We start from the raw sequence: 55,402 nt of genomic DNA, 5'->3' as shown, positions 1-55,402 counted from the left end.
GGAAAATGGGTTGTCGCGCCCGAAGCCTGGCCGTTCGCGCATGAAGGCGGCGATGTGTTTCGCCACGAGATCGAGGCCGTCGTCGCTGCCGGTGGCGGCATTGACGAGGCGCGTCGCTTGCGGTGTCGACCAATGGATAGCGCCATCGCCTTTGACCGCCAAGAGGTGCCGGCCGGCGGCGTCGAGCGCCACCCTGGCGCTCTGGGCAGAGCGGGCATTGCGCAGATGGACGCGGATGCGGGCGCGCAGTTCGTCGACGTTGATCGGCTTGGTGAGGTAGTCGACGCCGCCGGATTCCAGCGCATGCACCACATGCTCGGTTTCGGTCAGTCCGGTCATGAAGACCACGGGCACCTGCGCGACGCCGGCATTGGCCTTGAGCCGCCGGCAGGTCTCGAAACCGTCCATGGACGGCATCACGGCATCGAGCAGGATCAGGTCCGGCGTGATGCGATCGACGATGTTCAGCGCTGCCTGCCCCGATGTCGCGATCAGCACGGAGAAGCCCGATTGCTCCAGGGCGTCGGTCAGGAATCCGAGCGCCTCCGGCGAGTCGTCCACGAGCAAGACTATGTCGCGGGGAAGGGCGGTCTCAGCCAATCGGTTCTACCTTTTCATTGTCGAATCTGCGCAGGAAATCCAGGAAACCGGCGAGATCGAAGGCTTGGACATAGGTGCGCAGAGCGTCGGTGAAGGGTTGGTTTTCGTCCAGCTTGGCAAGGTCCGCGAGCTTCGCTTCGATGCCTCTGACGTAGCCGATCTCGCCAAGCCGCATCAACTCGCGCACATGCTCTATCCCCGGGCTTTTCATCTGTAGGGCGGGTTTCGGCAGGACGGGGACGGAGCCGTCGGCATAGACCCATTTCAGGCCGAGATGCAGCGCGAGCTTGTCGCGAAGCTGGCGGATATCGATCGGCTTGGCGATGGCGTCATTATGGCTGTGGTCACTGTCCTTGGCGGCGGCACCGTCGCCGATATTGGCCGACAGCATCAGGATCGGCGCCATCTGGCCGCTCTCCCTGAGGCGCGAGACCAGTTGCCAGCCGTTCATGCCCGGCATGGAGATGTCGACCAGGAAAAGATCCGGTTTGATGCCTTCGATCAGCGTCAGGCAGTCCGGTCCGCCATTGGCCGTCAGCACGATGAAATCGAGCGGCGACAACACTTCGCGCATCAGTTCGCGATGATCCTCATTGTCATCGACGACGACGATGGTGCGGCGCGGGCCTTCATAGCTGACGATGCGCTGTTCCTGCGCCGGTGGCTTCATCGGCCGGATCACCGCCGACAGCATCAGCCGCACCTTGAAGGTCGAGCCCCTGTCCTTTTCGCTGACGACGGAGACTTCGCCGCCGAGCGTATTGGTGAGCAATCGGGTGATGGTCAGCCCCAGGCCAAGGCCCGGCATCGGGCGGACGCTGTCGGCCTCGCCACGTTGGAAGGGCTCGTAGATGCGGGTGAGGTCCTTTTCGGCGATGCCGCGGCCGGTGTCGGCGATGGTGAAGCTAGCGACCTGGCTGCGATAGCCGACCTCGAAGCGCACGCTGCCCGTATCCGTGAACTTGATGGCGTTGGAGAGCAGATTGACGAGGATCTGTCGCAGCCGTTTTTCGTCGGTGCGGACATAATCGGGCAGGGCAGCGGATCGCTCATGGACGAAAGCGAGACCCTTGGCCTGTGCCTGCGGGTGGAACATGTCGACGATCTGGTCGAGAAAATCCTGAATGTTGATCTCGTTGGAATAGACCTGCAGCCGGCCGGCCTCGATCTTGGAAATATCCAGCAGCCCGTCGATCAGACCGGAAAGATGTTCGGCGCTGCGGCGGATGACCTTCAGCGAGGATTGCCGCGGCGCCGGGATAGTCTCGTCGCGCTCGAGGATCTGGGCATAGCCGAGCACGGCATTGAGTGGCGTGCGCAATTCGTGGCTCAAGCCGACGACGTAGCGGCTCTTGGCGCGGTTGGCGGCTTCTGCGGCCTCCTTGGCACTCTGCAAAGCCGCGTCCGTCTTCTTATGTGCGGCAATTTCCTTGAGCAGCAGCGTGTTCTGGCGCGAGGATTCTTCCTCGGCGACGACCCGGCTGTCATGGGCGAGCACATAGAACCAGCAGACGACACCGGCAATGACGGCGAAGACGAAGAAGACGATCAGGATGGTGCGGTCGACCACCGCTGCGGTTTCCGGCGAAGCGGAGCCGACCTGATGCGCGATCATCGCCAGGATGGCGCCCACGGCCGTCAACGCCACCACAACAGCAATGCCATAACGGCCGAGACGGGTAGCAAGCTTGGCGACGACGGTCTCCGGCAGCAGGGTCTTGGCGACGGTGCCGACCTGCGTGTTGAGCCGCGCCTTCGGCTTGCACATGTCGTGGCAACGGCTGTCGAGCGAACAGCAGAGCGAGCAGATCGGCGCGGCATAGGCCGGGCACCAGGCCATATCCTCTGGCTCGAAAGGATGTTCGCAGACGGAGCAGGTGATGGTGGTCAGGCGCTTCCAGCTTTGGCGCGGCTTGCGAGCGAGGTAGAATTTGCCCTTGGTTGCCCAGGCGAGCGTGGGCGAGGCGATGAAGGCAATGACTAAGGTGATATAGGGAGCGAGCGAGGCGGCAACCGCACCGAGGACACCGAAATGGGCGATGAGGGCAATCGTCGCCGAGAGCGCCATGGCGCCTAAGCCAACTGGATTGATGTCGTAGAGATGGGCGCGCTTGAACTCGATGCCGGGAGGGGCAAGGCCGAGCGGTTTGTTGATGAAGAGATCGGCGGAAATCGTGCAGAGCCAGGCCATGGCGATGATCGAAAAGATGCCGAGGGTTTCCTCCAGCAGCTTATAGATGCCGAGTTCCATCAAGAGCAGGGCGATGGCGACGTTGAAGACCAGCCAGATGACGCGGCCGGGATGGCTGTGGGTCAGCCGAGAAAAGAAATTCGACCAGGCCAGCGAGCCGGCATAGGCGTTCATCACATTGATCTTAAGCTGTGAGACCACGACGAAAGCGGCCATCAACAGCAGCGCGGCGTTGTGCCAGGGGATCATATAGCCGAAGGCGGTCAGATACATCTGCGCCGGGTCGGCGGCGCGATCGGCGGGGACACCGGAACTCAACGTCAGCACGACGAGGAAGGAGCCGGCCAGTAGCTTCAGTGCACCGATGATCACCCAGCCGGGACCGGCAAGAAAGATCACCAGGTGATGCCGCCATTTACGACGGCCTTCCGGCGGCAGGAAACGCAGAAAATCGGCCTGCTCCCCGATCTGCGACATCAGCGCCAGGATCACGGCGGAAGCGGCACCGAATTCCACGAGATCGAAGGGAGCGGCGGTTCCGGACGCACCTGATGCATGATGTATGCCCGCAAAGGCACGCCAGAGATCGAATTTTCCCCAATCTGAAAAGGCGATGAAGACGAAGGGCAGGATATTGAGGACGATCCAGAACGGCTGCGTCAACAACTGAAACCGGCTGATCAGACGGACGCCATGGGTCACCAACGGAATAACCATGACGGCGCTGACGATATAGCCGATCCACAGGGGTATCCCGAGCGTCAGCTCCAGCGCTCCCGACATGATGGACGCCTCGATGGCAAACAGCATGAAGGTGAAGCTGGCATAGATCAGCGAGGTGATGGTCGAGCCGATATAGCCGAAGCTCGCGCCGCGCGTCAGCAGGTCGATATCGACCCCATGGCGGATGGCGTAGCGGCTGATCGGCAGGCCGATCGCGAGCATGGCGATGCTGGCAACGATGATGGCATAGAAGGCGTTGGTCGTACCGTAAGAGAGCGTAATGGCGCCGCCGATCGCCTCCAGCGCCAGAAAAGAGATGGCGCCGATCGCCGTCTGCGAGATGCGCTGTGACGAAAATTGCCGGGCGCTTTTGGCGGTGAAGCGCAGCGCATAGTCTTCCAGCGTCTGGTTCGCGACCCAGCGGTTATATTCGCGTCTCACCGGAATGATGCGTTGCCGCGCCGCCATGCCCATCCTTCAGCAGTCTTTCCAAGTCTAGCCGATGTCGTAACACGGAATGCAGCAGCCCTTAAGTGCATGGGCCGCTAATATGCTGCACATTTCGCCCCGTTTCCTACGTCATATTACGTATGTGGAATCCCCCGGTGCTGCCGGATAGTCGCGGCAGGCAACGGTTAATCTTTGTTTACGGGCCGTTGCAGCAGACAAAAAGAGGGGAACTACACATGAAACTGAAGACTCTTGTCTCCGGCGCGCTTCTGGGCGCCATCATGTCGACGACTGCATTTCATGGAGCTTTTGCGGCCGACGACACCATCAAGGTTGGCGTTCTCCATTCGCTTTCCGGCACCATGGCGATTTCGGAAACGACGCTGAAGGACGCCATGCTGATGCTCATCGATGAGCAGAACAAGAAGGGCGGCGTTCTCGGTAAGAAGCTGGAGCCCGTCGTCGTTGACCCGGCCTCCGACTGGCCACTGTTTGCCGAAAAGGCCCGCGAGCTGATCCAGAAGGACAAGGTTTCCGCCGTGTTCGGTTGCTGGACCTCGGTGTCGCGCAAGTCGGTCCTGCCGGTGTTCAAGGAGCTGGACTCGATCCTGTTCTACCCCGTGCAGTTCGAGGGCGAAGAATCCGAGCGCAACGTGTTCTACACCGGCGCTGCCCCGAACCAGCAGGCGATCCCTGCCGTCGATTACCTGATGCAGAACGAAGGCGTGCAGCGCTGGGTTCTTGAAGGCACCGACTACGTCTATCCGCGCACGACCAACAAGATCCTTGCAGCCTACCTGAAGTCCAAGGGCGTCAAGGACGAAGACATCATCATCAACTATACGCCGTTCGGCTTCTCCGACTGGCAGACGGAAGTCTCGAAGATTAAGGCCTTCGGCTCGGCCGGCAAGAAGACGGCGGTCGTCTCCACCATCAATGGCGACGCCAACGTTCCCTTCTACAAGGAACTCGGCAACCAGGGCGTCAAGGCGGAAGATATTCCGGTCGTCGCCTTCTCCGTCGGCGAAGAAGAGCTTGCTGGCGTCGACACCAAGCCGCTGGTCGGCCATCTCGCCGCCTGGAACTATTTCCAGTCCGTCGATACGCCTGCCAATGCCGAATTCATCAAGGAATGGCACGCCTATACCAAGAACGACAAGCGGGTCACGAACGACCCGATGGAAGCCGCCTATATCGGCTTCAACATGTGGGTGAAGGCCGTCGAAAAGGCCGGTACGACCGATCCGGACAAGGTGATCGACGCGCTCGTCGGCGTTTCCGTGCCGAACCTTACCGGCGGCTACGCCACGATGATGCCGAACCACTACATCACCAAGCCGGTGCTGATCGGCGAAGTGCAGGAGAACGGCCAGTTCGACGTTGTTTCGCAGACCCCTGCAGTGGTCGGCAAGGAATGGTCGGACTACCTGCCTGATAGCAAGGACCTGATCTCGGATTGGCGTATGCCGCTTAACTGCGGCAACTTCAACGTCTCCACCGGCAAGTGCGGCGGCAAGGGTTCCTGAGTTCAGCTTTTAGTGTGCGCTCGTCGCGGGCAGGCTCCTCTGCCCGCGACAGCATGAGGGGACGCGCGATGTTCGACAAATTCGTTTACCGCATGGCCGTGGCGCTTGCCGCCGGCTTTTGCCTGATGCTGGCGCTGACGGCGACAGCGCTGCGTGCCCAGGAGGATGCGCATAGTCTTATCAACGCGCTGGGTCCGGCGAACTTCCAGCAGGCGGATGAGATCGTGAAGAGCCTCGCCAAGACTGGCGATCCCAAGGTGGTGCCGACGCTGCAGGCCTTTTCGGACGGCGATCTTTATGTCCGCAAATCCGACAATCAGGTCTTCATCGCCAAATCTTCGGGCGATGTCATGGCCCTGATCGATCCGTTGACCGGACAGGCGGCGGGCCAGGAAGCCAAGGGCAACCTCGGCAAAATCAAGATCAACAACAATCTTCGTCGCTCGGTCCGCGCGGCGCTCGGTGGCCTGACGCTGATGAGCCCGGATCGCGGCGTCCGATTGGAGGCGGCGCAATCCGTGTTGAAATCGCCAAGCGCGGATTCGCTGGAGGCATTGGAGGCGGCGTTAAAGAACGAAAAGGACGGCGAAATTCGCGGCGTGCTCGAGAGGGCGCGCGCGGTTGCTGTGCTCGGCTCCGATCGCTCGCCGGAGCAGATGAAGGCGGCGATCGAGACGATCAAGAACGAAGGCGGACGTGACGCCATCGGCATTCTCTCTTCTGTCTCCGTAGACGACAGCCTGAAGCCCGATGTCGCGGCCGCCATTGCCGGCATCCAAAGCCAATTGGCGATCTGGGATGCGGTGCAGAATGTTTGGTACGGGCTTTCGCTCGGCTCGGTGCTGCTGCTTGCCGCTATCGGGCTTGCCATCACCTTCGGCGTCATGGGCATCATCAACATGGCGCATGGCGAGATGGTGATGCTCGGCGCCTATTCCACCTTCATGGTCCAGAGCGTCATCCGTAGCTCCTATCCTGAACTCTTCGACTGGTCGCTGGCGATCGCACTGCCGGTGGCGTTTCTGGTGACCGGCGCCGTCGGCCTCGTCATCGAGCGCGGCGTCATCCGTTTTCTCTATGGCCGGCCGTTGGAAACGTTGCTCGCCACCTGGGGCATTTCGCTGATCCTGCAGCAAGCGGTGCGCTCGATCTTCGGGCCGACCAATCAGGAAGTCGGCAATCCCTCCTGGATGTCGGGCTCCTTCGATTTCGGCTACCTCTCGATCACCTGGAACCGTCTCTGGATCATCGTTTTCGCGCTCGGCGTCTTCGTCGCCCTGCTGTTGCTGCTGAAGCGTTCGGCCTTCGGGCTGCAGATGCGGGCGGTGACTCAGAACCGGCGCATGGCTTCGTCCATGGGTATTCGTACGCCCTGGGTCGACGCTTTCACCTTTGCCCTGGGGTCGGGCATTGCGGGGATGGCAGGCGTTGCGCTCTCGCAGATCGACAACGTCTCGCCAAACCTTGGCCAGAGCTACATCATCGACAGTTTTATGGTTGTCGTCTTCGGTGGCGTCGGCAATCTCTGGGGAACGCTGGTCGGCGCTTTCTCGCTCGGCATCCTCAACAAGTTCCTTGAGCCCTATGCGGGGGCGGTGCTCGGCAAGATCCTGGTTCTCGTCCTCATCATCCTCTTCATTCAGAAACGTCCGCGCGGGCTCTTCGCCCTCAAGGGAAGGGCGGTGGAAGCATGATCACGGCCTTTCTCCTCCGCTCGCTCGACCGCCGCATCAGTATCGCCATCGCGATCCTGCTGGCTGTGGCCGTGCTCGTGCCGCTCGCCAATCTGGCCTTGCCGGAAACCAGCCCGCTGCATGTGCCGACCTATCTGATGTCATTGTTCGGCAAGTATTTGACCTATGCGCTGCTGGCATTGGCGCTCGATCTCGTCTGGGGCTATTGCGGCATTCTCTCGCTCGGCCATGGCGCCTTCTTCGCGCTCGGCGGCTATGCGATGGGCATGTATCTGATGCGGCAGATAGGACCGCGCGGCACCTATGGCAATCCCATCCTGCCGGACTTCATGGTGTTCCTGAACTGGAAGGAGTTGCCCTGGTTCTGGTATGGCTTCGATCATTTCTGGTTCGCCATGATCATGGTGCTGGCGGCTCCCGGTCTGCTTGCCTTCGTGTTCGGCTGGTTCGCTTTCCGCTCGCGCGTCAACGGCGTCTATCTGTCGATCATCACACAGGCGATGACCTATGCGCTGCTGCTCGCCTTCTTCCGCAACGACATGGGCTTCGGCGGCAATAACGGTCTGACCGACTTCAAGGATATCCTCGGCTTCAACATCCAGGCCGATGGCACGCGCGCCGTACTCTTCGCCATCACTGCGCTGTTTCTGGCGCTGGCACTGATGCTGTCCTCGGCCATCGTGCGCTCGAAATTCGGCAAGGTGCTGGTTGGCGTGCGCGATGCGGAGAGCCGGACGCGCTTCTTGGGTTACCGCGTTGAGCACATGAAGCTTTTCGTCTTCGTCGTGTCGGCGATGATGGCCGGCATTGCCGGTGCCCTCTATGTGCCGCAGATCGGCATCATCAATCCCGGCGAATTCGCTCCCGCCAATTCCATCGAAGTGGTCATCTGGACAGCGGTCGGCGGCCGGGCGACGCTGATCGGCCCGATTATCGGCGCCATCCTCGTCAATGGCGGCAAGACGATCTTCACTGGCCTGTTCCCCGATTTCTGGCTCTTCGCGCTCGGCGGCCTCTTCGTTGCAGTGACGTTGCTCCTGCCCAAGGGCATTGTCGGCACGATAGCGCAATATATCGGCGGCGATCGCAAGCCGGTCAGCGCAAAGCCCACGGTCGAGGAAGACGAAGCCGACAAGACGACCATCCAGGCGGCGGAGTGAAGCCATGATCCCGGACATCAAGCCTAACAGCATGCTTTATCTCAACAACGTCTCCGTCTCCTTCGATGGCTTCAAGGCGCTGAATTCGCTGTCGATCGTCATCGAGCCGGGGGAGCTTCGCGCCATCATCGGCCCGAACGGCGCCGGCAAGACGACGATGATGGATATCATCACCGGCAAGACGCGGCCGGATCAGGGCGAGGTGTTCTTCAACGGCCAGATCGATCTGACCAATAAGGACGAGGCCGACATCGCCCAGCTTGGCATCGGCCGCAAGTTCCAGAAGCCGACCGTGTTCGAAAGTCATACGGTCTGGGATAACCTCGAATTGGCGCTCAACCGCAAGCGCGGTGTTTTCTCGACGCTCTTCTACCGCCTGACGCCGGAAGATCGCGACCGCATCCACGAAATCCTCGACACGGTGCGCCTCTCTCACCGGCGCGACGAACTGGCGGCCAATCTCTCGCATGGGCAGAAGCAATGGCTGGAGATCGGCATGCTGCTCGCGCAGGAGCCGAAGCTTCTTTTGGTCGATGAGCCCGTTGCCGGCATGACCGACGCCGAGACGGCGGAGACGGCGGTGCTGCTGAAGGAGATCGCCAAGACGCGGTCCGTGGTGGTGGTGGAGCACGACATGGGCTTCATCCGCGACCTTGGCGTCAAGGTGACGTGCCTTGCGGAAGGCTCTGTGCTGGCCGAAGGTTCGATCGATTTCGTCAGCAACGATCCGAAGGTGATCGAGAATTATTTGGGGCGATGAGATGCTGACAGTCGAAAACGCAAATCTGCACTATGGCGCCGCTCAGGCACTGCGCGGCATCTCCATCAAGGCTGAGATGGGGAAGATCACCTGCGTGCTCGGTCGCAACGGTGTCGGCAAGAGTTCGCTGCTGCGCGCTGTTACCGGCCAGCATGCGTTATCGGCAGGTTCGGTCGCCTTCAACGGGGTAACGCTGAACGGCATGGCGCCCTTTGCCCGCGCCAAGCATGGCATCGGATATGTGCCGCAGGGGCGCGAGATCTTTCCGCTATTGACGGTGAAGGAAAACCTGGAGACGGGGTTCGCCCCCGTGCCACGCCGCGACCGCAACATTCCCGAGGACATCTACAATCTGTTTCCGGTGCTGAAATCCATGCTGTCGCGCCGTGGCGGCGATCTTTCCGGCGGCCAGCAGCAGCAATTGGCGATCGGCCGGGCGATGGTGACGCGCCCGAAAATATTGGTGCTGGATGAGCCGACCGAAGGCATTCAACCGTCGATCATCAAGGATATCGGCCGGGCGATCCGCTATCTCAGGGATTCCACCGGCATGGCGATCCTGCTGGTCGAGCAATATCTCGATTTCTGCCGCGAACTTGCTGATTACGTCTACATCATGGATCGCGGCGAGATCGTCCATGAGGGGCTGGCGGAGACGCTGGATACGCCGGAGGCCCGCAGGCACCTGACGGTGTGAAGCCATTGCCGTTCTTTTCATCATCTGGTGAAAAATGCAGCGGATATCCGCCGCAGCCGGCCAATGTTCCGTGTGGCTTCATAAGGCACGGAAATTGCTTGCTTTTGTTCTTCGACGGGTTTCAATGATCCGCGATGGCATGATGTGATGAGTGGAGAAGCGGAATGGTGATGGCAGCGGCGAGCACAAGACCGCAGAGGGCGCGCGGGCGCGGCCATCTGGCGGCTAAGGCGCTTGATGGGCGCACGCGCCTTGCCGAACTTTTCCAGGACGGTGCGGCGAAGATTCGTCTGCCCGATACGTTCGATAATTCCATGGAAGCCGTTATCATCAACACGGCCGGTGGCCTGACCGGCGGCGACCGGATGGATTGGAGCATCGTCGCTGGGCCGGGCACGCGCATCGATGCGACCACCCAGGCCTGCGAGAAGATTTACAAGGCATCCGCAGGCACCGCCGAAGTCGTGACTTCCATCAAGGTCGGCGCTGGCGCGCGCGTCGATTGGTTGCCGCAGGAAACCATTCTGTTTGACCGCGCCTCGCTGTCGCGCAAGCTCGCTGTCGATCTCGACGAAACCGCCGAATTTCTGGCCGTCGAAGCAATCCTGCTCGGCCGCAAAGCCATGGGTGAGGCGATGGCGCAGGGCTTGTTTCGCGACCGCTGGCGCATCCGCCGCGCTGGGCGATTGATCCATGCCGAGGAGCTGCGGCTCGACGGTGATGTCGCGGCGTTGACGGCCGAGCGTGCTGTTCTGAGCGGCCAAGTGGCTTTCGCGACCCTGCTCTATGCCGGACCGCTGGCGGAGACCTATCTCGCCAAGGTGCGGCCTCTCGTTGAGGGGCACATGGGCGGCGTCAGCCAATGGCGCGACAAGCTGGTGGTGCGGCTCGCGGCACCCGACGGCTTCGCTCTCAGAAAAATCCTGATCCCGGTCATTTCCGCCTTGCGCAACGCAGCGCCAGTGCCGAAAGTCTGGAATCTGTAGTTCAAGCAATAGCAATCACATAGGTAGGCGATGAACCTCACTCCGAGAGAAAAAGACAAGCTGTTGATTTCCATGGCGGCAATGGTTGCGCGGCGGCGGCTGGAGCGCGGCGTTAAGCTCAACCATCCGGAAGCCATCGCGCTGATCACCGATTTCGTCGTCGAGGGCGCTCGCGATGGCCGCCCGGTCGCCGAGCTGATGGAAGCCGGCGCCCATGTCATCAGCCGTGACCAGGTGATGGAAGGGATTGCCGAGATGATCCACGACGTACAGGTCGAGGCGACGTTTCCGGATGGAACGAAGCTCGTGACCGTGCACGAGCCGATCCGCTGAACGACGGCAAGGGAAAAAGCCATGATTCCAGGTGAAATTCTTGCCGCAAGCGGCGACATCGAACTGAACGCCGGCGCACCGACGGTAACGCTGGAAGTCTCCAATACCGGCGACCGCCCGGTGCAGGTCGGCAGCCACTATCATTTTGCCGAGACGAATGGTGGTCTCGCCTTCGACCGCGACAAGGCCAAGGGCATGCGTCTCGATATTCCTGCAGGGACCGCAGTGCGTTTCGAACCGGGCCAGACGCGCTCGGTGACGCTGATCCCACTCTCCGGCAAGCGCGAGGTCTATGGCTTCCGCCAGCAGATCATGGGCAAGCTCTGAGGCGTATAGGAGATAGCATGTCCTTGAGATTGCTTGCGTCCAGCGCGTTTGTCGCGACTGTTTTGATGTGCGGTTCGGCCTATGCGCAAAATGATCCGGACGAGCCGGAGGTCGACTGCGCCAATGCGCAAACGCAGATGGACATGAACATCTGCGCGCAGCGGGACTACGACAAGGCCGATAAGGCATTGAACGAGCAATATAAAAAGACGCGCGCGGCAATGGTTGCCACCGATGCGGATCTCGAAGACGACCAAAAGGGTGCCGAAAAAGCATTGGTCAAGGCGCAGCGCGCCTGGGTCGATTATCGCGATGGCCAATGCGAGGCGGAAGGATTTGAGGCGCGGGGCGGGACGATGGAGCCGATGCTCGTTACCGGATGCAAGGCGACGTTGACGGAGCAGCGGACCAAGGAGCTGAAGACATTGGCCGATGGGCCGGAGGGTGCGCAGTGAGCGCCAGACGCAGGATCATGATCGTCGGCAACGGCGAGATTGCGGAAGGAGCGGCGCCGGAGATCGACGCCGCCGATCTGGTCGTGCGTTTCAATGATTGCCGCTCCACAGAGACGGGCGGTAGCCGCACGGATATTGTCGCGGTCTGCAATACCGGCCGGCCGGCGCGTGCCATGCTCGGTTCTGCCGAGTGGCGCAACAGTGCGCCGGTTGCGGCGGCATCGGAAATCTGGAGCGTCCGCGATCCCCGCAAGTTCGCTGCCCTCCGTGCGCCGCTGGCATTGTCGCATCCGGAACTCGGTGATTTCTGCGACGATTACACCAATCAATTCACCGCCTTCTGCAATGCCACAGGCAAACGTCATGTGGTCATCGACCAGTCGGTTCATGAGAGTGTCGATGAGGCGCTCGCAGCTTACGACCCCGGTCCTTATGTCGTGCCGAGCAGCGGCATGGTCGCGATCGCCGAGCTGCTTTTGCGCTATCCCGGCGAGGGCATCGCCATCACCGGCTTCAGCCATACCGGATGGGATGGCCACCCGTTTGCGGCGGAGAAGCGGCTGGTCGATCATTATATTTCCCTTGGTCGCCTAAGGCGCATCGCCGACAAGACCCCTATTCTTTCCTCCCAAGGAGCTTGATTTATGCCTTATAAAATCTCCCGCGCCGCCTATGCCAACATGTTCGGGCCGACGACCGGCGATAAGGTGCGGCTTGCCGATACGGAGCTTTTCATCGAGGTGGAGAAGGATTTCACCACCTATGGCGAAGAGGTGAAATTCGGCGGCGGCAAGGTCATTCGTGACGGGATGGGGCAGAGCCAGGTAACGCGGGCGAACGGTGCCGTCGATACCGTCATCACCAATGCGCTGATTGTCGACACCTGGGGGATCGTCAAGGCTGATATCGGCCTCAAGGATGGCAGGATCGTCGCGATCGGCAAGGCCGGCAACCCGGACATGCAGCCGGGCGTCAACATCATCGTCGGTCCGGGCACGGAGGCGATCGCGGGTGAGGGCAAGATCGTCACGGCCGGCGGCATGGACAGTCATATCCACTTCATCTGCCCGCAGCAGATCGAAGAGGCGCTGATGAGCGGGCTGACAACCATGCTCGGCGGCGGTACAGGCCCGGCGCACGGAACGCTTGCCACCACCTGCACGCCCGGCCCCTGGCATATCGCCCGCATGATCGAGGCTGCCGATGCCTTTCCGATGAACCTCGCCTTTGCCGGCAAGGGCAACGCTTCGCTGCCCGGTGCGCTCGAGGAGATGGTGCTTGCCGGCGCCACCTCGTTGAAGCTGCACGAGGATTGGGGGACGACGCCTGGCGCGATCGACTGCTGCCTGACGGTCGCCGATGCATATGACGTGCAGGTGATGATCCACACGGATACGTTGAATGAAAGCGGTTTTGTCGAGGATACGATCGGCGCCATCAAGGGCCGCACCATCCATGCTTTCCACACCGAAGGGGCGGGCGGCGGCCATGCGCCCGATATCATCAAGATCTGCGGCCAGTCGAATGTCATCCCGTCTTCGACCAACCCGACGCGCCCCTATACGGTTAACACGATTGCCGAGCATCTCGACATGCTGATGGTCTGCCATCACCTGTCGCCATCGATCCCGGAGGATATCGCCTTCGCCGAAAGCCGCATCCGCAAGGAGACGATTGCGGCGGAAGATATTCTTCACGATATCGGCGCCTTTTCGATCATTTCGTCCGATAGCCAGGCCATGGGCCGCGTCGGCGAGGTGGCGATCCGCACCTGGCAGACCGCCGACAAGATGAAGCGCCAGCGCGGCCGCCTTGCCCAGGAAACCGGCGACAACGACAATTTCCGCGTCAAACGCTACATCGCCAAATACACGATCAATCCGGCGATCGCCCACGGCCTCAGCCATGAGATCGGTTCGATCGAAGTTGGCAAGCGCGCCGATCTGGTGATCTGGAACCCGGCCTTCTTCGGCGTCAAGCCGGAAATGGTTCTGCTCGGCGGCTCGATTGCAGCGGCTCCCATGGGCGATCCGAACGCCTCGATCCCGACGCCGCAGCCGGTCCATTACCGCCCGATGTTCGCCTCTTTCGGCAAGAGCCTGACAAACTCCTCGGTCACCTTCGTGTCGCAGGCGTCGCTTGATGCCGGTCTCGCCGGCAGGCTCGGCGTCGCCAAGAGCCTCGTTGCCGTCAGGAATACCCGCGGCGGCATCTCCAAGGCGTCGATGGTCCATAATAGCCTGACGCCGCATATCGAAGTCGATCCGGAGACCTACGAAGTGCGCGCCGATGGCGAACTCCTGACCTGTGAGCCGGCGACTGTGCTGCCGATGGCGCAGCGTTATTTCCTGTTTTAATGGGAACCGTGACGTTTCATCGCTATAATTACCGGGAACCCCTGAATTTCAGGGGTTTTTCATGAGTTCTTCGAACTAATACAGCATAATCAGAGACTTGCGCCGATGGTTGTTTATATCGCAACTTCACCTTGGGTGACGCAAGTGTTCAGTGCCAATTTCCAGCAGCTTATAAGTTGAGAAATGTCCGGCATTTTAACGATCGTATTAAAGACCTGGAAGAGCGTTCACCCCTATCTCACTTCATCGAATTCGTGGGCTGAGGAAGGTGATTCGCATGAAAAGGTGGATTTCGCTGCAGGCCGAACTCGGTAATTTTCAGCAGCGCCGCACGATATATATTTTCGCGCTAAAGATGAGTTTTCTTGCGGTTATCCTGTCCGTCGCCATCATTCTCGTGATGCTGCCTGTCCTCGAGTGGCTCGGCCTGTTGCCGTTGCGGATGCTGGACGCGATCCGGCTTGGTGTCCTGCTTGCCTGGTTCATTGGCGGTACGGTTTCCGGCGCATTGGCGCTGCTGGCCGGCTACGCCATTCATAAGCTTGCCGTCTCGCGCGCCGAATTCGAACGGCTAAGCCGCACCGACATGTTGTCGGGACTGCTGAACCGTCGCGCCTTTACCGAGGCGTTGGAAGAGGCGAAAGACGACGCCTCGCTGGTGATCTTTGATGTCGACCGGTTCAAGACGATCAATGATCGCTATGGGCACGCTTCCGGCGATGCCGTCATCATCGCGGTCTCACAGATCTTCTTCGGCATTTTCGAGGGCAGGGACGTGATCGCCCGCCTGGGCGGCGAGGAGTTTGGCGCCATCGTCCATGGTCGTGACATGGCCGAACGCATCGCCCGCATCGAGGGCGTGAAAACGCGGATTGCCGATCACGCTATCGCTGTCGAAGGCGGCTCGGTGAAGATCACTATTTCCGCGGGGATCGCTGATATTTGGGGCGAGCGCAAGAAAGAGGTGGTCTATGCCGCCGCGGACAAGGCGCTTTATCTCGCCAAGGCGCTTGGCCGCAATCGCGTCGTTCATGAAAGCGAATGGCTGAATCATATCTGGCAGCGCCCTCCGGCCGAGGAAGGGCAGGAAGAGATGCCCGACCGTGGGGAGCCGCATCGATACGGCCATGGGATATAGGTCTACGAAACCGGTACTGGCCCTTGCGCGGAAAGCGGCTATTTTGCATGCTCTGATAAAGTTTTGAACTGGACATGTCATGCTACGCGTCACCTCCTATCTGCCGGCCGGCACCCCATCCTCCAATCCGATCGATCGTGTCGTGTTGCCGCATGATCTCCGGCATTTGCGCCGCAAGCTGCTGCATCTCGAAAATGGCGAGATGGTCATGCTCGATCTGAAAGAGCCGGTTCTGTTCGCCAATGGCGATCTGCTGGTACGGGAAGATGGCGAATTGATCGAAATCGTCGCGGCAGCGGAAAAGCTGTTCGAGATCAAGCAGCGTGATCGCCGGCATCTGATCGAGCTTGCCTGGCACCTCGGCAACCGGCACCTTTCGGCACAGATCGAGGAAGACCGCATCCTCATCCTGCGCGACCATGTCATCCGCTCCATGCTCGAAGGCCTCGGTGCCACGGTGACGGAGGTCAGCGAAGCCTTCCAGCCGGCGCGTGGCGCCTATCATGCGCATGGCGGCCATTCGCACGGACACGGTCACGATCATCACGATCATTCGCACGATTGAGCGTGATGGCTAGGATTTCAGAGGCGGAGAATGGCGATCTGCAGGCGCTCTTGCGGCTGATGGCTTGGCTCTCGCCGGCGTTTCCCGTCGGCTCCTTCGCCTATTCGGGCGGCCTCGAGCGTGCTGTCCATGATGGCCTTGTGCAAGACGTGGAAAGCCTTCGGGATTGGGTCGCGGCGCTGATACGCCATGGCTCGGTCTGGAACGATGCCGTCTTGCTTGCCGAGGCGCATGGTGCGGCCGAGGATGCGGCGCGGCTGGCCGAGGCAGCCGAGCTTGCCGAAGCGCTAGCCGGCTCGAAGGAGCGCCATCAGGAAACAATGCTGCTCGGCGAAGCTTTCCTCTCCGCCGCCAATGCCTGGCCGCATCCGGTCTTTTCCATGTTGCCTGCGAAAGTGGCTTATCCGGTAGCGGTCGGCGCCGTGGCTGGCGCGCATGGTATATCCCGGGAAAAGGCGCTCGCGGCCTTCCTGCATGCGCTGGCATCGCAGATGCTGTCGGCAGGCATTCGGCTTGGGGTGACCGGACAGAGGGATGGTGTCGCGATCCTGGCGGCGCTGGAAGACGTCATCGCTGAGGTCGCCAAGCGGGCCGCACGATCGAGCCTCGACGATCTCGGCGCGGCGACGGTGCACGCCGATATCGCAAGCCTTCGTCATGAGACGCAGGGCACCAGGCTCTTTCGGTCCTGAAGGGCTCGAGCAAATATTGCGGTTGAGCTACGTCATTCGCCGCTGTGCGAGACGCGTCTGCCCCGCTATTCTATGTTTTTATCGGAGTTTCGAGCATGAAATCGAGAAATGGACCTTTGCGCGTCGGTATCGGCGGGCCTGTCGGTTCGGGCAAGACTGCGCTTACCGAAAAGCTTTGCAAGGCGATGCGTGACGATTATTCCGTCGCGGTGGTGACCAACGATATCTACACGACCGAGGATGCCGAGGCGCTGGTGCGTATGCAGGCGCTGACATCGGATCGTATCGTCGGCGTCGAAACCGGCGGCTGCCCGCACACCGCCATTCGCGAAGACGCGACGATCAACCTGCAGGCCATTGCCGGCCTCAACGAGCGGCTTCCCGATCTCGACGTCGTCTTCATCGAATCCGGTGGCGATAATCTGGCCGCGACTTTTTCGCCGGATCTCGCCGATATTACCATCTATGTGATCTCGGTCTGCCAGGGTGAGGAAATTCCGCGCAAAGGCGGTCCGGGCATCACCAAATCCGATCTTCTCGTCATCAACAAGAGGGATCTCGCTCCCTTCGTCGACGTCGATCTTGATGTCATGGACCGCGACGCCACCCGCATGCGCCAGGCCCGCCCCTTTGTGTTCTCCGACATGAAGCGCGGCGATGGTGTTGCAACGATCGTCGACTTCCTAAAGGAACAGGGCGGCCTGTAAGCCGCCCTGCCATTGTCATTCCGCTTACCGGCCTGCCGCTCTATTCGGCAGCAAACGGCGGCAGTTTCAGGATATTCGTCTTGGCCTTTCCGCCGCGCTGCGGGACGTCCTTGTTTTCCACGGCGTCGAGGCGCTCTTCCAGTGCCGTGAGCGACTTGCGGTTTTCGTCGACGGCGGTTGCCAGCTTTTCCTTGGTCACGACTTCGTCGTTCACATCCTTCTTGCCGACGAGATGGCCGAAGAGCCAGGCAAGCAGGCGCGACAGGTCGTCCATGATCAGGAAGAAGGACGGCACGACCACCAGGCTGAGGACGGTCGAGACGATGATGCCGCCGATCACCGCGATCGCCATCGGCGCGCGGAACGTGCCACCTTCGCCGACGCCGAGCGCGGACGGCAACATGCCGGCGGACATGGCGATCGAGGTCATGATGATCGGCCGTGCGCGCTTGCGACCGGCCTCGACCACGGCCTCCAGCCGGGGCATACCATGGTGCATCATTTCGATGGCGAAATCGACGAGCAGAATGGCATTCTTGGTGACGATGCCCATCAGCATCAGAATGCCGATCATGACGGGCATGGAGAGGGCATTGCCGGTCACGATCAGCGCCAGCGCCACGCCCCCGATCGCCAGAGGCAGCGACAGCAGAATGGTGAAGGGCTGGATCACATCCTTGAACAGCAGCACCAGCACGGTCAGCACCAGCAGGAGGCCCAGCAGCATGGCATTGCCGAAGCTCTGCTGCATTTCCTTCTGGACCTTGGTGTCGCCGCTTTCAGCCAGATGGACAGTGGCCGGGATCTTGGCGCTGTTGACGGTGGCGAGAAAATGGCTCGAAGCTGTGTCCAGGGCCACGCCTTGCGGGAGGTCGGCGCCGATCGCGACGACGCGGTAGCGGTTGTTGCGCTTGATCGAAGACAGGCCTTCCGAATATTCGATATTGGCCACGCTCGACATCGGCACTGACGCGCCGGTGGCGGTCTTGATGCGCAATGCCCGGATCGCGGCAAGGTCGCGGCGCATGCCGACTGCAGCCTGCACCCGGATGGGGATCTGGCGATCATCGAGCGAAATCTTGGCAAGCGACGCGTCGATATCGCCGATGGTCGCGACGCGCACCGTATCGGAAATCATCTGCGGCGTAATGCCGAGGCGGGCTGCCTCGTCCTTGCGCGGATAGACCTGCAGCTCCGGCCGGGGCAGGGCGCCGTCGGCGCTGACGTTGGCAAGCGCCGGATCGGTGCGCAGCTTGGCTTCGAGGATGCCGACCGCTTCGTTCAGATCCTTCTCGTTGCGGGAGAGGAAGTTGTAGGTCAGGTCACGGTCGCCGCGGTCATTGAGCTTGGTGATGCGGACGTCGGGGATCGAGCGCAGCTTGGCGAAGACTTCCTTCTCGACCTCCCACTGCGGCTTGATGCGGCCGTGGACGGTAACCTTCGGAAGGTAGGGGCCGATGATGGGCAGCGAACCCGCCACATCGTTGACCAGCTTCTTGACGAGCGATTGGTCAAGCTTGCCGAGCGTCAGCGTTACTGTGGCGCGGCGCAGTTCCAGATCGCCCTTGGGCGAGGCGCCGCCAAGGACGAAGACATTCTCGACGCCGTCGATGTCCTTCACGCGCCTGTAAATCTCGTTGGTTGCCTGCTCGGTGTCGTCAAGCCGGGCATTCGGCGGCAGTTCGGCCGACAGCACGATGCGGGACGAATCGTCCGGAGGGATGAAGCTGCCGGGCACGAACATGATGAGCGCGAAGACGGAGGCGACGGAGAATGCAAAAGCCGCAAGCAATGTCGGATAGCGCGTATACCACCGCTTTGTTGTGATCCGTACCAGCCAGCTATAGCCGCGCATGAACCGGCCGTCATTGTCGTGGTGGTCTTCGACGGCATCCTCGGCGCGCATGAAGTAGGCGGCCATCATCGGTGTGATCAGGCGCGCGACCAGCAGCGAGAAGAACACTGAGAAAGCGACCGTCAGGCCGAACTGGATGAAGTATTGGCCCGGAACGCCCGGCATGAAGGAGACGGGCACGAACACGGCAATGATGGTGAAGGTCGTGGCGATGACGGCTAGGCCGATTTCGTCCGCGGCATCGATCGCGGCGCGATACGGCGTCTTGCCCATCTTGATATGGCGGGCAATGTTCTCGATCTCGACGATCGCGTCGTCGACGAGAATCCCGGTCGCCAATGTCAACGCCAGGAAGCTGACCAGGTTTAGCGAGAAGCCGATCTGGTTCATGACCCAGAAGGTCGGGATTGCTGAAAGCGGCAGGGCAACGGCCGAGATCAGCGTCGCTCGCCAATTCTTGAGGAACAGGAAGACGACGATGACCGCCAGCAACGCGCCTTCCAGCAGCGTATGCATCGCCGCCTCGTAGTTGCCGTAGGTGTAATAGACCGCATCGTCGATCATCTCGATCGAGACGTTCGGGTTTTCGGCACGCACCTTGGTCAAAGTGCCAGCCACGGTATTGGCGACGGAGACTTCGCTGGCACCCTTGGCGCGGAACACGCCGAAGGTCACGACAGGCGTGCTGTTGAAGCGCGAGAAGGACTTCGGTTCCTGATAGGTATCCTTGATGACGCCGAGATTGGAAAGCTTGACGAAGCGGCCGTTGGTCAGCGCGATCGTGGTGTCGGCGAGTTGGGCGACATCGCGGGCGTCGCCCAGGACGCGGATCGCCTGTTCGCTGCCCGCCACCTGGCCGCGGCCGGAACCGAGATCGATATTGGTGCCGCGCAACTGCTGGCTCACCGAAAGCGCGGTGATGCCGTAGGCATTCAGCTTGTTCGGATCGAGCTCGATGCGCACTTCGCGATCGGCGCCGCCATAGCGATCGACGCGGCCGATGCCGACCTGACCCTGCAGCGCACGTTTGACGGTGTCGTCGACGAACCAGGACAGTTCTTCGAGCGACATATTGGGCGAGGAAACGGCAAAGCTCTGGATCGCCTGGCCTTCAACATCCACCTTGGAGACGATCGGCTCGTCGATGGTCGACGGCAGATTGCCGCGGATGCGGTCGATCGCGTCCTTGGTATCCTGAACGGCTTGCTGCGTCGGCACTTCCAAGCGGAAGATGACGACGGTCTGCGACTGGCCGTCCGTCACCGTCGATTGGATCTCGTCGATGCCGTTGATGCTGGCGACGGCGTCCTCGACCTCTTTCGTCACCTGCATTTCGAGTTCGGCAGGCGAGGCGCCGCTTTGCGTTACGGTCACGTTGACGACCGGCACGTCGATATTCGGGAAGCGGGTGATCGGCAGATTGAAGAAGGCGTGCGCGCCCACCACCATCAGCAGGAAAAAGCCGAGGAGCGGGGCGACCGGATTTCGGATTGACCAGGCGGAGAAGTTCATCTTGCCGTTCTCGCTCAGTTGGACGCTTGCGGAGCTTCTTTGACGGGCGTGATGTGGTCACCGTCGCGAACATAGGCGCCGGCTTTGGCGACGACTTCGTCGCCATCCTTCAGGCCCTTGACGATCTCGACGTAAGCGCCATCCTGAATGCCGGTCTGGACATTGACGAATTTGACGACGCCACCCTCTACCTTGCGGGCAGAAGAGCCATTTTCGTCGCTGTTGACTGCCGTCAGCGGCAGGGAAACACCTTGTGTCTCGCGGACGATGATCTCGGCGCTGCCATACATGCCGGCGCGCGCCTTTTCGTCGTCATCGATGGAGATGTGGACTGCGCCGAGGCGGGTCACCGCATCGACGATCGGCGCGACCAGGCGGACGGAGCCGGTGAGTTTTTCGCGGCTGCCGGAAAGCGAAATCAGCGCCTTCTGACCAAGGGTAATTTTGGTGATGTCGCTTTCGGAGACATCGACCACCAGCTCCAGATCGCTGTCGCGGATGATGGTGAAGAGCGGATCTCCATTGCCGTTGGCGATGGCTCCCATGCGGGCGTTACGCGAAGCGACGGTGCCGGCAACCGGCGTTTTGACGCCCGTGCGGGCGAGCTTCAGGTCCGTATCGGCGATCTGGCTGTCGATGACCTTGAGATCGGCTTCAGCAACTGCGATTGCCTGTTCGGCCGAGGCCACGCGCGCCTTGTTGGCGGCGGCCGCCGCATTCGCCTGCTCGACCGACGAGGTCGAGACGGTGCCCTTGGCGCCCATGGTGACGGCGCGGACGCGCTGCAATTCCGCTTCCTCAGCATTGGCGCGGGCCTCGTTGAGCTGCGCGCGAAGCTGGGCGAGGCTTGCTTCGCCCTTCGCCTTCGTTGCTTCCATCTGGCTCTTCTGCAGGATCAGCGCATCATCGTTCAGCGTGGCAAGCGTGCTGTTCGCCTCGACCTTGTCGCCGACGTCAGCGTTGAGCGAGCGGATCGACAGGCCGTCCACCTGCGGCTGGATATAGACCTCATCCACCGCTTTCACGGTGCCGGTGGCGACCACTTTGTCGGTCAGTTTGCGTGTTACGGCCTGTGTGACGACGATTGCAGGCAGGTTCTGCTTTGGCGCGGTGACGGTGGGTTCTTCGGCAAAAGCCGCCGGTGCCGTCAGGAGAACAAGCAACATTGCAGTCGTGCTCAGAAATCTATGCGGCGTGAAGGCCATGCGTTCAGTTCCAGTTCGGTATTTGTGTAACGGGATCTCGCTGTTTTCCGTCGCGAGCACGGGGGATCAATGCATGCGGGCCGGCTCTTCCGGCGGATCAACATCCGTCTGTCATGCCTGCAAGTCCCTCATCCTCAATTTGCCCCTTTAGGTGGGAACGATTTCCAAATCCTGCAAGATCACGAGAAAATGATTTCTACGTGGCGCGCAATTCTAATGGGCGTTGCATTGCAAATCAATTACGTGCTCGTGATGTCTGCATTACGATACTTGATCGAAGCATGGTTTTTTAGGCAAACGCGACGACAAAGCCAGTCTTTTATCACGGCTGTTACAAAATGAAAAAAACGCGCGTGGCGTGAACCGCGCACGTTTCTTCGGATTTTCGGCGTCGGGCCTATTTCAGCGCGGCGTCGGTGATCTCATGCGTATAGGCGCCGGTCGGCTTCTTGTTGATGATCTTCTGGTCGAGCAGGGCGGCTACGGTGCGATCGTAGAGTTTCCCGTCGAGCTTGCCGGTGCCGATGAGCTTGGCGACTTCGCCCATCATGCGCTTCTGGTGATTTTCGTCCTGGCCACCATTATCCATGACGATTTCGGCGGCTTCATCCGGATGTTCGACAGCGTATTTCCAGCCCTTCATCGAAGCACGGACGAACTTGACCATGTTGGCCTTGAACTTCGCGTCCTTCAGCTTGGTCTCGTTGACATAAAGGCCGTCTTCCAGAAGGTCGTTGCCGAGCTTGCTATAGTTGAAGACGATCAGATCTTCCGGCTTGAAGCCGGCATCGATCGCCTGCCAGTATTCGTTATAGGTCATGACGGAGATGCAGTCGGCCTGCTTCTGGACGAGGGGCTGAACGTCGAAGCTCTGCTTCAAGACGGTGACGCCATCCTTGCCGCCGTCGGTCTTCAGGCCGATCTTATGCATCCAGGCGAAGAAGGGGTATTCGTTGCCGAAGAACCAGACGCCGAGCGTATGGCCCTTGAAATCGGCTTCGGTCTTTACCGGACCGTCCTTCGGGCAGATCAGTTCGAGGCCGGACTTGTCATAGGGCTGGGCGATGTTGATCAGCGGCACGCCCTTTTCGCGAGCGACCAGAGCGCCACCCATCCAGTCAACGATGACATCGGCACCGCCGCCGGCGATTACCTGTTCCGGTGCGATATCCGGACCGCCGGGCTTGATGTCGACGTCGAGGCCTTCCTCCTTGTAGAAGCCCTTGTCCTTGGCGACGAAATAGCCGCCGAACTGGCCCTGCGCCACCCATTTCAACTGCAGCGTCACCTTGTCGGCAGCCTGCGCCGCCTGCGCTGCGGCCAACGCCATCGCGCTTGCCATCAATGCGACCATCAGTTTTTTCATATTTTTTGTCCTTTTCCCTCTGAAGTTATGCCCTGATCCCTTGGCAGGATCCTGAACTACGTCTTTCCACCACGGATAGACGGATGCCAGAACGTCGTCATCCGCTCGAGAACGGCGACGATACCGTAGAAGACGGAGCCGACGACCGCGGCGACCGCGATCTCAGCCCAGACCATATCGAGATTCAACCGACCGTTCTCGGTTGAAATACGAAAGCCCATGCCCGACATGGGTGTGCCAAAGAACTCTGCCACGATGGCACCGATTAGGGCCAGGGTCGAGTTGATCTTTAGTGCATTGAAGATAAAGGGAGCCGCGGCCGGCAGGCGAAGCTTGAACAAAGTCTGCCAATAGCTCGACGCATAGGTGCGCATCAGATCGCGCTCCATATTGCCGGCGGCGGCGAGGCCGGCGACCGTGTTCACCAGCATCGGGAAGAAGGTCATGATGACGACGACAGCCGATTTAGATTCCCAATCGAAGCCGAACCACATGACCATGATCGGCGCGACACCGATGATCGGCAGGGCGGAGACCAGATTGCCGATCGGCAGCAGGCCGCGGCGCAGGAAGGCGAAGCGGTCGGCGAGAATGGCGACGATGAAGCCGCTGGTGCAGCCGATAATGTAGCCGATTAGAACCGACCGGAAGATCGTCTGCTGAACATCCGTCCAAAGAATGGAAGCGGAGCTGGCAATGCGGGCAGCAATGGCGCTTGGTGGTGGCAGCAGGATGAAAGGGATGCCAAACCCGCGCGTTACGGCTTCCCAGATGATGATGATCCAGACGCCGAAAATCGCGGGAATGAGCAACCGTAGCGTATAGCTCCCGGCGGTCGAATGTGCCGGGGTGACCGACAGGATGGCGACGCAGCGCCAGGCCAGCAGCCACGCCGCGGCAAGCAGGATAAAAAACGAGGCGAGCGCGGTGCCTTCGTTGCCCGATATTCCATCCAGCAGAAGCAAGGCGGCTGCATGTGCGGCAAAGAAGAGGATCGACGCACAGAGGATTGCGGACAGGTTCATGAAAGAAACAAGGGCCGCGGCACCAATGAGAACGAAGATGACGAACGTGGTTCCGCTACTGATGGGGGTGGCGGCATCGGCGGCGAGCAGCGGCAGCGCCAATAGCGCCGCAAGACAGAGAAGAAAGGAGAGCGTGCCTTGCCACGACACATGAGAATTCTTCATGCCGCCCGACCTCCCATTGCACGATCGACGATACGTGCCGCGATGCTGACAACGGCAATCAGTGCCGCGGCTAGTATCGAGCCGGCAACGAGGGCCGCCCATATATCGATGGTCAAGCTTTGATAGGAGCCGGCGAGCAGTTTGGCTCCGATGCCGGCGACGGCGCCCGTTGGCAGTTCGCCAACGATTGTTCCGGTGAGGCTGGCTGCGATCGCAACTTTCATCGAGGTGAAGAGGAACGGAACCGATGCGGGGACACGCAGCTTCCAGAAGGTCTGCATCGAACTGGCATTGTAGGTACGCATTAGGTCGAGATGCATGATTTCCGGCGATCGCAATCCCTTGACCATGCCAACGGCGACGGGAAAGAAGGAGAGGTAAGTTGAGACCAGCGCCTTGGGAATAAGGCCGGTAACGCCGATCGAACCCAGGACGACGATGACCATCGGCGCGATGGCCAGGATCGGTATCGTCTGCGAGGCGATGATCCATGGCATCAGGCTGCGGTCGAGTGCCAAGACATGCACGATGCCGACGGCAATGAGGATGCCCAAAAGGGTCCCGAAAGCGAAACCGACAGCCGTGGAGGACAAAGTCACCCAGGCATTGTAGACGAGGCTGCGATTGCTCGTCAGCGGTCTTAGAAACGTGTTTTCGAAGACATTCTGCGCCACCTGATGCGGTGCCGGCAGGATCGGCTTCGGCTGCGCGAGCGTCTTGCCGATGAATTCCATCGTACCGGAAGTGACGTTGGCGCGGCGGCCGAGATCGCGCTGGAATGGCGCGTTGAGAATGACGGCAAAGGCGTACCACAACACGATAATTGCCACCAGGATGGCCGTGACCGGCAGGAATTTATGTTTGAAGAATTGCTCCTTCTCCATGGTCACGCGCCCCTTTCCACCGGAAACAGCATCAGCGCCATCGCGACGATGCCGAGCCCGACGCCGGCAAGCTGCGGCAGACTGAGCCGCTCGCCGAAGACGACGAAGGCAACGATATTCACGACCACAAGCTGAGCAATGGCAGAGGCGGAGATCGCCAGACCAAGCCCGCCCTCGCGCATCAGCCGGACCATCATCAGATTGCCCACGCAATAGAGGCTGAGCGCGAAGATGAGGATCAATATGTTGTTGTTGGCGATATAGGCCCGCGAAGCAGTCGCGCCACCGATGAAGACCGCCATGGCACCAGTGAGCCAGAGGAGAAATTGCGGGTTCATAGCGTGATCCTATTCCTCATAGCTATGCCCGGCTCTCAGCCCGTCGCGGACACGATGGGCGATCTCCAGAAATTCCGGGGTTTCGCGAATACCCAGTGGGCGTTCGTGCGGAAGGGAGGATTCGATGACATCGGTGACGCGGCCGGGGCGCGGCGACATGACGACGATCTTGGTGGAGAGATAAACCGCCTCCGGGATCGAGTGCGTCACGAAACAGATGGTCTTGTTCGTTCGCTTCCAAAGTTTCAGCAGCGCTTCGTTGAGGTGATCGCGCACGATCTCGTCGAGGGCACCGAAGGGTTCGTCCATCAGCAGCAGGTCGGCATCGAAGGCGAGCGCGCGGGCGATGGAGGCGCGCTGCTGCATGCCTCCGGAGAGCTGCCAGGGATATTTGTGCGCGAAGCCGGTGAGGTTGACCAGATCAAGCGTCTGCTCGATGCGCTTGGCCTGATCGCTCTTCGCATAGCCCATGATCTCCAGCGGCAGAGCGATGTTCTTTTCGATCGTGCGCCAGGGATAAAGGGCAGCCGCCTGAAAAACGTAGCCATAGGCGCGGTTGGTGCGCGCCTCTTCCGGCGTCATGCCGTTGACGGTGATGTCGCCGGAGGTCTTGCGCTCAAGATCGGCGATGACGCGCAGGAACGTGGTCTTGCCGCAGCCGGACGGGCCGATGAAAGAGACGAAATCGCCCTTCCGCACGTCGAGATCGACATTGCTCAGTGCATGCACCGGCCCGTCATTTGTCTCGTAGGTGAGGCAGAGGTTCCGCGCGGAGACGACGGAGGGAGCGGATGACGTCATTAACACCTACCAGTCATGTTTTCGCCGCGCAGCCGAGGCGGATTGCGTGTTATCCTATACGGCATCGCGGTGGTTTTAGAACCGGAGGATGCCGCAGATCTATCGAATTTTATGGAGGAATGGCATGAGCGTTTCATCGAAGCCAACCTGCCGCATCGTGCAGCCCGGCAGCACCTATGCCGGGAAACAAGGCTTCAACTATTTCGAAGGGATTGCCGCCGAGACAGTGGGTTCGACAGGCATCTGCATGCATCTCCTGACGATTCCCCCGGGCGGACGCGCCAAGGCGCACCTGCATGCCGCGCATGAGACGGCGATTTACGCTTTGTCCGGCGAGACGCATTGCTGGTTCGGCGATCAATTGGAAGAGCATGTTGTCGTTCATGCCGGCGAGATGTTCTACATTCCGGCCGGCGTTCCGCATCTGCCCGCCAATCTCAGCGACCGGCCGGCGACAGCCATCATCGCCCGCACCGACCCGAACGAGCAGGAAAGTGTCGTCCTGCTGCCGGATCTGGAGCGATATGTGCCGTTGTGAGCTGATGGACCGGAACGCCGTTGCCAAGCGTCACACCCCGCTTGCGGGGATGCCGCTGCGCTGAACCTTGCGCGGCGCGGTGACCTCTTTCCAGGTCGAGAGTGCGCGGTTGGCGGCGGTGAAAGGCTCGCGCTTGACGAACTCGCCATGCCCCTGCTGCGTCTTGACCGTGCCTTCCTCGATGGCAACCACACCGCGGGTTAGCGTGTAGCGCGGCAGGCCCGTCACCTGCTTGCCTTCGAAGACGTTATAGTCGATCGCCGACTGTTGAGTGTTGGCAGAGATGGTCTTCGAACGCTTCGGGTCCCAGACGACGATATCGGCATCGGCGCCGACGAGGATCGCGCCCTTCTTCGGATAGACGTTGAGGATTTTGGCGATGTTGGTCGACGTCACCGCGACGAACTCGTTCATGGTCAGGCGGCCGGTGTTGACGCCATGGGTCCAGAGCATCGGCATGCGGTCTTCCAGGCCGCCGGTGCCGTTCGGAATCTTGGTGAAGTCATTCAGGCCGAAACGCTTCTGCGCGGTCGTGAAGGCGCAATGGTCGGTGGCCACCACCTGCAGGGAGCCGGAAGCGAGGCCGGCCCAGAGGCTGTCCTGATGCTGCTTGTTGCGGAAGGGCGGCGACATGACGCGGCGGGCGGCATGGTCCCAATCGGCATTGGCATATTCGCTCTCATCGAGCGTCAAGTGCTGGATCAAGGGTTCGCCATAGACGCGCATGCCCTTCTGACGGGCGCGGCGGATGGCTTCGTGCGCCTGTTCGCAGGAGGTGTGCACGATGTAGACCGGGCTGCCGGCCATGTCGGCAATCATGATGGCGCGGTTCGTCGCTTCGCCTTCGACCTCCGCGGGGCGGGAATAGGCGTGTGCTTCCGGACCGTTATTGCCTTCGGCAAGCAGTTTCGCCTGCATCTGCGCGACCACGTCGCCATTCTCGGCGTGAACGAGCGGCAGCGCGCCGAGTTCGGCGCAGCGCTGGAAGGAGGAGAACATCTCGTCGTCATCCACCATCAGGGCGCCCTTATAGGCCATGAAGTGCTTGAAGGTGTTGATGCCCTTTTCGCGGACGACGGCTTCCATCTCGTTGAAGACCTGCTCGCTCCACCAGGTAATCGCCATGTGGAAGGAGTAATCACAATTTGCCCGCGTCGACTTGTTGTCCCACATGGTCAGCGCTTCGAGCAGCGATTGGCCCGGCGAGGGCAGGGCAAAATCCACCACCATCGTCGTGCCGCCGGCAAGGGCAGCGCGGGTGCCGCTCTCGAAATCGTCCGAGGAATAGGTGCCCATGAATGGCATTTCGAGATGCGTATGCGGATCGATGCCGCCCGGCATGACATAGCAGCCCGTGGCGTCGAGCACTTCATTGCCGGACAGGTTCTGCCCGATCTCGACAATCTTACCGCCTTCGACCTTGACATCGGCCTTATAGGTCAAGTCGGCCGTGACGATGGTTCCACCCTTGATGACTGTGCTCATGGTGTCTGCTCCCGATGTGTGAATGTCTGGTGCTGCGCGAGGATGGCCGTCACGCCACAATCTCCGCAGTCTCCAGGACCGCGTGGAACAGGACATCCGCACCTGCGGTCGCCCATTCCTTGGAAATCTCCTCGGCCTCGTTGTGCGACAGGCCGCCGACGCAGGGGCACATGACCATGGTGGCCGGTGCCACCTTGGCGGCCCAGCAGGCGTCGTGGCCGGCGCCGGAGATGAGGTTCATGTGGCTGTAGCCCAGCTTCTCTGCCGCGTCGCGCACCGCGGTGACGAGCTTCGGATCGAAGGTCACCGGTTCGAAATGGCCGATGGCTTCGACGGAACAGCCGACGCCGAGGGCGTCGCAGATACCAGGCGCTTCAGCCTCGATCTTGGCGCGCATGCGGTCGAGCTTCGCCTTGTCGGGCGAGCGGATGTCGACCGTGAAGACCACCTTGCCCGGCAGCACGTTGCGCGAATTTGGCGAGAAGAAGACCTGGCCGACACCGCCGACGGCGCCCGGCTGGTTTTCCATCGCCACACCCTGCACCATTTCGATGATGCGCGACATGGCAAGCCCGGCATTGACGCGCATGTTCATCGGCGTCGAGCCGGTATGCGCTTCCTTGCCGGTCAGCGTGAATTCCAGCCACCACAGGCCCTGACAGTGCGTGACGACGCCGATGGTCTTGTCTTCGGCTTCGAGGATAGGTCCCTGTTCGATGTGATATTCGAAATAGGCATGCATCTTGCGGCTGCCGACCTCTTCATCGCCGAGCCACCCAATGCGCTTCAGTTCCTCGCCGTAGGTTTTACCCTCGGGGTCCTTGCGGCCATAGGCATAGTCCAGCGAATGCACGCCGGCGAAGACGCCGGAGGCGAGCATGGCAGGGGCGAAACGAGCACCTTCTTCATTGGCCCAATTGGTGACCACGATCGGATGCTTGGTCTTGATGCCGAGATCGTTCATCGTGCGAACAACCTCCAGCGCGCCGAGCACGCCGAGCACACCATCATATTTGCCGCCGGTCGGCTGGGTGTCGAGATGCGAGCCGACGTAGACCGGCAGGGCGTTCGGATCGGTGCCGGGGCGGGTCGCGAACATCGTGCCCATCTTGTCGACACCTACTTTCAAGCCGGCCTCGTCGCACCATGTCTTGAAAAGGCTTCGGCCTTCGGCGTCGGCGTCGGTGAGCGTCTGGCGATTATTGCCGCCGGCGATGCCGGGGCCGATCTTCGCCATGTCCATCAGTGCGTCCCAAAGGCGATCGCCATTGATACGCATGTTTTCTCCTGGCGTTGCCACCATGATGCAATCCTCACCTGTTTTTCCCGGGTCATGCAAGGCGCATGCCCAATTGTTCCCGATGGTCGCTTCCGGCGCGCTTGCTTGTTTTTCTCGCCCCGGAAAATCGCCGGTTGCCTTTAAAAGACATCTGACGGATAATTTGACCGATTGGTAAACATTACAACTTCCGTGGCGGCGCTCAAGACGAAAAGCACGAAAATTCCCGACAAAATTACAGGCAGTTGCCCAAAATTAAAGCATGGGCAGGGGAATGAGAGCTTGGCCGAAGGGCTTGGATTTCAAGGAGAAACAAACCAGACATGGCCATCCCCAGAGCCGCCAAGACGCAACGCCGCACTCGAATTCAGGAAGAAAAAGAAGAAGTAATACTCGAGGCCGCGCTGGACGTATTCTCCGTGCATGGCTTTCGCGGCTCGACCATCGACCAGATCGCCGAGGTCGCCGGCATGTCGAAACCCAATCTGCTCTACTATTTCCGGACAAAAGAAGCCATGCACCGCGCGCTGATCGACCGGGTGCTATTCACCTGGCTGGAGCCGCTGCGCGCCTTCGACGCCAATGGCAATCCCGAAAGCGAGATCCGCTCCTATATCCGCCGCAAGCTGGAGATGGCCCGCGATTTTCCGCGGGAAAGCCGCCTGTTCGCCAACGAGATGCTGCAGGGAGCGCCGCATGTGGAGGATGAGCTCCGAGGTCCGCTGAAGAGCCTTGTCGATGAAAAGGCCGAGGTCATCCGCGCCTGGGCGAAGGCCGGCAAGATCGCCAAATGCGATCCCTATCACCTGATCTTCTCCATCTGGTCGACGACGCAGCATTATGCGGATTTCGACGTGCAGGTGCGCGCGGTGCTCGGGCAGGAACATTCAGGGGAGGGGCGTTTCGAGGATGCGGCACGGTACCTCGAACAGCTTTTCGTCGACGGGCTCCGCATGCGCCACACTTGAGCGGTGACGCAATCCTCGAAAGAAATTGCGTCACACATGCCAGGCTGATTGAACTCAGTTCCGATCTCTAAAAATAGTAGTCCCGCTCGATGCCGTCATAGCGGCCTGATTTCAGGCAGCAATTCTTGAAACCGCCTCCGAGAACCGCAGGGGCAGGGATCGTTGCGGCCGAGTTTTTCGATCAGCTCGACATCGCCATGAACGAATTGTGAGCCAGTCTTAACCCGCGATTCCGATGGGAAAGCCTTACGTCGTTTGGACGTGACCTCAAAAGCTCACGTCGTGGAGGGTGTGGGACTTGCGTGACATGGTCGCCTCCTTTGGATTGTTATTTTTGCGATTATTCGCAGCGCGTGCCCCATAGCTCGTTTTCTATGCTTCCGCGAGCCGCGAAACATGTTTTTTGAATGAGGCCGATGCCAGCTACGAAGAGGCGGCCGCAGCAAGCTGCGACCGCCTCTTTATGTTCAAGCGAATTGTCGCCAGTGTTACTCCGCCGCCTGCCGGGCCATCGGATTGTTCGGATGGGTCGTCCAGTTGGCATAGTTCGGGTCGACGGTCTTGCCGGTGCGCTTGTCGAGGCTGCCGGCCGGCAAGGCTTCCATGGTGATGCAGTTCTCGACGGGACAGACGCTGACGCAGAGATTGCAGCCGACGCATTCCTCATCCATCACCTCGAAGTGTCTGGCGCCGTCGACCATGTTGGTGATGGCCTGGTGCGAGGTGTCTTCGCAGGCGATATAGCAGCGACCGCATTTGATGCAGGCGTCCTGATCGATCTTCGCCTTGGCGATGTAGTTGAGGTTGAGATACTGCCAGTCGGAAACATTCGGCACGGCACGGCCGATGATGTCGTCCAGATTGCTGTGGCCCTTTTCGTCCATCCAATCGGAGAGGCCGGATATCATTTCCTGGACGATCTTGAAGCCATAGGTCATTGCGGCGGTACAGACCTGCACGTTACCGGCGCCGAGAGCCAGGAATTCAGCTGCGTCACGCCAGGTGGTGATGCCGCCGATGCCGGAGATCGGCAGGCCGTAGGTTTCGGGATCGCGCGCTATCTCGGCCACCATGTTGAGCGCGATCGGCTTGACGGCCGGGCCGCAATAGCCGCCATGGCTGCCCTTGCCGCCGACCGTCGGGTTCGGCGCGAAATTGTCGAGATCGACGGAAACGATCGAGTTGATCGTGTTGATCAGCGACACGGCGTCGGTGCCACCGGCCTTGGCTGCCCGGGCGGGCTTGCGGATGTCGGTGATATTCGGCGTCAGCTTGGTGATGACGGGCATGCGGGTGTACTGCTTGCACCAGCGCACGACCATTTCGATATATTCCGGCACCTGTCCGACCGCGGAGCCCATGCCGCGTTCAGACATGCCGTGCGGACAGCCGAAATTGAGCTCGATGCCATCCGCGCCGGTTTCTTCCACCAGCGGCAGGATGGCCTTCCAGGCCTGTTCCTCGCAGGGAACCATGATCGAGGCGATCAGGGCGCGGTCCGGCCAGTTCATCTTCACCTGCTTCATTTCGCGCAGGTTGGTGTAGAGGTCGCGATCGGTGATCAACTCGATGTTGTTAAGGCCGAGCAGGCGGCGGTCGGCGCCCCAGATCGCGCCGTAGCGCGGACCGTTGACGTTGACGACCGGCGGGCCTTCCTCGCCGAGGGTCTTCCAAACCACGCCGCCCCAACCGGCCTTGAAGGCGCGTTCGACGTTGTAGGCCTTGTCGGTCGGCGGCGCCGAGGCGAGCCAGAACGGGTTTGGGGATTTGATGCCAACGAAATTATTGCGGAGATCAGCCATGTTGGTTCTCCTTTCAGGCGACTGCAGCGGCCGGCTTGGCGGCAGCGAGCGCACGGTTGATGGATTCGGCCGCGTCGCGACCCTGTGCAACAGCGGAGACCGTCAGGTCGTCGCCGCCGAGCACGCAGTCGCCGCCGGCCCAGATGCCCTCGAGCGAGGTCCGGCCTTCGCCGTCGATGGAGATGCGGCCGGATTCCATGCGCAACGCGCCTAATCCGGAGGCCTCGAATGTCTGGCCGATTGCCTTGAAGATCTGATCGGCGGCGATGACGCCGGTATCGCCGGTGCCGGTCAGCTTGCCGTCGCGCAATTCGGTATATTCGACTTCGATGCCGGCGACCTTGCCGTCCTTGTCGAGAATGCGCTTTGGCGCCAGCCAGTGGCGGATGATGACGCCCTTGGAGGCGGCGAGATCCTGCTCGTATTCCGAGGCGTTCATATTCTCCTTGCCGCGGCGATAACAGATCGTCACCTCTTCGGCGCCGAGCAGCTTTGCCTGCACGGCGGCATCAATCGCGGTCATGCCGCCGCCAAGGACGACGACGCGGCGGCCGATGGCGATGTCTGCCTTGTTCTTGGCCTGGCGCAGATCGGCGATATAGCCGACGGCATCGGCAACACCGTCGAGATCTTCGCCTTCGGCACGCAATGCGTTGACGCCGGCAAGGCCGAGGCCGAGGAAGACGGCATCATACTGCGACGAAAGATCGGCAAGGCTGAAATCGCGGCCGAGTGCCTGGCCGTTCTTCACTTCGATGCCGCCGATCGACAGCACGTAGTCGACTTCCTTCTGGGCGAAATCATCGACCGTCTTGTAGGTGGCGATGCCATATTCATTGAGGCCGCCGGCCTTTTGGCGGGCGTCGAAAATGGTGACGTCGTGGCCATTCACTGCGAGGCGGTGGGCGCAGGCGAGGCCGGCTGGACCGGCGCCAACGACAGCGATCTTCTTGCCGGTGGAGGCGGCCCGAGCGTAGAACTGCTTGTTCTCGGCCATCGCCGTGTCAGTGGCATAGCGCTGTAGGCGGCCGATTTCGACGGGGCGCTCTTCGGCAGTGTTGCGCACGCAAGCCTGCTCGCAGAGCTGTTCGGTGGGACAGACGCGGGCGCACATGCCGCCGAGGATGTTCTGGTCGAAGATCGTCTTGGCCGAGCCAATCGGATTGCCAGTCGAAATCTGCCGGATGAACAGCGGAATGTCGATGGAGGTCGGACAGGCCGTCATGCACGGCGCGTCATAGCAGAAATAACAGCGGTCGGCAGCGACCAAGGCCTCGTGACGATCAAGGCGCGGATGCAGATCGGAAAAGTTCGCATCATATTCGGCCGGCGTCAGCCTGCCTTTATGAATCCCAGTTTCCAGGCGTCCCATTGAAGTTCCCTCATTATAGTAAACAGCCAGTGGTATGAACGGTAACTCAGGATAAAAAATTTATCAAACGGTAAAATTTTGGAGCGTTCTGCCATTGTCAGCACAGGCAGCGCTGTCGCGATCATGCAGTGCTGCACCCAGTCGAGGGGTCTCCGCTAAACATATGGTTCGATTTTATTTTCGAGGAACGGATGCCGGCTGAGCGGAGCGCAAAGCGGTAAGCTTCCGAGTTCAGCGCGGCCTCAAAGGTCCGTTGGCGCCCATTTTTGACATTGGCGATAGATGCTGGAGAAAAAATCGAAATTTTTTTAAGAAAGATGGAACCAAGGTTCGGCGCCATCGTTAAGGAGGTGTCCTGGTGATGATCGCATCAACCGATGCACGCCCCCAAAACTCATCACCGGGCATCTACTCACGGTCCCCTCCCGATGAGTGAAAAGCAGCCAGTGCGCCGCCCTCGCGCTGGCTGTTTTCTTTTGTAGCTTTGCCTAGAGCGGGAAAGCGTTTCACGGAATCGCTTTCCCGCTCCGGACAGAAAACTGCTCTAGGACCGGCGCTTCAGGATTTCATATTCGGTTTCGGGTATTGTCAGGCGATAGCCGATGCTGTCGTCGTCGATGGCGAACTGGGCGCGTCCGTTCATGGATGTGGGCACGACCCGCTCCAGCACGGTGCGGCTGAAGCTGTTGTCCTCGAACTCATGATCGGCGGGGAAAAAGAAGCGCTCCGACCAAGCCACCTCGATCGCCTTCTTACCATCGAGTTCTGCTTCCTTGCAGTTCAGCGTGATGCTGGTGGCGCCGGCGGAGATGGCGCCATGCGAGGCGGAATTGACGATCAGCTCATGCAGGGCAAGCCCGAGATGCACTGCGGCATTCGGGGTGAGATGCGCATTGATGCCGTAGATCGGCATCGGCACTCCCGCATCGGGCCAGTAGGGGGCGAATTGCTTTTCGGCGAGTTCGAACAGATAGGCGCCGCGCCAGCTTGAATCGGTGATCAGGTCCTGCGAATTCGATAGGGATTGCAGGCGGCCGCGGAACTTGATCAGGAAATTGTCGAGCGACAGCGTATGACGCGCCGTCTGCGTCGCAATGCCCTGGATGATCGCCAGAAGGTTCTTGGAGCGATGCGACAGCTCGCGCAGCAGCGATTTCAATACTTTTTCGCGGTGGCGGCTCTCGGTGACCTCGGTGATGACGGAGAGCAGGCCCTGCGGCTTGCGCCCTCCGATGCGCTCGATCTTCAGCTCGTAAATGCGCACGCCATCGCCGGTCACGAACTCCACTTCGGCGCTGACGGGCTTGCCGCTTTCCAGCACGCCGCGTTTCAACCGAGACAGGTGTTCGCCATCCTTCTCGCCGAAGAGATGGATGTCCGTGCCGCCGATGATGAGGGACGGTTTCAGGTGATCGGGCAAGTTTTCCGCATAGCGGATCGCAAGGCTTGGGTCTTGAAAGAGGATCGAGATACCGGCGCTGCCCAGCGCCCGCTCCATCATAGCGACCTTGCCTTCAAAACTTAAAGGCGTGCCGGATAATGGTTCAGTCGTATTCACCGGCTTGCCTTTCACTCCAATTTCGAGAACCCTGCCGACAGGGTATTCTCAGCCGGAAGAACTCGATCCGGTTTATACAATCATTCGCTATAACAGTCGGTAAAGCGTCCCTAAGCAGCCGGAACGTCCGGTTGCTTTTTTTGTTCCGCGACAAAATGTCGATTCGGGTCAGGCGGCCACCTTTGTGGTTTCGTTAAAGAAAAGCGCCTGGCTGATCAGAGCTTTCACCATGTCGGGATTGAATGGCTTGGTCACAAGGAAGGTCGGCTCCGGCCGCTCGCCGGTCAGTAACCGCTCGGGGAAAGCGGTGATGAAAATGACCGGTATGCTCGACGTCTTGAGGATGTCATTGACAGCATCGATGCCGGAGCTGCCGTCGGCAAGCTGAATGTCGGCGAGCACCATGCTGGGATTGGTGGCATTGTGCAGGGCAACCGCCTCCGCATGGGTGCGGGCGATGCCGGTGACCCGATGCCCGAGGCTTTCCACCATCTGCTCGATATCCATCGCGATCAGCGGTTCATCCTCGATGATCATGATGTCTGTCGCGACTTGGCGTGAAATTTCCTGTGATGCCTTGTCGAGCAGATTCATGGCTTCGGTCTCCGTCACGTCGAGAATGTCGGCGATTTCGCCGAGACGGAAGTTTTCGACGGAGGCGAGCAGGAAGGCCTGGCGCGCGACCGGCGAAACCTTGGCGAGATTGACCGAAGCGCGCTGTTCCCACGCATAGGGCGAGGTCGGCTCGGGAATCTGGATCGCCGTGGAACCGAAGAGTTGAGTGAAGAGTTTATAGAGTGCAACGCGGTCGTTGGGCGTGTCTGGGAAGATGGAAAGATCGGCAATGATCGCTTCCAAAACCGCCGCGACATAGGCGTCACCCGATGTCTGTGTCCCGGTCAGCGCACGGGAATAGCGGCGCAAATAGGGAAGATGCGGCGCAATGCGTGTGGAAAGTGTCATCAATGGCTCCCGCCCTTTATCAATTCCTAATTGAAACACAGCCTCCAAGACTGCAATGACAAACAAACGCAAATTCAGTAAAAAAGTTCCTCGGCATCGGAACTTTTTTTGAGGAAAGACATTACCCTGCCGACGAACAGTAGGCTTCAACCTCTCCGAATTCGGGCCAAGAAGGGACGTGAGGAGGGCAGCGGCCTCCACATTGGGGTGCATAGAGGTACACCCCGAATCCATGAACGCAAGAAATGCGGAAGTGAGCAGGCTAAATGACCACCCAGAATCAAGAGGACGCGGACCGCAAACGGCCTGACGTGCGTGCTGTCGATATCCTCGATCCTAACAATCAAATCGGCAACCGGTTGCGCTCATTCTATGCTGCGGCGCAGGATGAGGCTATCCCGGATCGCTTGCTCGACCTGCTCGAGAAGCTGGATCAGGCCGAACGTTTGGCTTCCGCAAAAGTCTCCGATTAAGGAGGAAGCGTTATGGAACCGCAACCGAGCTTCAAGCGCGAACTCCTGGCTGCCCTACCGAGCCTGCGTGCCTTTGCCATTTCGTTGACCGGCCGCCACGACCGAGCCGATGATCTCGTGCAGGACACGATCATGAAGGCTTGGGCCAAGCAGGACCATTTCGAGATGGGCACCAATATGAAGGCCTGGCTCTTCACCATCCTGCGCAACGAACTCTACAGCCAGATGCGCAAGAGCGGCCGCGAGGTGCAGGACAGCGATGGCCTGTTCACGGAATCGATGGCGACGCATCCCGCGCAATACGGTGCGCTCGACCTGCAGGATTTCCGCAAGGCACTGGACCAATTGCCGCCCGATCAGCGCGAAGCCATCATCCTGGTCGGCGCGTCCGGTTTTTCCTATGAAGAAGCTGCCGAAATCTGCGGCTGCGCTGTCGGCACCATCAAGAGCCGGGTCAACCGCGCCCGCCAGCGTCTGCAGGAATTGCTGCAGATTTCCGGAGAAGCGGACTTCGGCCCGGACGCCACTTCAGCGCCTTTGACGTCCAAGGCGTTTGCCTTCTAAATCATGTGATCTGCATCCCTGTCGTCCGCGCCTGGTGGCGCGGGCACGGCAACATTTCTAGGCGTTGCCGGCGGCTCATGGGATTTGAACTGTTTGCGGTGATGTGCTGCAATACGGGCCTGATCAAGCCGCTCTCAATCATCTCGCCTCTTTGTGCCGATCAGATTGCCGAACACCAGCGCGGTAGCGATGGCAGCGGTCAGCAGCGGTTGCGACTTTGCAAGGCCGAGCGCCGCGACGGCCATTGATTCCAAGGCGGCGCGGCGTTCGCGGGCACGCCGTTCTTCCTGCCTGTCGATGATGACCATGATGACGAGAAGGATCAGGGCGAGCAGCAGCGCGCCGGCGGCAATCAGCAGCGCCGAAACGGCTAGACCATAGATCGTTGCCAGCCAGATAGCGGCCGCTATGAGGGCAAAGGCATAGGCCGTCAGAAGGAGGACAGTGGCGATACCGATGAAAACACCGTCGCGCTTTGTACGCGCAACGGTGCGGCTCAATGTGCCCGAGAGAAACAGGCCGAGGAGCGGAGCTAGCATTGCAGCTCCTTAGCGGCGTGACAGAAGCAGGGCGAACGCCAATCCGAAAGCTGCAGCAGCCCCGATGGTGGCAATGGGATGTTGGCGCACGGTCCTGCGCATTTCGCGCGTGCCCTTCGTATAGCCGTGCTGCAAGTCACGCAGCAAGTCTTCGCCACGAGCCGCCAAATCTTCGAACCCGGTCTCGGCGCGCGCGCGCATCGTCTTACTCTGGATAGCACTGTTTTCACCGACGATCTTGGCGAAAGCGGCAATTTCGTTGCGCAGATGCTGGATCTGCTCCTCAATGCTGGCTTCGAGGTCGTGCAGGCTGCCGCCATTCCGTTTAGCTCGCGCCGAATGGAGGATGGATGTTGCCATGGTCTTGCTCCCTTGCGTCGTTAGCGTCTTTGGCCTGGCGCTGCAAAGCTGCGCCGGCTTTTGCGATGAGCGAATGCTGCCAGACATATTGCGCTGATGATCGCGCAGAACATTGATCTGGATCACCGATCATCAACGCGGCGATGCAACGAAAAGTTCCGGATTTGACGAAAGGAAGGTCAGTCCGCCAGTGCGCTATGGGCGAGAACGAATGGGACGCCGTCGATGGGAACACGATTGACCCTTAGCGCGCAGCCAAAGACATCCTGTAAATGCCGGTCGGTTAGAACGTCCCCCACGGGACCCGCTGCCCGCGACCGCCCGTTCTTGAGCAGGACCATTTGGTCGGCGAAGAGCGCGGTCAGGTTGAGATCATGCATGACGGCGATGACGCCGCCGCCGCGCCGGCAGAATTGCCGGGCGAGCGTCATGATGGTCAGTTGGTGGCTGATGTCGAGACTGGAGACGGGCTCATCGAGAAGCAGCCAGCAGGGCTTACCGTCGACGATAGGCTCGGAAATTTGGCATAGAACCCGGGCGAGTTGGACGCGTTGTTGCTCCCCGCCGGAAAGCTCCTGATAGAAGCGCCCTTCGAAGCCGGCAAGATCGACGGAGGAGAGCGCCTCGGCAGCGATGCGATCGGCCTGTTCGGGATGGCTGTTGCGCCCGCTGGTCAGCCCCATACGGACAATTTCGCGAACGGTGAAAGGGAACGAGATGGCGCTTGCCTGGGGCAGCACGCCGCGCATTTCAGCCAGTTGCCAAGCCTGAAGGCTGCCGATCTCCGATGCGTTGAGGCGCACCGAACCCTGATAGGCGATTTCCCCCGAAATGGCCTTCATGATCGTCGTCTTGCCAGAGCCGTTCGGCCCGCAAATCGCCGTCAGCGCGCCGGCCTTGGCGGTGAAGCAAACATCCTGCACGACTGTCTTGCCGGAGAGCCGGACGGAAAGGTTCGAGACGTCGATCATCGGAACCTCACAGGCTGAGGCGCGAACGCTGCCGAAGCAGCATCCACAGGAAGAAAGGCCCGCCGACACCCGCGGTGATGATGCCGATCGGCAGTTCGGCCGGCGAGACGACGGTGCGGGCCACCACGTCGGCGATGATCAGCAGCGAACCGCCGAGCAGGGCGGAAGCCGGCAGCAGGAAGCGATGGTCCGGGCCGATTGCCGTGCGCAGGATATGCGGCACGATGATGCCGACGAAGCCGATGCCGCCGCTGACCGCGACGGAAGCGCCAACCGCGGCCGCAACGCTGACGATGGCAATATTCTTCAGCCGCTGCACAGCGACGCCCATATGGAAGGCTGCTGCTTCGCCGAGCGTCAGCGCATTGAGGCCGCGCGCCATGAAGGGCAGTGGTAGCATGGAAAGGACGATGATCGGTCCGGTGGCGGCGATCTTGGTCCAGGTCGCGCCGGCGAGCGATCCCATGCTCCAGAAGGTGAGATCGCGCAGTTGCCGGTCATCGGCCATATAGATCAGCAAGCCGGTCGCTGCCAGCGCCAGCGCGCCGAGCGCAATGCCGGCCAGCAGCATGGTCGCTATGGATGTCAGTCCCTGTCGCGTCGCCACTCTGTAGAGAAGTATGGTCGTGACGAGGCCGCCGACAAAGGCTGCGATCGGTAGAGAGAAGATGCCGAAGACATGTGCGACCGGCGCGAGGATGCCGCCGAGGACGATCATCCCCACTGCGCCGAGGCTGGAGCCGGCCGAAATGCCGATCAGGCCGGGATCGGCCAGCGGATTTCGGAACAGGCCCTGCATGACCGCGCCGGAGACTGCGAGCCCGCCACCGATCAGGAATCCGAGAATGGCGCGGGGCAGGCGGATATCGAAGATGATGATGCGGTCGCGGTTGCTCAGCGCATTGTCGGCGCCGCCGTTCACCATGCTGCCGATGACGTCGACGATCGAGGCATCGGATGCGCCGGTGGTGATCGAAAAAGCGAACGCAAGAAGGGCGGCGATGACGAGGCCGGTCAGCACGAAGAGGGAGAGTGCAGTGCGGTCGCCCTCGCGGTGGTGGCGGTCCCTTCGGTGCGACATGCGCTTCAGCCCCGGCATGACCTCGTTGAGCGCCACCCTCAGCCTCCGTAGATCGCGGCATTCAGCTCGCGCACGGCACCTGCGGTGCGCGGCCCGAAGCCGAGCAGATGCAGCCCATCCATGCGGACGATCGCCTTTTGGCTGGCCGCGGGTGTCAGCGAAATTGCCGGCTGCTTCAACAGGTCGTCGTCTTTCATCGACAGCGGACCTTCGCGATCCATGATGAGGATCACGTCGGGCTTTGCCTCGATGATCGCTTCGTCGGTCATTGGCTTGTAGCCTGAGAAATTGCCGACGGCATTGATGGCCCCGGCAAGCTTGATGATGCCCTCGGCGGCGGTATTGCTGCCGGAGGCGAGGATCTTGCCGTTCTGGTTGCTAAGGATGAAAAGCACACGTTTGCGTTCGGCCTGCGGGCGCTTCTCGGAGTCTGCAATTGCCGCATCGAGATCGGCGGCAACCTTGTCTTCCAGTGCCTTCGCCTTGTCGGGCACACCGAGCAGTGAGCCGACGACGTCGATTTTCTTCAGGATGCCGGCGCGGTCATAGGTCTGCGGCACTGTCTCGAAAGGTATGCTGGCATTGCGCAACACTGCCAAAGCCTCCGGCGGACCGGAACCGTCCACGGCAACGATGGCGGTCGGATTGACGGCGAGGATGCCCTCCGGCGACAGCGCCCGCATATAACCGACATCGGGCAACTTGGCTGCCGCCTCCGGATACGTGCTGGTGGAGTCGCGGGCGATCAGCCTGCTTTCCTCGCCGAGCGCATAGATGATTTCGGTGACGTCGCCGCCGACCGAAACGAGGCGGGATGTATCGATCTTCGGCGCTTCCGCAGCATGAGCGCGCTCGACCAGACCATAGCCGCCCTTGACCGGGCTCGCGGGAACAAGCGGCAGAGCCATCACCAGCGCGGTCAGCGCGATTTCCCACGGCTTGATGCGCTTGAGGTTCTTCAGCATCGTCATGGCTCGATCCTTACGCGGCGACGCTGGCGTCGGCCTTCGGCAGATTTTCGATGATGGCGCGCCAGTCGGGACGCTCGTCGAAGCCTTCCTTCCGCTTGCCGAAGAACTGGATGATCATCTCGCCTTTGGCGTTGTAGGCTTCGAGCGAGGTGACGTGACCGTCTTTCGTCGGCTTACGCACGGCCCAGGCCTCGGCGATGTGATCCTTGCGCAGATGCAGATGGAAGGTGGGGTCCATGATGTTGATCCACGGACCCATGGCCTGCACGTTGAAGATCGGGCCGGAATGAATCTGCACGATGCCGTCATTGGCGACGAAGCACATGATCGGCAGACCTTCGCGAACGGCGGTATGCATCATCTCGGCGACCGCGTTCGTCTCCAGTTTCCAGGCATAATCGTCGCCGACCGTGCGGATTGCCGCCTGGCGGCCGATCTTCAGCTTTTTCAGCATGCCGAAGAATTCATGCGTGTCCGTCATGCGGCTCCAGTGGTCGCGCAGTTCGTACCGGCTGACGTCGCCGTCGATCTCGCCGTTGTCATAGCCGGAGCGATCCTCGACAAAATCCTGCGACTGGTCTTCGAGCCGCAGTTCGGCGACCATGGCGTGATAGGCTTCGACATCCGAGGCGGGGCGCAGATGCACCTTATGAACGGCGTCGCCGGCCTTATCGAAGAACTGCAGGCTGAGCCGCTGCTGGTCGCCATCGGTCTTGATGACGGCGAAGGCATGCGCCCAGCGCTTCGGGAAGATGCGCAGGTCGATATTTTCGCCGAGCACGATGGCCGCCTGCGCGCCTGATTTGATGTTTTCGTAAGCCCCGATCTTTTCGTGCACCGCGCTTTCGTTGCGCGACAGCGCCAGGACTTCGCCGAGGGAAGCAATGTGGGCAAGGAACCGGTGGGCATCGGCATCGATGCGGGTAGCGGAAATGCCGACTTCAGCGGCGACTAGGGCCGCTTCGGAAACACCCAAGCGAGCCGCGATATCGCGCTCGCGCATTTTCGAATTTTCGGCGCGAAAGGCGCGAATATCGGCTGGGGCCAATCGGGTCGTTTCTCTGGTCGTCTCAGTCATCTGCAATGCCTATTTGTTGAGAATGAGTTTGCCTTGGCGCGTGATTTTCATCCGGTAGATGACGCCCTCGTGCCTGATCATGATTTCAGTCTGGCCACGAAAAATATCCGTGCTCTCGACAATTCTAATGTGCGGTGCGGCAGTCGGCGGCACCGGCTGTATTGGTGTTTTCTCAGCAATCATCCTGCTTGGTTTTGCCTGAAAATTCATAGGAAGCCGGGCTCTGCTCCGGCCAGATTTATCTTGACTCACATACTCAAGGTTTCCTAAAGACGCAATAGAAGACTTTGAGAGTCAAGTTTTAATTTTGGGCGATGAACGCGCGGCATTGATCCGCGCTCGCCAGCAAAGATTCAGGAGAGATTGCCGATGCCGACGAAGACGATTTTGGCGGTGGCTGCCGGCGGGCTGTTCACCATTGCCTCCTGCCTCCCGGCCTTCGCTCAGGATTCGACTGCGGCTTCGACGAACGCGCCGAAGCTCAATGTCGAACTGAACGCGCTCGTGCCGTCTCAGAAGGGCTGCATGATGACCTTCGTCGCGGAAAACGATCTGGCGACGCCGATCGGCAAGATCTCCTTCGAGCTCGCCTTCTTCAACGACAAGAACGCAGTCGACCGTGTGACCGTCCTCGATTTCCGCGACCTGCCGGTCGGCAAGAAGCGGGTGCGGCAATTCGATATGCCTGGGGTGAAGTGCGAGAGCGTCAGCCGCATCATCATCAATGACACGCCGGTGTGCGATGGTCCGGCGGCGGGCGAATGCAAAGCAGCGCTGACGACACGTTCGCAGCTCAACGTTCCTTTCGAAGGCTGAGATCATGGCCTCCCGCTCGGTCAAGGTTTCCATCGAGCGTCGCCGCACTGGCGGTGACATGAATGACAATTATCCGAGCGTCCTTCCAGGCCACGAGCTAACCGGCCTAGATGGCTTGCCGAGGCCGCCAGCCGCCGAGGCGGTTGTTCATTATAGCCGCTTTGCCCAAATTGGTTCCTTTCCCGCCCATCCTGCCGAGCCTGTGCCAGATGCGTCAGAGCCGCCCATCATGGAGCTGCCGGCGGAGAGACCGAACCAGGCTCTTTCGACGGGCAAGAGAACAGTCACCTTCGCCTGCCTCGGCTCCTTCCTTTTTCACGCCGCCATTGTCGCCGCTTTGCTGGTGACGATGGTTGCTGCGCCCGAAGATGCCGTGGAAGAGGCGGGCGATACCGTCAGCGTCATCATGCTCGGCAGCTCCGATATGGACCAGATGTCGGCAGGTGAGGAAAGCAAGGACCCGCAGCCCGAAGAGATAACGGCAGATGTCGTGCAGCCGGAGACGGTGCAGCCAGCCGACGTAAAGCTCGCAGAAACGGAAGCTGTTCAGCCGATGCCCAAGACCATGGAGGTAGCGCAGCCGTCGCAACCGCTGCAACAGGTGTCCCCGGAAACCGTCGTCAGCCCGGAACCGGAGGTGCTGGCGACTGAGTCTCCGGCCGAGACAACAGTGGTTCAGCCGATGACGGCAATGGCGCAGCCGACGGATGCGGAGCCTGCCGAAGTCCGGCCCGCGGAGCCCGTTGAAGTACAGCCGGCGGAAACCGCGCAAGCAGCCGTGCCACCTACCGAAGTGGTGACCCCGGTCGAAAAACCGGTTCAGCCAGCCAAACCGGTCGAAAAGCCGAAGGATATCGTCAAGAAGCAGCCGCCGGAGGTCGCAAAGAAGGCTGGCTCCGGCGGTGAGAGCGAGCAGGATTCGAAGAAGGGCTCTGCCGAAGGGACGGAAACGGTGCAGTCGAATGGGAATTCGCAGGCCGACGGCCAGCGCACGGGCTCGGGCAGTGCGGCAGTCGCCAACTATCCAGGCAAAGTGCAGTCCCGCATTCGCCGCGCCGTCCGCCTGTCTTCGAAATACGAAAAGGGCATAACGGTTCGTGTGCGTCTGACGATTGGTGCGAGCGGTGAACTCAGTTCACTTTCCGTAGCGCGGAGTTCCGGCATTCCTGAACTGGATGATGCCGTCACGGACGGTGTTCGCCGCGCCGCGCCGTTTCCGCCTCTGCCTCCGGAATGGGGCAAGCCTAGCTGGTCCTTCACGCAAGAGGTTCAGGTGACAGGACGATAGGTCGCAATAAAATATGACATAAATTATCAACTTTATACTTTACTGCAAAAATCAACTTTAATATGGTCCGCTTGCGCTCGCCGGAATCGAGCGCGCAAGAGCAACCAGCAAACGGGTGACGCATGGCGCGTAAGGGGAAAAGGGATTTTGGCCGCGATAGCCGCGAGGCGCAAACGCCGGCGCAGGTATCGGCAAGGTCCAGTCTCGACGGGCGCAGCTTCCTTTATGTCGGCGGCCGCGATTGCCAGGTCGCTCATCTTCGCCAGATCGCCAGCAACTTTGGCGCCGAGCTGATCCATCACGACGGGGGTTTGCGTGAAGCAGTGTCGCGCATCGACACCGTGCTGCCTTCCGTCGACTGCGTCTTCTGCCCGATCGACTGTATCAGCCACGATGCTTGCCTGCGGGTGAAGACCGGCTGCAAGAAATTCGGCAAGGCTTTCATACCTTTGCGCAACGGCAGCAAGTCGAGCCTCGAGCGGGCGCTGCAGACCATGAACGAACGAGACAATTCCCGATGACTGACAAAGGCCCTGACGGGTTCATGATGATCGGCCTGCATAAGCTGGCCTCGCAGAATGGCGACGGCCTAGTGCCGGAACTCTACGAGTTGCTGATGCGTCGCGCCGAAGAGCAGCGACAGGCTCCAAACGTGACGGCTTTTCCCTTTTGGCAAGCGCGGCTTCCAGGCGAAGCACCGGATGCGCCGCTCGGCATTTCTGCGCGCGACGGCACGAATGTCATTGCCTTTACACAACAGCCGGGCAAAACTGCCGAGCGCCGCAAGAAGGTTTGACCGCCGGGAGATCCAGCCATGTACATTGCGATGAACCGCTTCAAGGTGATCATCGGTTCGGAGAGCGCTTTTGAGGCCGTTTGGAAAGGCCGCGATTCACGGCTGGAAGAGGTCCCCGGTTTCGTGGAATTCCGCCTGCTGCGCGGCGGCACGAATGTGGAAGAGGGCTTTACGCTGTTTTCCTCGCACACGATCTGGCGCAGCGAAGAGGATTTCCTCAACTGGACGAAATCCGAGAATTTCCGCATGGCGCACCGCAATGCCGGGGATAACAAGGCGCTCTATTGGGGACCGCCTCGCTTCGAGGGATTCAATGTGGTTGCCGGGGTTTGACGGCGTCGCCATATATCAGTCAGGCGAGATGAGCCGCCGGTTCTTCAAGCTTCCGCCGCGGCTCTTTTAAAGAACGCGCCCAGAGCCACTACGGCCCATCCCGCTATCATACCGAGCCCTCCTGTGGGTGCGGCAAGCGGGAAAAGCGAATCGCCGCCGAAATGGCGGCTGACGAGATCGCCGGCAAAGATCAGTGTTCCCAACCCAAGCAGCACCGCCGCTACCGGCGCGGTGCGGATACGGTCGTATCCGGCGTGGAGCGCAAGCAGGGCAGGGGCATGTGCCAGGCACATGATCGAGGCAGACCCGAGAAAATGCGCATCACCGCCATGGGATGCCGCGGCTGCGAGCGCGACACCGGCGCCGCCGAGAATGCCGGCAATAAACAGGGTGAGTGGACGGATTGGGGCGCTGAAGCTCATGTCTTTTGTCATTCCCGGTTCTGCATGTGAAAGGCAAGGCGCTCGATCGGCTCCCAGATGATGGCCCGAAGCTTCTCGTTTTCGATGGTTTCGTCCATGGCGCGGCGGAAGCAGAGCAACCATTCGTCTCGCTCTTTTGGGCCGATAGCGGCGATGAAATGGCGGCTACGCAGGCGCGGATGGCCGCGTTTTTCGATATAGAGCTGCGGTCCGCCGAGATAGCCGGTCAGATATTCGTAGAGTTTCTCGCTGGAGCCTTCGAGGCTTGGCGGATGCACGGCGCGGCAGTTCGCTGCTTCCGGCAGCGTATCCATCAGGTCATAGAAACGCGCTGTCAGCGCCCGCACGGTCCGATCGCCGCCGATTGCCTGGTAAAGTGTGATGGTCTCTTCGCTCAAATGCCGGCCCCTTTTTGCGATGTCCTACATGGCAACTGACAGGCTGTGCCGCAACCGTCGACGCGGCCGGTGCGGCGTTTCGGCGCTGCTTTATTTTTTGGTCCCTAGCTCGAAAGCGTCGCTTTCCCCAGGCATGAGTTCGAGCGGCCAGATCGTCTGGCGCGTCTTCCCGGGGTATTCCTCGCTGTAGGCGGGCATGCCGGAAAGCAGGATCTCCGCCAGCTCGACGCCAAGATCATGCAGCGAGGTGCGAAAGCAAGTGAGTGGCGGCTGCAGGAATTTGGCACGCGGCGCCTCGCGAAAGCCTACGACGGCGATGTCTCGCCCGGGAATGATGCCGGATTCCATTACGCGCCGGTAGAAGCCAATGGCCATCAATTCGTAGATCAGGATGACGGCCGTTGGCCTGTCTTCGAGGCGCAACAGCTCATCGGCAACCTGATAGCCGCCCTGTTCGCTCGATTTGGCGCGTATGACCAGGGCCGGGTCATGGATGATGCCATGCCGTTCCAGCGCCCGGCGATAGCCCTCCACAAAAACGAAACCGAGATTGATATCGCTGGAGGGCGCGCTGATGGCGATACGGCGGTGCCCATGCGCCACGAGGCGGTCGACTGCGCTGTTGACGACACCATCAAAATCCAGATCGATCCAGGAGGCGTTGCCGTCCGAAAGGCTGCGGCCAAGCGCTACGAAAGGGATTTTCGTCTTGGCGAGCAAATCGAAACGCTTGTCGACGCGTTGCGTCTCCGAAATGATCAGCGCATCGACGATGCGTCTTGCCACCATCCGCTTCAGATATTCATAGGGATCTTCATCATGCGGGCAGGGCAACATGACCAGATCGAGTTTGTGGCGCGAGAATACACTCTGCAGCCCGCCCGTGACGGTCAGGAAGAAATTGTCGCTGTTTTCAACGGTTTCCCTGCTGGATTGAATCATCAGGCCGATGACATTCGTCGTGCCCTGCCGAAGGCTGCGGCCTGATTGGTTCGCCACATAGCCAAGCTGTTCTGCTGCGGCGAGCACGCGCTTGCGGGTCTCTTCATTGACATCCGGCTTGCCGTTTAGCGCCCGCGACACCGTGCCGATCGAGATATCGAGATGTTCGGCAAGCTGACGGATTCCCTTCATAGACTGCGATTTTCCTTCCTGCGGCAATTTCCGGTCTCCCTCTATTGACACAGTAAAATCTTTTCGCATAGGATCGTAAACGTTTACGGGACGTGTGTCACGAGGAGTTTGGCGCCGTTCGCTGGAGGAAATCGTGAAATTTAACGCCATTCTGTGCGGGTGCGGAGCTATGTCCAAGGGCTGGCTCAGGGCCATCGCCTCGACCCCGGCGCTTGCCGAATCCATTCAGATCGTCGGTCTGGTCGATCTCAATCGAGCGACCGCTGAAGGCCTCGCGAAAGAGTTCTCTCTCGAGAATGCCGTGATCGGCTCGGATCTGGCCGAGGTCATTGCCGCGACGAAGGCCGATCTGGTGTTCGATGTCGTCATCCCCGCCGCCCGTTTCGGCGTCGTTTCGACCGCGCTGAAGGCTGGCTGCCATGTGTTGAGCGAAAAGCCGATGGCAACCTCGCTGGCCGAGGGCGCTGCCCTTATCGATCTCGCCACCGAGACCGGCAAGGTGCATGCCATCATCCAGAACCGCCGCTTCATCTCTGGCGTGCGCCGCATGCGCCGTTTCGTAGAGGAGGGGGCGATCGGCGAGCTCACCGGCATCCATTGCGATTTCTTCCTCGGCCCGCATTTTGGCGGGTTCCGTGAGGAGATGGACAATGTGCTTCTGCTCGACATGGCCATCCATACGTTCGATGCCGCCCGTTTCGTTGCCGGCAAGACGCCGCTTTCAGTCTATTGCGTGGAGAAAAATCCCGCGGGCTCCTGGTACAGGCACGGCGCGTCGGCGCATGCGCTATTCGAATTTTCCGACGATGTCGTCTTCAGCTATCGCGGCTCCTGGTGTGCCGAAGGCAAGCGCACGAGCTGGGAGAGCCAATGGCGGATTACTGGCAGCAGGGGCATGCTGACCTGGGACGGCGAAGAGCATTTCGAAGCTTCCGTTGCCGGCCGTGAGCCCGGCCTGCTGCACGGTTTTACCCCAATCGAAGTCCCCGGTCCCGAGCATGATGAGGAGACACATGGGCATGCCAGCGTTATCGCGTCGTTCATCGAGGCGGTGAAAACAGGCGAGCGGCCGGAAACCGATAGCCGCGACAACATCCACAGCCTCGCCATGGTCCTCGGTGCGATCGAAAGCGCCAAATCGGGCCGACGTATCGACATTTCAGCATAAGGACAGTGAGATCATGACAAATCCGGCAAAGGCCATCCGCATTGGCACGATGATCAGGGCGACCAACGAAGATGCCGCCGCGGGCATTGCCAAGATCGCCGATCTCGGCTTCGAAAGCTTCGAACCCTTCTTCTGGCAGACGACCAACGGCCAGAACCTTGCGGAACTCGGCAAGCGCTGCCTCGATGCGATCGGCAGCCGCGACATCACCATTTCGTCGATCGGCATGTTCGGCAATCCGCTCGAAGGCACCGAGCTTGACCAGCAGACACTGCAGGGCTGGAAGGATTGCATCGACAATGCCCATCATTTTGGCGCGACCTGCGTTGCGGGCTTCACCGGCCGCATCCGTAACAAGCCGCTCACTGACAGCCTGCCGCGCTACAAGCAGGTCTGGAGCGAGCTTGCCAAGCGCGCCGCCGACAAGGGCATCAAGATTGCGTTTGAGAATTGCGCCATGGACGGCAATTGGGCGACCGGCGACTGGAACATCGCACACAACCCGGATGCCTGGGAGCTGATGTTCAACGAGACCCCGGACGACAATCTCGGCTTGGAATGGGAGCCGTGCCATCAAATGGTCTATCTGATCGAGCCGCTGCCGCAGATTCGCAAATGGGCGAAGAAGATTTTCCACGTCCATGGCAAGGATGCGACCATCCGCTGGGACGTCATCAGGGAACACGGCATTTTCGGCAAGGAGAAGTTCGTCTTCATGCGCACGCCGGGTTTTGGCGACAGCAATTGGACGGATATCATCTCCGAATTGCGTCTCGCCGGCTGGTCCGGTTCGATCGACATCGAAGGCTGGCACGATCCGGTCTATCGCGATGAGCTGGAAATGACTGGCCAGATCCATGGCCTGAACTATCTCAAGAAGAGTCGCGGCGGCGAATTCGTCGAATAGCGCGCAGTCGCCTAAATCCGGATCGATTTAGGGGAGGAGTTGTGCGCTAATTCGGGACGCTGGAGCGGCTCTCTATAACGCTTCAGCCTAGCCCGGGCGTCGAAACGGAGGAGCGTTGCGAGGTCGAAGGACTGTTTGCCGGGCTCAGGTGGCGGACAGACATAAAGCCAAGAGGAAAACGCCGATCGGCATCGCGAGCCATGCCATCGGGCGGGTACCGTCACGGTTCGCAAAGTGGAGGAGAATATATGAACATGTTTTCGAAGCTGGCGATCACGGCCGGCATGTCGCTCCTGTTGGCTGCCGGCGTGGCGCAAGCCCAGAGCAAGACATTTAACGTCTGGTGGTTCGAGTTGCCGGACACGCCTCAGGCCAAGGCCTGGACCAAGGCTCTTGAAACGCTCAAGGCCAAGCATCCGGATATCACCATCAATTTCGAACAGAAGACCTTCGAGCAATTGCAGAAGGCAGGCAGTCTTATCCTCAATTCGGATCAGGCTCCGGACCTTCTCGAATACAACAAGGGCAATGCCACGGCCGGTCTCGTCGCGTCTCAAGGCCTGCTGACGCCACTTGACGACCAATTCAAGTCGCGCGGCTGGGACAAGATCCTCAACGAAACCAACACCCAGCTCAGCAAATATGATGCCAACGGCATTTACGGTTCAGGCCCGATGATCGGTGTTCCGACCTATGCCGAATTCGTCTCGGTCTTCTATAATATCGATATGTTCCAGGCCAACGGCGTGAAAGTGCCGACCACGCTGGAGGAATTCGAAGCCGCTCTCGACACCTTCAAGAAGAAGGGCATTACGCCGCTTGCCTATGGCACGGTGGATTCCAACGCGCAGCACCTGCTTTATACGCTGGCCCTGACGCAAGCCGACGACACCTGGGTCAAGAACTATCAGGGCCTCAAGGCACCGCTCGACACCAAACCCTTCCTGTTCGCCGCACAGAAGATCGTCGACTGGGTGAGCAAGGGCTATATCTCCAAGGATTCGACCGGCCTCAAGGGCACGGGCGGTGCCGACAACCTGTTCTCCTCCGGTAAATCGCCAATGTTTGTCAGCGGTACCTGGAACAATGGCAATTTCGCGACCAATATCAAGAACTTCAAGTGGAGTCAGTTCGTCTTCCCGACACCGAAATACAGCACCGGTTCGACCGGCAACCTGTTCATGGTGCCGAAGAGCTCCAAGAACAAGGATCTCGCCTACGAATTCATCGATCTGGTGCTAGGCAAGGAGAACCAGAATCTGGACGCCAATCTCGGCGGCGTCGCCATCGCCGCTGATCCGGCCGTGATCACCGACGAGGTCGGCAAGCGCAATGTCGAGCTCTTCAGCCAGATTTCCGGCAAGGGCGGTCTTGGCCTCTATCCGGACTGGCCGGTGCCGGGCTACTACGAGCTTCTCATCCAGGCGACCACCGGTCTGGTGAACGGCTCGACGACGCCCGACCAATTCGTCGCGCGCCTGAAGAAGGCCTATGACGACGTGCAGGCGGCTCAATAAAACCATCGGCAACAATTCACGGCGGCGGGACGGCTTCAAAGCCGCCTCGCTGTATCGAACTGGAGGAATTTGATGGAGAAGTCGCAGAACGCCGGGAGAGCAGGGTACTATCTTTATATAATCCCAGGCATGCTGGGATTTACCCTGGTGGTGCTCGTTCCGTTGATCGCCAACTTCGTGATCAGCTTTACCACCTGGAAAGGTGGAAACATTGCACCGCGCTATGTCGGACTTGAGAACTACCAGAGGCTGCTCGCCGATACGGTGTTCTGGAGTTCGATCCAGCACACGGTTCTGTTCATCATTTCGATGACGATCGTGCCCATTCTGCTTGGATTGGTTCTGGCGGCGGTTCTGTTCGACTATATCAGCGCGCAGTTTAGCGAGACTTGGTCGAGTTTCTTTCGCGCTGGCTTCTATCTGCCGCAGATTTTGCCGCTGACGGCCGCCGGCGTTCTCTGGGCGTGGATCCTCAACCCGGTCGGTATCATCAATGCGGTGCTGAAAGGGATTGGCCTCGATTTCCTGGCGAAGAATTGGCTGGGGGACGCAAGCTTTGCACTCTGGGCCGTGTCCGCCGTTATCGTCTGGGTCCAGGTCGGCTATTGCCTCGTCGTGTTCATGTCCGGATTGGCGCGCGTCGATCCCTCGCTCTATGAAGCTGCCGAACTCGACAACGCGAGCTGGTTCGGGCGTTTCCGCTACATCACGATCCCCATGCTCATGCCCGAGATTTTTGTCGTCGCCCTTACGACGCTGATCGCGGCCCTCAAGGTCTTCGCGCCGATCTATGTTCTGACGTCGGGCGGCCCCGACAACGCGACGACGGTGCCGTCCTATCTGTCCTACTATCATTTCTTCACGACAAACCGCGTCGGCTATGCAGCGGCGATCGCGACCTTGCAGACCGTGATGACGATCGTGCTCGGCATCCTCTTCCTACGCATGCAGTCGAAACAAGAGGGAGGGCGCTGACATGACGACCACGGTGTCGCTTTCGACTGAAGTTGCATCGGAAATGCATGTGCATCATGGCCAGAAGAAGGGCTTTGCCCGCTGGGTCGTCCTGGCTATCCTGCTCATTCTTCTTGCTGCCACGCTCTTTCCATTCCTGCTGGCGGCTTTGAATGCCATCAAGACGCCGGCGGACTATGCGGCCAATGGTCCGCTTGCCCTACCGCATAGTTTCGACCTGACAGCGCTCAAGAACTTCTGGACGACTGTCGATTTCACCCGCAAGCTCCTTAACAGCATTCTGATCAGCGGATGCACGGCCATCTTGGCCGTGGTCCTCAGCCTGCTCAATGCCTATGCCATCGGCATCGGGCGCGTGCGGGGCGGGAAAGCATTGCTGGTGATCCTACTGATTTCCATCATGGCCCCGCAGGAGGCGCTGGTTTACCCGCTCTACTATATGGCCAAGCAGACCGGTTTGTTCGACTCGATGCTCGCCGTCATCCTGATCTTCGGCGTCTTGCACACCGCGTTCGGGACTTATCTTTTGTCATCGGTGCTGACGACGTTCCCGCGCGAGATCATTGAGGCTGCGCAGCTTGACAATGCGAGCCGATGGCAAATCCTTTGGAAGGTGATCGTGCCGGTGCTGCGGCCGACGCTTGCCGTGCTGGCAACCTTCTTCTTCATCTGGACCTGGAATGAGTTCCTGATTCCCCTGGTTTTCCTGGTCTCCAACAATAATCAGACAGTCTCCGTTGCCATGGGCGTGTTGTCGGGCGCCAATACGCAGGACCCGACCGCGATTGCTGCGGCGTCGTTGCTCGGCGTCACGCCGACGGTGATCTTCTTCCTGATTTTCCAGCGCACGCTGACGCGTGGCGTAGCCGTTGGTGCTGTCAAATAGACCGAGGGAAAAGGCAGGTCTGACAAGGTTCAATTCTCCTGGAGGAGGAAAAAGTGGCAGGTATCAACATCAAATCCCTCAGCAAGCATTTCGGTGCGGTGCAGGTTCTCAACGACATAGACCTGACGATAGAGCGGGGAGAGTTTGTCGTGTTCCTGGGCGGGTCGGGTTGCGGCAAGTCCACCTTGCTGCGGATGATTGCCGGGCTGGAATCGATTACGAGCGGCGAGATCTGGATCGGCGGCAAGCGCGTCGACCAGCTTCCGCCGGGCGAGCGCGGCGTGTCGATGGTGTTCCAGTCCTACGCGCTTTATCCGCATATGACGGTTCGCGACAACATGTCGTTCGGCCTCAGGAACATCAAGACGCCGAAGGCAGAGATCCAGAAGCGCATCGATGCAGCCGCCAAGATATTGGAAATGCCGCATCTGCTCGACCGCAAGCCGTCCGAACTTTCCGGCGGGCAGCGCCAACGTGTCGCCATCGGCCGCGCCATCGTGCGGGAACCCGAGGTCTTCCTGTTCGACGAGCCGCTGTCCAACCTCGATGCCGGTCTGCGCACCCGCACGCGTGTCGAGCTTGCTCAATTGCATGAGCGACTGGGCGCGACGATGGTCTTCGTCACCCACGACCAGGTCGAGGCGATGACGCTCGCCGACCGGATCGTATTGCTGAACAACAAGAAGATCGAACAGGTGGCAACACCTGTGGAGATCTATACGCGTCCGGCAACGCGCTACGTCGCTCAGTTTGTCGGCTCCCCGGGCATGAACTTCGTTGGTGTGGCCGATGTCGGCGAAGCCGGCGGCTTTGCGACGGCGACCTTGCCGGATGGATCTGTCATCAAGACGGCCATTCCGCTGAATGGTATCATGCGGTCCGAACTGACGCTCGGCATCCGGCCCGAATATCTGGTGGTCACGACGGCGGAGAAGGGCGATATTGCCGGCACCGTCGAGACGGTGGAGAGATTGGGCGACCGCTCGCTCGTCCATGTCAGGCTGAAGGACGGCTCGAAGATCATCGGAACCGATCCGGGCATGACCACCATCGCCACGGGGGCGCCGATCGCCTTTGCCGTCAACAGCGCCAAGCTGACGATCTTCGACCAGAACGATGTCGCGCATCATTCCGCGATCGAGGGAACGCACTAACAGCCAGAATAACCGCGGGCGGCGGCCCCCACCAAACTTATCATTGACGAAACCGTCTAATTGGTATGTTATGTTGGCATGTCTGACGCGCACCACAGAAAGAAGCAGCCTTTGCTCGTCCGCCAGCAGTTGCTGGAGGTTGCTGCACGGCTGGCTTCGGAGAAGGGGATGACGGCGGTGACGCTGGATGCAGTTTCCGGCGCTTCCGGGGTCAGCAAAGGCGGGCTGCTGCACCATTTTCCCAACAAGAATACGCTTCTGGAGGCATTGTTCGATAGTCTGCTCGAGCGCCTGGACGGGGCAATCGAAGAGGCGATGCGCGCCGATCCGTTGCCGCACGGACGTTTTACGCGCGGCTATCTCCGGGCCTGCCTCGCGCTTCGCGATCAGCCGCAGGAAACGAGGGATTGGGCGCAGGTGACGATGGTGCTGCTCAGCGAGCCGCACTTGCGGCAGCGCTGGCGCGATTGGGTGCGCGAACGCAGCGAGGAATATGTCGGCACGGACTCTTCGGCGGATGCCGCGATCGTGCGTCTGGCGACCGATGGGATCTGGCTTGCCGACCTGCTCGGCAGCCATGAGATGGATGAGAGCGCCCGCGAGAAGCTGGTCGACCGGCTCATCGAACTCACGCAGCTTTAAAAATTAAGGAAGACCGTAATGGCGAATGCATCCGTCTATGCGATGCTGCTGGTGGCGATTGTGCTGGAGGTGATTGGCACGACGGCGTTGCAGATGTCGCAGCAGTTTACCCGCCTCGGTCCTTCGATCGTGCTTGTCCTATGTTATGTCGGCGCCTTCTATTTCCTGTCGCTGACGCTGCGTGTCATCCCGGTCGGCATCGCTTATGCCATCTGGAGCGCGCTGGGTATCGTGCTGATCTCTGCCGTCGGCTTGGTGTTTTTTCGCCAGAAGCTGGATTTGGCCGCTATTATCGGCCTCGGACTGATCATCGCCGGGGTGCTCGTGGTCAATCTTTTTTCGAAATCCGTGTCGCATTAGGCTGAAAACCCAATCATATAGTTGATTATATATTGTCTTTCTGATTCAATCTAGCTGTTTGAAGGAGATTGGATCATGGCAGGGGAATTCTG

General features: G+C 60.2%; 58 protein-coding genes (1 of these 58 cut by a window edge). 32 read left to right on the top strand and 26 right to left on the bottom strand.

What is annotated here, in order from left to right; genetic code table 11:
* Together GGD50_RS06350 and GGD50_RS06345 are read right to left on the bottom strand one after the other, a co-directional pair.
* On the bottom strand, positions 1–600 hold the 5' portion of the coding sequence (locus tag GGD50_RS06350) for a response regulator transcription factor (RefSeq protein WP_107108959.1). 318 nt of this gene lie to the left of the window's left edge; the window shows 600 of its 918 coding nt (coding positions 1–600); it begins with the start codon at positions 598–600; its stop codon lies beyond the left edge, outside the window.
* Positions 593–3,982 (bottom strand): hybrid sensor histidine kinase/response regulator, encoded by a 3,390-nt coding sequence (locus GGD50_RS06345; protein ID WP_107109437.1) that lies wholly within the window; start codon positions 3,980–3,982, stop codon positions 593–595. Before GGD50_RS06345 ends, GGD50_RS06350 begins: the two co-directional genes overlap by 8 nt.
* Before the next feature lie 218 nt (positions 3,983–4,200).
* Here GGD50_RS06345 and urtA point away from each other — a divergent pair, with 218 nt between their 5' ends.
* The 15 genes from urtA to ureG all read left to right on the top strand — a co-directional run bounded on the left by urtA (position 4,201) and on the right by ureG (position 17,361).
* Positions 4,201–5,490: an urea ABC transporter substrate-binding protein gene (gene urtA / locus GGD50_RS06340; protein WP_107108958.1), complete on the top strand. Its 1,290-nt coding sequence runs from the start codon at positions 4,201–4,203 to the stop codon at positions 5,488–5,490.
* 68 nt (positions 5,491–5,558) lie between these two features.
* Complete coding sequence (urtB, locus tag GGD50_RS06335; RefSeq protein WP_107108957.1) at positions 5,559–7,184, top strand: urea ABC transporter permease subunit UrtB; 1,626 nt, start codon at positions 5,559–5,561, stop codon at positions 7,182–7,184.
* On the top strand, positions 7,181–8,344 hold the full coding sequence (gene urtC, locus GGD50_RS06330; protein WP_107108956.1) for an urea ABC transporter permease subunit UrtC: 1,164 nt from the start codon (positions 7,181–7,183) through the stop codon (positions 8,342–8,344). The genes urtB and urtC overlap by 4 nt, the downstream gene beginning before the upstream one ends.
* A gap of 4 nt (positions 8,345–8,348) precedes the next feature.
* Entirely contained in the window at positions 8,349–9,104 is a 756-nt protein-coding gene (urtD, locus tag GGD50_RS06325) for an urea ABC transporter ATP-binding protein UrtD (RefSeq protein WP_107108955.1), read from the top strand.
* Position 9,105: 1 nt separating this feature from the next.
* Positions 9,106–9,801 (top strand): urea ABC transporter ATP-binding subunit UrtE, encoded by a 696-nt coding sequence (gene urtE, locus GGD50_RS06320; RefSeq protein WP_107108954.1) that lies wholly within the window; start codon positions 9,106–9,108, stop codon positions 9,799–9,801.
* Positions 9,802–9,965: 164 nt separating this feature from the next.
* Positions 9,966–10,787: an urease accessory protein UreD gene (locus GGD50_RS06315; protein ID WP_107108953.1), complete on the top strand. Its 822-nt coding sequence runs from the start codon at positions 9,966–9,968 to the stop codon at positions 10,785–10,787.
* Positions 10,788–10,817: 30 nt separating this feature from the next.
* Complete coding sequence (locus GGD50_RS06310; RefSeq protein WP_028751899.1) at positions 10,818–11,120, top strand: urease subunit gamma; 303 nt, start codon at positions 10,818–10,820, stop codon at positions 11,118–11,120.
* A gap of 21 nt (positions 11,121–11,141) precedes the next feature.
* A complete protein-coding gene (locus GGD50_RS06305) occupies positions 11,142–11,447 on the top strand; it encodes an urease subunit beta (protein WP_107108952.1) in 306 nt (101 codons plus the stop codon).
* A gap of 17 nt (positions 11,448–11,464) precedes the next feature.
* On the top strand, positions 11,465–11,902 hold the full coding sequence (locus tag GGD50_RS06300) for a lysozyme inhibitor LprI family protein (RefSeq protein ID WP_107108951.1): 438 nt from the start codon (positions 11,465–11,467) through the stop codon (positions 11,900–11,902).
* 17 nt (positions 11,903–11,919) lie between these two features.
* Positions 11,920–12,543 carry a Urease operon accessory protein gene (locus tag GGD50_RS06295; protein WP_107108950.1) on the top strand — a complete coding sequence of 208 codons (624 nt, stop codon included), beginning with the start codon at positions 11,920–11,922 and terminating at the stop codon, positions 12,541–12,543.
* A 3-nt stretch (positions 12,544–12,546) separates the two neighbouring features.
* Positions 12,547–14,259, top strand: a complete 1,713-nt coding sequence (ureC, locus tag GGD50_RS06290) for an urease subunit alpha (protein WP_107108949.1) — start codon at positions 12,547–12,549, stop codon at positions 14,257–14,259.
* 277 nt (positions 14,260–14,536) lie between these two features.
* Positions 14,537–15,397: a GGDEF domain-containing protein gene (locus GGD50_RS06285; protein ID WP_107108948.1), complete on the top strand. Its 861-nt coding sequence runs from the start codon at positions 14,537–14,539 to the stop codon at positions 15,395–15,397.
* A 79-nt stretch (positions 15,398–15,476) separates the two neighbouring features.
* Positions 15,477–15,962: an urease accessory protein UreE gene (ureE, locus tag GGD50_RS06280; RefSeq protein ID WP_107108947.1), complete on the top strand. Its 486-nt coding sequence runs from the start codon at positions 15,477–15,479 to the stop codon at positions 15,960–15,962.
* 5 nt (positions 15,963–15,967) lie between these two features.
* On the top strand, positions 15,968–16,654 hold the full coding sequence (locus tag GGD50_RS06275) for an urease accessory protein UreF (protein ID WP_107108946.1): 687 nt from the start codon (positions 15,968–15,970) through the stop codon (positions 16,652–16,654).
* A 95-nt stretch (positions 16,655–16,749) separates the two neighbouring features.
* Complete coding sequence (gene ureG, locus GGD50_RS06270; RefSeq protein WP_107108945.1) at positions 16,750–17,361, top strand: urease accessory protein UreG; 612 nt, start codon at positions 16,750–16,752, stop codon at positions 17,359–17,361.
* Between the two features lie 40 nt (positions 17,362–17,401).
* Here the strand turns inward: ureG and GGD50_RS06265 are convergent, their stop codons facing one another.
* From GGD50_RS06265 to GGD50_RS06235, 7 genes are all read right to left on the bottom strand, one after another.
* Entirely contained in the window at positions 17,402–20,728 is a 3,327-nt protein-coding gene (locus GGD50_RS06265; RefSeq protein WP_107108944.1) for an efflux RND transporter permease subunit, read from the bottom strand.
* A gap of 14 nt (positions 20,729–20,742) precedes the next feature.
* Positions 20,743–21,933, bottom strand: a complete 1,191-nt coding sequence (locus GGD50_RS06260) for an efflux RND transporter periplasmic adaptor subunit (RefSeq protein WP_107108943.1) — start codon at positions 21,931–21,933, stop codon at positions 20,743–20,745.
* A 397-nt stretch (positions 21,934–22,330) separates the two neighbouring features.
* Positions 22,331–23,299 (bottom strand): ABC transporter substrate-binding protein, encoded by a 969-nt coding sequence (locus GGD50_RS06255; protein ID WP_107108942.1) that lies wholly within the window; start codon positions 23,297–23,299, stop codon positions 22,331–22,333.
* Positions 23,300–23,355: 56 nt separating this feature from the next.
* The gene (locus tag GGD50_RS06250) at positions 23,356–24,489 is read right to left on the bottom strand and encodes an ABC transporter permease (protein ID WP_107108941.1); all 1,134 of its coding nucleotides are present in this window, start codon (positions 24,487–24,489) and stop codon (positions 23,356–23,358) included.
* Positions 24,486–25,373 (bottom strand): ABC transporter permease, encoded by an 888-nt coding sequence (locus tag GGD50_RS06245; protein ID WP_107108940.1) that lies wholly within the window; start codon positions 25,371–25,373, stop codon positions 24,486–24,488. The genes GGD50_RS06250 and GGD50_RS06245 overlap by 4 nt, the downstream gene beginning before the upstream one ends.
* Positions 25,374–25,375: 2 nt before the next feature.
* On the bottom strand, positions 25,376–25,711 hold the full coding sequence (locus GGD50_RS06240) for a hypothetical protein (RefSeq protein WP_107108939.1): 336 nt from the start codon (positions 25,709–25,711) through the stop codon (positions 25,376–25,378).
* A gap of 9 nt (positions 25,712–25,720) precedes the next feature.
* Positions 25,721–26,512, bottom strand: a complete 792-nt coding sequence (locus tag GGD50_RS06235; RefSeq protein ID WP_107108938.1) for an ABC transporter ATP-binding protein — start codon at positions 26,510–26,512, stop codon at positions 25,721–25,723.
* 124 nt (positions 26,513–26,636) lie between these two features.
* On the opposite strand from GGD50_RS06235, the gene GGD50_RS06230 reads away from it, so the two are divergent.
* On the top strand, positions 26,637–27,050 hold the full coding sequence (locus tag GGD50_RS06230) for a cupin domain-containing protein (protein WP_107108937.1): 414 nt from the start codon (positions 26,637–26,639) through the stop codon (positions 27,048–27,050).
* A 30-nt stretch (positions 27,051–27,080) separates the two neighbouring features.
* On the opposite strand, the gene hydA is transcribed toward GGD50_RS06230, so the two are convergent.
* Both hydA and GGD50_RS06220 read right to left on the bottom strand, forming a co-directional pair.
* Positions 27,081–28,535 carry a dihydropyrimidinase gene (gene hydA, locus GGD50_RS06225; protein ID WP_107108936.1) on the bottom strand — a complete coding sequence of 485 codons (1,455 nt, stop codon included), beginning with the start codon at positions 28,533–28,535 and terminating at the stop codon, positions 27,081–27,083.
* Between the two features lie 49 nt (positions 28,536–28,584).
* A complete protein-coding gene (locus GGD50_RS06220; RefSeq protein ID WP_107108935.1) occupies positions 28,585–29,838 on the bottom strand; it encodes a Zn-dependent hydrolase in 1,254 nt (417 codons plus the stop codon).
* 299 nt (positions 29,839–30,137) lie between these two features.
* Here GGD50_RS06220 and rutR point away from each other — a divergent pair, with 299 nt between their 5' ends.
* Positions 30,138–30,782, top strand: coding sequence for an HTH-type transcriptional regulator RutR (gene rutR, locus GGD50_RS06215; protein WP_028751882.1), 645 nt, complete (start codon positions 30,138–30,140; stop codon positions 30,780–30,782).
* Positions 30,783–30,877: 95 nt separating this feature from the next.
* Here rutR and GGD50_RS32695 read toward each other — a convergent pair whose 3' ends face one another.
* The 5 genes from GGD50_RS32695 to GGD50_RS06190 all read right to left on the bottom strand — a co-directional run bounded on the left by GGD50_RS32695 (position 30,878) and on the right by GGD50_RS06190 (position 36,477).
* The gene (locus GGD50_RS32695) at positions 30,878–30,964 is read right to left on the bottom strand and encodes an SEC-C metal-binding domain-containing protein (protein WP_245276515.1); all 87 of its coding nucleotides are present in this window, start codon (positions 30,962–30,964) and stop codon (positions 30,878–30,880) included.
* A 306-nt stretch (positions 30,965–31,270) separates the two neighbouring features.
* On the bottom strand, positions 31,271–32,584 hold the full coding sequence (gene preA / locus GGD50_RS06205) for an NAD-dependent dihydropyrimidine dehydrogenase subunit PreA (protein ID WP_107108934.1): 1,314 nt from the start codon (positions 32,582–32,584) through the stop codon (positions 31,271–31,273).
* Positions 32,585–32,597: 13 nt separating this feature from the next.
* Positions 32,598–33,956: an NAD(P)-dependent oxidoreductase gene (locus tag GGD50_RS06200; RefSeq protein WP_107108933.1), complete on the bottom strand. Its 1,359-nt coding sequence runs from the start codon at positions 33,954–33,956 to the stop codon at positions 32,598–32,600.
* Positions 33,957–34,500: 544 nt separating this feature from the next.
* A complete protein-coding gene (locus tag GGD50_RS06195) occupies positions 34,501–35,457 on the bottom strand; it encodes a sensor histidine kinase (protein ID WP_181316102.1) in 957 nt (318 codons plus the stop codon).
* Positions 35,458–35,682: 225 nt separating this feature from the next.
* On the bottom strand, positions 35,683–36,477 hold the full coding sequence (locus GGD50_RS06190; protein ID WP_107108931.1) for a response regulator: 795 nt from the start codon (positions 36,475–36,477) through the stop codon (positions 35,683–35,685).
* Between the two features lie 266 nt (positions 36,478–36,743).
* On the opposite strand from GGD50_RS06190, the gene GGD50_RS06185 reads away from it, so the two are divergent.
* Together GGD50_RS06185 and GGD50_RS06180 are read left to right on the top strand one after the other, a co-directional pair.
* Entirely contained in the window at positions 36,744–36,950 is a 207-nt protein-coding gene (locus tag GGD50_RS06185) for a NepR family anti-sigma factor (RefSeq protein ID WP_107108930.1), read from the top strand.
* 12 nt (positions 36,951–36,962) lie between these two features.
* A complete protein-coding gene (locus GGD50_RS06180) occupies positions 36,963–37,514 on the top strand; it encodes an RNA polymerase sigma factor (protein ID WP_107108929.1) in 552 nt (183 codons plus the stop codon).
* 134 nt (positions 37,515–37,648) lie between these two features.
* On the opposite strand, the gene GGD50_RS06175 is transcribed toward GGD50_RS06180, so the two are convergent.
* The 7 genes from GGD50_RS06175 to hemP all read right to left on the bottom strand — a co-directional run bounded on the left by GGD50_RS06175 (position 37,649) and on the right by hemP (position 42,697).
* Entirely contained in the window at positions 37,649–38,053 is a 405-nt protein-coding gene (locus tag GGD50_RS06175) for a hypothetical protein (RefSeq protein ID WP_107108928.1), read from the bottom strand.
* 9 nt (positions 38,054–38,062) lie between these two features.
* Complete coding sequence (locus tag GGD50_RS06170) at positions 38,063–38,413, bottom strand: DUF883 family protein (RefSeq protein ID WP_107109436.1); 351 nt, start codon at positions 38,411–38,413, stop codon at positions 38,063–38,065.
* 179 nt (positions 38,414–38,592) lie between these two features.
* Positions 38,593–39,384 carry a heme ABC transporter ATP-binding protein gene (locus tag GGD50_RS06165; RefSeq protein WP_107108927.1) on the bottom strand — a complete coding sequence of 264 codons (792 nt, stop codon included), beginning with the start codon at positions 39,382–39,384 and terminating at the stop codon, positions 38,593–38,595.
* Between the two features lie 7 nt (positions 39,385–39,391).
* Entirely contained in the window at positions 39,392–40,483 is a 1,092-nt protein-coding gene (locus GGD50_RS06160; protein ID WP_414124142.1) for a FecCD family ABC transporter permease, read from the bottom strand.
* 20 nt (positions 40,484–40,503) lie between these two features.
* Positions 40,504–41,436, bottom strand: a complete 933-nt coding sequence (locus GGD50_RS06155) for a heme/hemin ABC transporter substrate-binding protein (RefSeq protein ID WP_107108926.1) — start codon at positions 41,434–41,436, stop codon at positions 40,504–40,506.
* Positions 41,437–41,446: 10 nt separating this feature from the next.
* Entirely contained in the window at positions 41,447–42,514 is a 1,068-nt protein-coding gene (locus GGD50_RS06150) for a hemin-degrading factor (RefSeq protein ID WP_107108925.1), read from the bottom strand.
* A 9-nt stretch (positions 42,515–42,523) separates the two neighbouring features.
* A complete protein-coding gene (hemP, locus tag GGD50_RS06145) occupies positions 42,524–42,697 on the bottom strand; it encodes a hemin uptake protein HemP (protein ID WP_107109434.1) in 174 nt (57 codons plus the stop codon).
* Between the two features lie 186 nt (positions 42,698–42,883).
* Between hemP and GGD50_RS06140 the strand changes: the two genes are divergently transcribed.
* The 5 genes from GGD50_RS06140 (at position 42,884) to hmuQ (ending at position 45,747) form a co-directional block, all read left to right on the top strand.
* Positions 42,884–43,330 carry a hypothetical protein gene (locus GGD50_RS06140; protein WP_107108924.1) on the top strand — a complete coding sequence of 149 codons (447 nt, stop codon included), beginning with the start codon at positions 42,884–42,886 and terminating at the stop codon, positions 43,328–43,330.
* A gap of 4 nt (positions 43,331–43,334) precedes the next feature.
* Entirely contained in the window at positions 43,335–44,618 is a 1,284-nt protein-coding gene (locus GGD50_RS06135; RefSeq protein ID WP_107108923.1) for an energy transducer TonB, read from the top strand.
* Positions 44,619–44,740: 122 nt separating this feature from the next.
* Complete coding sequence (locus tag GGD50_RS06130) at positions 44,741–45,139, top strand: DUF2325 domain-containing protein (protein ID WP_107108922.1); 399 nt, start codon at positions 44,741–44,743, stop codon at positions 45,137–45,139.
* Entirely contained in the window at positions 45,136–45,414 is a 279-nt protein-coding gene (locus GGD50_RS06125) for a hypothetical protein (RefSeq protein ID WP_107108921.1), read from the top strand. The genes GGD50_RS06130 and GGD50_RS06125 overlap by 4 nt, the downstream gene beginning before the upstream one ends.
* Before the next feature lie 18 nt (positions 45,415–45,432).
* Complete coding sequence (gene hmuQ / locus GGD50_RS06120; protein ID WP_107108920.1) at positions 45,433–45,747, top strand: heme-degrading protein HmuQ; 315 nt, start codon at positions 45,433–45,435, stop codon at positions 45,745–45,747.
* A gap of 44 nt (positions 45,748–45,791) precedes the next feature.
* On the opposite strand, the gene GGD50_RS06115 is transcribed toward hmuQ, so the two are convergent.
* From GGD50_RS06115 to GGD50_RS06105, 3 genes are all read right to left on the bottom strand, one after another.
* Positions 45,792–46,169 (bottom strand): DUF423 domain-containing protein, encoded by a 378-nt coding sequence (locus GGD50_RS06115; RefSeq protein ID WP_107109433.1) that lies wholly within the window; start codon positions 46,167–46,169, stop codon positions 45,792–45,794.
* Between the two features lie 8 nt (positions 46,170–46,177).
* On the bottom strand, positions 46,178–46,567 hold the full coding sequence (locus tag GGD50_RS06110; protein WP_107108919.1) for a group II truncated hemoglobin: 390 nt from the start codon (positions 46,565–46,567) through the stop codon (positions 46,178–46,180).
* Between the two features lie 90 nt (positions 46,568–46,657).
* On the bottom strand, positions 46,658–47,701 hold the full coding sequence (locus tag GGD50_RS06105; protein WP_107108918.1) for a substrate-binding domain-containing protein: 1,044 nt from the start codon (positions 47,699–47,701) through the stop codon (positions 46,658–46,660).
* Positions 47,702–47,834: 133 nt separating this feature from the next.
* Here GGD50_RS06105 and GGD50_RS06100 point away from each other — a divergent pair, with 133 nt between their 5' ends.
* From GGD50_RS06100 to GGD50_RS06065, 8 genes are all read left to right on the top strand, one after another.
* Positions 47,835–48,869, top strand: a complete 1,035-nt coding sequence (locus tag GGD50_RS06100; protein ID WP_107108917.1) for a Gfo/Idh/MocA family protein — start codon at positions 47,835–47,837, stop codon at positions 48,867–48,869.
* Positions 48,870–48,882: 13 nt separating this feature from the next.
* Entirely contained in the window at positions 48,883–49,776 is an 894-nt protein-coding gene (locus tag GGD50_RS06095; protein WP_107108916.1) for a sugar phosphate isomerase/epimerase family protein, read from the top strand.
* A 248-nt stretch (positions 49,777–50,024) separates the two neighbouring features.
* Complete coding sequence (locus GGD50_RS06090; protein ID WP_107108915.1) at positions 50,025–51,293, top strand: ABC transporter substrate-binding protein; 1,269 nt, start codon at positions 50,025–50,027, stop codon at positions 51,291–51,293.
* A gap of 72 nt (positions 51,294–51,365) precedes the next feature.
* Positions 51,366–52,268 carry a carbohydrate ABC transporter permease gene (locus tag GGD50_RS06085; protein ID WP_107108914.1) on the top strand — a complete coding sequence of 301 codons (903 nt, stop codon included), beginning with the start codon at positions 51,366–51,368 and terminating at the stop codon, positions 52,266–52,268.
* Position 52,269: 1 nt separating this feature from the next.
* Positions 52,270–53,154 (top strand): carbohydrate ABC transporter permease, encoded by an 885-nt coding sequence (locus GGD50_RS06080; protein WP_107108913.1) that lies wholly within the window; start codon positions 52,270–52,272, stop codon positions 53,152–53,154.
* 53 nt (positions 53,155–53,207) lie between these two features.
* On the top strand, positions 53,208–54,308 hold the full coding sequence (locus tag GGD50_RS06075) for an ABC transporter ATP-binding protein (protein ID WP_107108912.1): 1,101 nt from the start codon (positions 53,208–53,210) through the stop codon (positions 54,306–54,308).
* A gap of 78 nt (positions 54,309–54,386) precedes the next feature.
* The gene (locus tag GGD50_RS06070; protein ID WP_107108911.1) at positions 54,387–54,950 is read left to right on the top strand and encodes a TetR/AcrR family transcriptional regulator; all 564 of its coding nucleotides are present in this window, start codon (positions 54,387–54,389) and stop codon (positions 54,948–54,950) included.
* An 18-nt stretch (positions 54,951–54,968) separates the two neighbouring features.
* Positions 54,969–55,310, top strand: coding sequence for an SMR family transporter (locus GGD50_RS06065; RefSeq protein ID WP_107108910.1), 342 nt, complete (start codon positions 54,969–54,971; stop codon positions 55,308–55,310).
* Positions 55,311–55,402 lie beyond the last annotated feature (92 nt).

This window comes from Martinezella paranaensis, assembly GCF_014200235.1.
Lineage (GTDB): Bacteria > Pseudomonadota > Alphaproteobacteria > Rhizobiales > Rhizobiaceae > Rhizobium > Rhizobium paranaense.
This window is presented reverse-complemented; position numbering and strand designations above follow the sequence as displayed.

Excerpts from the sequence above, each read along its gene's own strand:
- GGD50_RS06170 (WP_107109436.1), bottom strand. The coding sequence starts at position 38,413 with ATGGCAACATCCATCCTCCATTCGGCGCGAGCTAAACGGAATGGCGGC.
- GGD50_RS06345 (WP_107109437.1), bottom strand. The coding sequence starts at position 3,982 with ATGGCGGCGCGGCAACGCATCATTCCGGTGAGACGCGAATATAACCGC.
- GGD50_RS06200 (WP_107108933.1), bottom strand. The coding sequence starts at position 33,956 with ATGGGACGCCTGGAAACTGGGATTCATAAAGGCAGGCTGACGCCGGCC.
- GGD50_RS06295 (WP_107108950.1), top strand. The coding sequence starts at position 11,920 with ATGATCGTCGGCAACGGCGAGATTGCGGAAGGAGCGGCGCCGGAGATC.
- GGD50_RS06105 (WP_107108918.1), bottom strand. The coding sequence starts at position 47,701 with ATGAAGGGAATCCGTCAGCTTGCCGAACATCTCGATATCTCGATCGGC.
- hmuQ (WP_107108920.1), top strand. The coding sequence starts at position 45,433 with ATGTACATTGCGATGAACCGCTTCAAGGTGATCATCGGTTCGGAGAGC.
- GGD50_RS06135 (WP_107108923.1), top strand. The coding sequence starts at position 43,335 with ATGGCCTCCCGCTCGGTCAAGGTTTCCATCGAGCGTCGCCGCACTGGC.
- GGD50_RS06230 (WP_107108937.1), top strand. The coding sequence starts at position 26,637 with ATGAGCGTTTCATCGAAGCCAACCTGCCGCATCGTGCAGCCCGGCAGC.
- GGD50_RS06080 (WP_107108913.1), top strand. The coding sequence starts at position 52,270 with ATGACGACCACGGTGTCGCTTTCGACTGAAGTTGCATCGGAAATGCAT.
- GGD50_RS06285 (WP_107108948.1), top strand. The coding sequence starts at position 14,537 with ATGAAAAGGTGGATTTCGCTGCAGGCCGAACTCGGTAATTTTCAGCAG.
- ureE (WP_107108947.1), top strand. The coding sequence starts at position 15,477 with ATGCTACGCGTCACCTCCTATCTGCCGGCCGGCACCCCATCCTCCAAT.
- preA (WP_107108934.1), bottom strand. The coding sequence starts at position 32,584 with ATGGCTGATCTCCGCAATAATTTCGTTGGCATCAAATCCCCAAACCCG.
- GGD50_RS06260 (WP_107108943.1), bottom strand. The coding sequence starts at position 21,933 with ATGGCCTTCACGCCGCATAGATTTCTGAGCACGACTGCAATGTTGCTT.
- GGD50_RS06065 (WP_107108910.1), top strand. The coding sequence starts at position 54,969 with ATGGCGAATGCATCCGTCTATGCGATGCTGCTGGTGGCGATTGTGCTG.
- GGD50_RS06125 (WP_107108921.1), top strand. The coding sequence starts at position 45,136 with ATGACTGACAAAGGCCCTGACGGGTTCATGATGATCGGCCTGCATAAG.
- GGD50_RS06130 (WP_107108922.1), top strand. The coding sequence starts at position 44,741 with ATGGCGCGTAAGGGGAAAAGGGATTTTGGCCGCGATAGCCGCGAGGCG.
- urtA (WP_107108958.1), top strand. The coding sequence starts at position 4,201 with ATGAAACTGAAGACTCTTGTCTCCGGCGCGCTTCTGGGCGCCATCATG.
- GGD50_RS06310 (WP_028751899.1), top strand. The coding sequence starts at position 10,818 with ATGAACCTCACTCCGAGAGAAAAAGACAAGCTGTTGATTTCCATGGCG.
- GGD50_RS06245 (WP_107108940.1), bottom strand. The coding sequence starts at position 25,373 with ATGGAGAAGGAGCAATTCTTCAAACATAAATTCCTGCCGGTCACGGCC.
- GGD50_RS06255 (WP_107108942.1), bottom strand. The coding sequence starts at position 23,299 with ATGAAAAAACTGATGGTCGCATTGATGGCAAGCGCGATGGCGTTGGCC.
- GGD50_RS06095 (WP_107108916.1), top strand. The coding sequence starts at position 48,883 with ATGACAAATCCGGCAAAGGCCATCCGCATTGGCACGATGATCAGGGCG.
- GGD50_RS06185 (WP_107108930.1), top strand. The coding sequence starts at position 36,744 with ATGACCACCCAGAATCAAGAGGACGCGGACCGCAAACGGCCTGACGTG.
- GGD50_RS06140 (WP_107108924.1), top strand. The coding sequence starts at position 42,884 with ATGCCGACGAAGACGATTTTGGCGGTGGCTGCCGGCGGGCTGTTCACC.
- urtE (WP_107108954.1), top strand. The coding sequence starts at position 9,106 with ATGCTGACAGTCGAAAACGCAAATCTGCACTATGGCGCCGCTCAGGCA.
- GGD50_RS06315 (WP_107108953.1), top strand. The coding sequence starts at position 9,966 with ATGGTGATGGCAGCGGCGAGCACAAGACCGCAGAGGGCGCGCGGGCGC.
- hemP (WP_107109434.1), bottom strand. The coding sequence starts at position 42,697 with ATGATTGCTGAGAAAACACCAATACAGCCGGTGCCGCCGACTGCCGCA.
- GGD50_RS06190 (WP_107108931.1), bottom strand. The coding sequence starts at position 36,477 with ATGACACTTTCCACACGCATTGCGCCGCATCTTCCCTATTTGCGCCGC.
- GGD50_RS06240 (WP_107108939.1), bottom strand. The coding sequence starts at position 25,711 with ATGAACCCGCAATTTCTCCTCTGGCTCACTGGTGCCATGGCGGTCTTC.
- GGD50_RS06085 (WP_107108914.1), top strand. The coding sequence starts at position 51,366 with ATGGAGAAGTCGCAGAACGCCGGGAGAGCAGGGTACTATCTTTATATA.
- GGD50_RS06250 (WP_107108941.1), bottom strand. The coding sequence starts at position 24,489 with ATGAAGAATTCTCATGTGTCGTGGCAAGGCACGCTCTCCTTTCTTCTC.
- GGD50_RS06090 (WP_107108915.1), top strand. The coding sequence starts at position 50,025 with ATGAACATGTTTTCGAAGCTGGCGATCACGGCCGGCATGTCGCTCCTG.
- urtB (WP_107108957.1), top strand. The coding sequence starts at position 5,559 with ATGTTCGACAAATTCGTTTACCGCATGGCCGTGGCGCTTGCCGCCGGC.
- rutR (WP_028751882.1), top strand. The coding sequence starts at position 30,138 with ATGGCCATCCCCAGAGCCGCCAAGACGCAACGCCGCACTCGAATTCAG.
- GGD50_RS06070 (WP_107108911.1), top strand. The coding sequence starts at position 54,387 with ATGTCTGACGCGCACCACAGAAAGAAGCAGCCTTTGCTCGTCCGCCAG.
- GGD50_RS06155 (WP_107108926.1), bottom strand. The coding sequence starts at position 41,436 with ATGACGATGCTGAAGAACCTCAAGCGCATCAAGCCGTGGGAAATCGCG.
- GGD50_RS06220 (WP_107108935.1), bottom strand. The coding sequence starts at position 29,838 with ATGGTGGCAACGCCAGGAGAAAACATGCGTATCAATGGCGATCGCCTT.
- GGD50_RS06175 (WP_107108928.1), bottom strand. The coding sequence starts at position 38,053 with ATGCTAGCTCCGCTCCTCGGCCTGTTTCTCTCGGGCACATTGAGCCGC.
- hydA (WP_107108936.1), bottom strand. The coding sequence starts at position 28,535 with ATGAGCACAGTCATCAAGGGTGGAACCATCGTCACGGCCGACTTGACC.
- GGD50_RS06115 (WP_107109433.1), bottom strand. The coding sequence starts at position 46,169 with ATGAGCTTCAGCGCCCCAATCCGTCCACTCACCCTGTTTATTGCCGGC.
- GGD50_RS06165 (WP_107108927.1), bottom strand. The coding sequence starts at position 39,384 with ATGATCGACGTCTCGAACCTTTCCGTCCGGCTCTCCGGCAAGACAGTC.
- urtC (WP_107108956.1), top strand. The coding sequence starts at position 7,181 with ATGATCACGGCCTTTCTCCTCCGCTCGCTCGACCGCCGCATCAGTATC.
- GGD50_RS06235 (WP_107108938.1), bottom strand. The coding sequence starts at position 26,512 with ATGACGTCATCCGCTCCCTCCGTCGTCTCCGCGCGGAACCTCTGCCTC.
- ureG (WP_107108945.1), top strand. The coding sequence starts at position 16,750 with ATGAAATCGAGAAATGGACCTTTGCGCGTCGGTATCGGCGGGCCTGTC.
- GGD50_RS06300 (WP_107108951.1), top strand. The coding sequence starts at position 11,465 with ATGTCCTTGAGATTGCTTGCGTCCAGCGCGTTTGTCGCGACTGTTTTG.
- GGD50_RS06195 (WP_181316102.1), bottom strand. The coding sequence starts at position 35,457 with ATGATGGAGCGGGCGCTGGGCAGCGCCGGTATCTCGATCCTCTTTCAA.
- GGD50_RS06150 (WP_107108925.1), bottom strand. The coding sequence starts at position 42,514 with ATGACTGAGACGACCAGAGAAACGACCCGATTGGCCCCAGCCGATATT.
- GGD50_RS06180 (WP_107108929.1), top strand. The coding sequence starts at position 36,963 with ATGGAACCGCAACCGAGCTTCAAGCGCGAACTCCTGGCTGCCCTACCG.
- ureC (WP_107108949.1), top strand. The coding sequence starts at position 12,547 with ATGCCTTATAAAATCTCCCGCGCCGCCTATGCCAACATGTTCGGGCCG.
- urtD (WP_107108955.1), top strand. The coding sequence starts at position 8,349 with ATGATCCCGGACATCAAGCCTAACAGCATGCTTTATCTCAACAACGTC.
- GGD50_RS06265 (WP_107108944.1), bottom strand. The coding sequence starts at position 20,728 with ATGAACTTCTCCGCCTGGTCAATCCGAAATCCGGTCGCCCCGCTCCTC.
- GGD50_RS06305 (WP_107108952.1), top strand. The coding sequence starts at position 11,142 with ATGATTCCAGGTGAAATTCTTGCCGCAAGCGGCGACATCGAACTGAAC.
- GGD50_RS06275 (WP_107108946.1), top strand. The coding sequence starts at position 15,968 with ATGGCTAGGATTTCAGAGGCGGAGAATGGCGATCTGCAGGCGCTCTTG.
- GGD50_RS06160 (WP_414124142.1), bottom strand. The coding sequence starts at position 40,483 with ATGCCGGGGCTGAAGCGCATGTCGCACCGAAGGGACCGCCACCACCGC.